This is a genomic window from Pseudomonas capeferrum, from assembly GCF_013523055.1.
Classification (GTDB): Bacteria; Pseudomonadota; Gammaproteobacteria; order Pseudomonadales; family Pseudomonadaceae; genus Aquipseudomonas; species Aquipseudomonas capeferrum_A.
Genome location: NZ_JAAMQM010000002.1, coordinates 285,197 through 342,147 on the forward strand (window position 1 = coordinate 285,197; position 56,951 = coordinate 342,147).

Below are 56,951 nucleotides of genomic sequence, written 5' to 3' on the forward strand. Positions count from 1 at the left end.
TGGGGACGCGGCATGCTCGACCCAGTGGCCTGGCAGGGTAGTCGCGCATGGTAGCACCGGCTTCGAGGAGCGCTCAAGGCGGCGACTTTCGGCTAGACTGGGTGGCTTGAGACCTATCGGAAATGGATGATCATGGCAGCAAGCAGTCTGTTGGTACTGATCGATGACATCGCCACCGTGCTCGACGACGTCTCGGTGATGACCAAGATCGCGGCGAAAAAGACCGCCGGTGTTCTGGGCGATGACTTGGCCCTCAATGCGCAGCAGGTCACGGGGGTAAGCGCGGAGCGGGAGATTCCCGTGGTCTGGGCCGTGGCCAAGGGCTCTTTCCTGAACAAATTGATCCTGGTGCCCACGGCATTGCTGATCAGTGCGTTCATTCCCTGGGCGGTCACCCCGTTGCTGATGATCGGCGGCGCGTACCTGTGTTTCGAGGGCTTCGAGAAACTGGCCCACAAGTTTTTCCACGACAAATCCGAGGACCAGGCCGAGCACGCGGCGCGCGCGCAAGCGGTGGCTGATCCGAGTGTCGATCTGGTGGCGTTCGAGAAGACCAAGATCAAGGGCGCCGTGCGCACCGATTTCATCCTCTCCGCGGAAATCATCGCGATCACCCTGGGTACCGTGGCCGACGCGCCGCTGACCCAGCAGATCGTCGTGTTGTCGGGCATCGCAATCATCATGACCATCGGCGTCTACGGGCTGGTCGCGGGGATCGTCAAGCTCGACGACCTGGGGCTGTGGATGACGAAAAAAGCCTCTGGCGCGGCACAGGCGGTCGGTAACGGCATCCTGAAGACAGCGCCCTACATGATGAAGAGCCTGTCGGTGATCGGCACTGCGGCGATGTTCCTGGTCGGCGGCGGGATCCTGGTGCATGGCATCGAGCCGCTGCATCACGCCATCGAGGCATTCAGCGCCGGGCGTGGCGGTGCGCTGACCGCAGCGCTGTTCAATGGCGCCGTCGGGGTGATCGCCGGGGCGTTGGTACTGGCGGTGGTGGGGGTGGCCGGCAAGCTATGGCGAGCAATGCGACCGGCGCGCTAGGGACCTGCTGGCACCAGGGCGGCGGGTAGCTGCCCTGGTGCCGGCGCCCGACGATCAGAAGTGCACTTTGACCAACAGGCTCGCGGTGTTCTGGTCGGTGTCGAAGTCGGCGGTGTCCTTGATGCCGTACTTGTTCGTCCAGTAGTCGTACTCGATACCCACGTACAGTTGCTTTTCGCCCAGCTTCAACGCCTTGCCCAGGTCGTACTTGATCTGCGGGTTGAAGTGCAGGTTCGCATGGTAGGTGCCGCGGCGGTTCTCGTCGTTGTCCACCACCCAGTCAATGAAGCCGTCGATGAGAATGTCGGAACTGCCAACGGGCAGGGTGTACCCCCACGCCGGGGTGATCTGCCAGACGTTGTCGCCTGGTCGGCTACCGTCGGTGAAGCGCTTGTAGAAGTTCAGCTGGAAATAATCGAAGCCCGGAACGTCCAGGTCGAAGCCAGGACCGATCAGGTAGGATTCGTTGTCGCCTTCGCCGAACTCGTAGGTCATGGCCAGCAGTACATCCTTGACCGGCCCGAACTCGATCTTCTGGTCGAAAATCTTGCCGAAAGACAGACGCGGGCTGATCTCGCCGTAATAGGTGTTGGGCCCGGCGCTGGCATCCTTCTGGCCGTTGTAGAAGATACGGTCGAAGAAGATGAAGTTGTCACCGTACTTCCAGGCGTCGGCATGCTCGAAAGTAAAGGTCTGCTGGATCTGCGGGTTGACCGTAAAGTCCTTCCCGTACAGATAGGTGATGCTGTTGCTCTGCCATTGCAGCAAACCTTCTGCAAGGCTGCTACCGGTAACCAGCAGGCCGCCGGCAAGTATCAGGCTGTGAGTAATACGCATCGCGTCGTCGCTCCCTTGTTGTGGCTGTTGTCAGCGCTCGTGAAGGCGCCGTTCTTGTCTTTTAGGTCAGTTTTTATCGATTGCCCACACATGTGTGGCAAGTGCTGCGCCAACTTTGGGAAAAGGGCACAACGGTCCTGCTCGACGTCGTCCTGAACAGATCGAATGGGTATTTCAGACTGGCAACAGGTTCGCCAACCGCCCGAATTCATTGACTGAGCGGTCAGTAAACGCGGGCAGGTTCATCCTACCCTGAGCAAGGGGGCGCGCAGATTACTGGCTTGCGCGCCAAGCCTCAAGTGCTCCTTCATGGAGCGCTGTGATTAAAAACTGTGCATTTGGTCAGTTTTCAGAATTGCAGCTTCACCAAGGCGCTGGTAACGCTCTGGTTGCTGTCGAGATTGCCATGGCTGTCTATGCCGTATTTATCCTTCCAGTAGCTGTATTCGATACCGACATAAAGTTGTTTGGCGCCAATGTTCAACGCCTTGCCCAGATCATACTTGACCTGCGGATTGAAATGCAGATTCGCGTGGTAGGTGCCACGGCGAGACTCGTCGTTATCTACCACCCAGTCCATGTAGCCATCGATGAGGATGTCGGATCGGCCAACTGGAATGGTGTAGGAGAAGGCCGGTGTGATCTGCCATACCCTGTCTCCGGGGCGGCTGCCTTCGGTATTGCGCTGATAGAAATTGAGCGTGAAGTAATTGAAGCCGGGGATGGCAAGGTCGAAGCCCGGACCGATCAGATAAGCCTCGTTGTCACCTTCGCCCGATTCGTAGGTCATCGCCAGCAATACGTCCTTGATTGGCCCGAACGCAAACGAACGATCGAATATCTTTCCCAGCGACAAGCGAGGGCTGAATTCACCGTAATAGGTAGTGGCCCCTTTGCTGCCATCGGCCTGACCGTGTAGAAGATCTTGTCGATGAACAGGAAGTTGTCTCCATACTTCCATTTGTCGGCGTGCTCGAAGGTCACGGTCTGCTGGATCGACGGGTTGATCTTGAAGTCCTTGCCGTAGAGATAGGTCAGGCTGTTGCCCTGCCAGAGCAGCAGATCTCCTGCGCTGGCTGGAAGGGTGGCCAGCAGGCTTGTTCCCAACAACAGTGACGAAGCGATGCGTTTCATGTCGTGGTTCCCGGTTATTGTTCTTGTTGGCTTTTTTCCGGCGCGCAATGTCCCGGACAGCGAGCATGTGCAAGCCGACGGATAAACGGTGATGCGAGAAGGAAGGGCGGCGCGCGCCCCGCCCCCTGGGTCAGTGCTGGTGTGCCGTGTCGTTGTGTGCGGCGCGGTCGGCGCCACCCAGGATGTTGAACAGCACGTTCAAGACCAACGCACTGATCGTGGCCATGGCGATGCCGCTGTGGGTAATCGGCTCCATCCATTGCGGCATCTGGGCGAAGAACTCCGGACGGACCACCGGGATCAGGCCCATGCCGACACTGACGGCGACCAGCAGCTGGTTGCGTCGGTCGGAGATGTCGGCCTCCTGAAGGATCTTGATGCCTGTCGCCGTGACCATCCCGAACATGGCGATGGATGCGCCACCGAGGACGGCCGGTGGAATCGAGGCGATCAGGAATGCCGCCTTGGGCAGCAGGCTCAGGGCGATCAGGAGACCGCCTGCAACCACGGTGACATAGCGGCAGCGCACGCCGGTCATCTGCACCAGGCCGATGTTCTGCGCGAATGAGGAGTGGGTGAAGGTATTGAAGAACCCGGCCACGAACGAGGCACCTGCATCGCACATCAGGCCGCGACGCAACATGCCTGGCGTTACCTCGCGATCGGTGACCTTGCCCAAGGCGAGGAACATTCCGGTCGATTCGACGAAGATGATCACCACAACCAGGCACATGGACAGGACCGGTGCCAGGCTGAAGGTCGGCATGCCGAAGTGCAGCGGTGTCACGACCTGCAGCCAGGGCGCTTCGTCCAGGCCGGACAGGTCGACCATGCCGATGGCGCCAGCCAGGATATAGCCCAGCCCCATGCCCACCAGCACCGAGACATTGACCCAGAACCCGCGCATGAATCGATTGATCAGCAGGATCACCGCCAGCACCAGCGCGGCCACCATCAGGTAGATCGGCGAACCGAAGGTGCCTGCCTCTTGGCCACCGCCGGCCCAGTTGACCGCGACCGGGAACAAGGACAACCCGATCGAGGTGATCACCGTACCGGTAACCAGGGGTGGGAAGAAACGCACGACCTTGGACATGAACGGGGCGATCAGCAGGCCGAAGAAGCCCGCCGCGATGGTCGCTCCGAAGATGCCCTGCAAGCCCACGCCCGGCATGCCGGCCATGGCTACCATGCTGCCTACCGCCGCGAAACTGGCGCCCATCATCACCGGCATGCGGATGCCGACCGGGCCGATGCCCAGGGACTGGACGATGGTGGCCACGCCGGCGACCAGCAGGTCGGCATTGATCAGAAAGGCGACTTCCTCGCGGGACAAACCGGCAGCCTGACCGATGATCAGCGGTACGGCGATCGCACCCCCATACATCAGCAATACGTGTTGCAGGCCCACCAGGATCAGTTGAAACAGCGGCAATGGCTGTCGTGGTGGCGCAACGGGGATGTACGCCTTGGGTGACTCGGACATGCAGCACCTCGAGTTTTGTTTTTATTCTCGGATGAGACAAGCACCCGGCCCCAGGCGGCCCGCTTCATGAAGCGGGTCTGTTGCCTGAAGCCCTCGGCTCGCTACTTGCTACGTATTACAGGTGGCGTGGAGCTTGGAAACGCGTGACGATCAGTGGGTTGGCGCACCTTTGGCAATCCAGGCGCCGACCAACTCACGCTCCTGCTGTGTCATCTGCGTGATGTTGCCCAGTGGCATGATCTGGCTCGCTACCGCCTGGGCCTGGATCCGCGCTGCTTGCGCCTGGATCTGCTGCGGAGTGTCGAACATCACGCCACCCGGTGCCGCGCTGAACAGTGGGCTGGTCGGCGTGGACGAATGGCACACCGTGCAGCGTTCCTGAATAACGCTGTGGATCTTCTCGAAGTCCGCATCCGATGTGGTCGTGCTAGCCGCTTGCGCCTCGGTCGCGGGCGCCTGGGTTGCCTGGGCGGCTTGCTCGGCGCGACGCTCGGCAGCCGTCTTCCCACCTTGCGCGGTTTCCGGCAGTGGCTGGTACTGGCTCTGCGCGGCCGCCTGCTCAGGGGCGGTCGACATCGGCTTGGGACCGGTCACATAGGCCAGGCAGATCATCGCCAGGGCGCCGACTGGCAAGGTCCAGGCGTACTTGGCGCTGTCATGGCGAGTGTTGAAGTAGTGACGGATCAGCACGGCTGCCACGGCGATGCCCGCCAGGATCAGCCAGTTGTATTGGCTGCCGTAGGTGCTTGGGAAGTGGTTGCTGATCATGATGAACAGCACTGGCAGAGTGAAATAGTTATTGTGGCGCGAACGCAGCAATCCCTTGGCGGGCAGGAGCGGGTCCGGGGTGACGTTCTTCTCGATGGCGGCAACCAGCTGGCGCTGCGCCGGCATGATGATGCGGAAGACGTTGCCGACCATGATGGTGCCCATGATCGCACCGGTGTGCAGATAGGCGCCACGACCGCTGAATATCTGACTGAAGCCATAGCAGGCGGCGATGATCAGTACGAACAGGACGCCGCCGAGCAGGATAGGGCGCTTGCCGAGCGGCGAGTCACAGAGCAGGTCATAGATGAACCAGCCCGCGATCAGCGAGCCGATCCCGATGGCTACGCCTTCCGGGCCGCTCAGGCTGCTGCCGGGTGCCAGCAGATACAGGACGGGGTTCCAGTAGAACACCACGCACAGCAGGGCTACGCCCGACATCCAGGTGAAATAGGCTTCCCATTTGAACCAGTGCAGGTTGTCCGGCATCTTCGGCGGCGCGAGCTTGTATTTCTCCAGGTGATAGATACCCCCACCATGGATCGCCCAGAGATCGCCGGACAAGCCATCACCCGGGTTGGCCCGGTTGAGGTTGTTCTCCAGCCAGACGAAGTAGAACGACGCGCCGATCCAGGCCACGCCAGTGATCAAGTGAACCCAGCGCACGCTCAGGTTCAGCCATTCCAACAGATGTGCTTCCACAGTCTTTACCTCTTCCCTGGCGCCCTGTAGCCGGGCACTCAGGCCTTCTCTTATTGGTGGGGGTCGAGGATCAGTCGTGCATCCTCATTGAAAAAATGCTCATCGCAGTTGTTGCCGGAACCACTGCGATCAACCACCAGGAAGTCATCCCGCTTTTCGATCGTCAGCACCGGATGGTGCCAGACGCCGCGATGGTAATTGATGCCCTGCCTGCCATTACTGCGGAAGGCGCGGACCAAGCCTGATACAGGTGCATCGCCAACGGGCGCGACCACGATCAGAAAGGGGTTGCCGAGCAGCGGGATGAAAGCCTGGCTGCCCAGCGGATGGCGTTCAAGCATGCGAACGGTCAGAGGCATCTCCAGCGCGTCGGCGCGGAAGATGCTGATGATCGCCTTGTCCTCGGGCTCGGCGGTCTCGACCGTGGCGAGCTTGTGGAAACGCATGGTCGAGCCGTTGTTGATCATGAAGTGATCGCTGCCATCGGTTTCAATCACGTCACCGAAGGGGGCGAAGGCTTCTTTGCTCAGGGGCTCAATCACGAGTGTGCGCATGCGGTTTTTCTCTTTGTTCTAGGTGTGGGGAAACGGTCGCGAGGGGCAGGTGGCCCTCACAGTTGCAGCAGGCGGAACAGGGCTATCAGGTTGATCTGGGCCAGGGCTTCCTTGAACTCGGCATCGACGTCGTTGTGGATGCGTTTTTCGAACGCGGCAAGGATCTGGTGACGATTGCTGCCCTTGACGGCCATGATGAACGGGAATTGGAACTTGGCCTTGTAGGCATCGTTAAGCGCCGTGAAACGGGCGAATTCCTCGGCCGTGCACTGATGGATCCCCGCGCCCGCCTGCTCGTCGGTGCTGGACTGGGTCAGCTCGCCCTGGATGGCCGCCTTGCCTGCCAGGTCCGGGTGGGCGTTGATCAAGGCCAGTTGCTCGGCATGGCCGGCGCTGAGCAGAATGTCGCTCATGCGCTGCTGCAGCGCCTCGACTTCATCCAGTTCATGCAGTTGGCCCAGGTCGAAAGCCTTTTCGGCCACCCACGAGGAATGCTCGTAGATATCACCGAAGGTCCTGACGAAGGTGGCCCGGTCCAGGGTCGAAGGTTTGAGGGTCTTGAAGGCTGTCATCAGGCGTTCTCGTTCTTGTAGGGGTGAGTGGCATGCCAGTGGCGGGCGATGTCGACGCGACGGGCGAACCAGACCTGATCGTGACTCTTGGCGTACTCGATGAAGCGCTTGAGCGCGGCCAGGCGCGCCGGACGACCAATCAGACGGCAGTGCAGGCCGATGGAAAGCATCTTCGGCGCCTCGGCGCCTTCTTCGTAGAGCACGTCGAAGGCGTCCTTGAGGTACTGGAAGAATTGCTCGCCGCAGTTGAACCCTTGCACCTGGGTAAAGCGCATGTCGTTGGTGTCCAGGGTGTAGGGGATCACCAGGTGCGGCTTGTCGGTCGGGTTGTTGCGTTCCCAGTAGGGCAGGTCGTCGTCGTAGGTGTCGCTGTCATAGAGGAAACCGCCTTCTTCCATCACCAGGCGACGGGTGTTCACGCTGTTGCGGCCGGTGTACCAGCCCAACGGACGCTCGCCGGTGATTTCGGTCAGGATGCGGATGGCCTCGAGCATATGCTCGCGTTCCTGGGCTTCGTCCATGTACTGGTAATCGATCCAGCGGTAGCCGTGGCTACAGATCTCGTGACCGGCCTCGACCATGGCGCGGATCACGTCGGGGTGGCGCTGGGCAGCCATGGCCACGGCGAAGATGGTCAGCGGCACGCCGCTGTCCTTGAACAGCTTGAGCAGGCGCCAGACGCCAGCGCGGCTGCCGTATTCGTAAAGCGACTCCATGCTCATGCAGCGCACGCCCTGCAACGGCTGCGCGGCAACCATTTCCGACAGGAAGGACTCGGACTCCTTGTCACCATGCAGGATGCTGCGCTCGCCGCCTTCCTCGTAGTTGAGCACGAAGGACAAGGCGATGCGGGCGTTTCCTGGCCAGCGCGGATGAGGTGGGGTGTTGCCGTAACCGATCAGATCGCGAGGGTAGTCAGCGCTCACTGCAGTCTTCCTTCTTGTGCGTTAGTGCGGGTGGTGACCGTCCCAGATGGGTATCGCGTGCACCGGATGGATTGATTGTATACAACTTGTGAAACTTTTTGTAAGCCTGTTTTTTTGCATTTCTTTCATCCGGTGCGTCAGGATGAGGTTGCAAAAAACTTGCCTGATTGGTCAGTAAAGAATGCTGGCCACGCTGTGAAGCCTGACTTTTCGACTTAAGGTAGGTAGGGAGGGGCTGAGCGAAGATGTCGCTGAAAATTGTGTACAATTTAAGGATAAAATGTCTTAATAGTGCTATTGGCCTTCGCCGCGTGCCCTGTGGTGATGCCTGACGTGTATTTTCTGCCCACCGATCGAACAAGAGGCTACAAGCAATGGGACGATTGACCACGCACGTACTGGATGCCGCCCACGGCTGCCCAGGCAGCTCGATCAAGGTCGAGCTCTACCGTGTAGAAGGCCAGCAGCTGGAGCTGGTGCACACTACCCTGACCAACAGCGATGGCCGCGTCGACTCGCCGCTGCTGCAGGGTGACGACTACCGCAGCGGGGTGTACCAGCTGCAGTTCAGCGCTGGTGACTACTACCGCGCCCGTGGCGTGCAATTGCCTGATCAGGCGTTCCTCGATGTGGTGGTGCTGCGCTTCGGCATCGATGCCGGGCAGGATCACTACCATGTGCCGTTGTTGATCTCGCCTTACAGTTACTCGACCTATCGCGGAAGCTAGTTGGTCGCTAGAAGAATCTTCGTAGGTCCTTGCCCGCTCACACTGGCGGGCTTTTTTTCGCCTGCGAAATCTGGGGCAGGGGCGGCCCCGAATATCGATATCGGTTGGTTGGTGGGGCTTTGCAGTCTCTACAATATGGACTGCCCCTAGGTTGGTCACTTGTCCATTAATTACAGGTCAGCCTGGCCCGGTGTGAGCTGGCTAAGTTGACCTGCAAGTCATGGGCGGGTGCCCAGAATTTGGGGGGCAGTTCATGTAGCAACCCACCCAGGCAGACCCATTCGCCTTGGCGGAGACAGGGGAGGCGGTGGTCACAATCCGTCGAGGCGCTCTCGACTACCTGCGACCACGTTCCGGCTTGCTTACAGGAACACGAACTTCGCGATGAAGATCACGCACAGCACCCACAGGCTGGCCGTGACTTCGCGCCAGCGTCCGGTACCCGCCTTGAGCACCACGTAACTGATGAAGCCCAAGGCAATCCCATCGGCGACCGAGAACGTCAGCGGCATCATGATCACCGTGAGAATCGCCGGAATACTGTCAGTCGCGTCGTCCCAGTGGATATGCGCCATGCTGCCCATCATCAGCATCGCCACATAGATCAGCGCACCGGCCGTCGCATAGGCGGGAATCATCCCGGCCAGCGGCGCGAAGAACATCGCGGCGACGAACAGCAGTCCGACCACCACGGCAGTCAGCCCGGTGCGGCCCCCGGCAGCGACCCCAGCGGCGCTTTCCACGTAGCTCGTGACCGGCGGCACACCCACGGCCGCGCCGAATACGCTGGAAGCGCTGTCGGCCTTGAGCGCGCGCGACAGGTTCTCGATGCGTCCGTCGGCGCTCACCAGATTGGCGCGCTGCGCCACGCCCATCAGCGTGCCGGCGGTGTCGAACATGTGCACGAAGAGGAAGGCCAGCACCACGCTGATCATGCTGATGTTGAACACGCCGGCCACATCCATGGCCATCCAGGTCGGCGCCAGGCTCGGTGGCAGCGAAAATACCCCCCCGTACTCCACCATGCCCAGGCCCCAGCCGGCCAGGGTCACGACGATGATGCTGATGAGGATGGCACCGAACACCCGGTGATAGCTGAGCACGGCGATCATCAGGAAGCAGATGGCCGCCAGCAGCGGACCAGGCTCGTGCAGGGAGCCGAGCTTGATCAGGGTGGCGGGGCTGTCGACGACTATGCCTGCGGTCTTCAGCCCAATCAGGCCGAGAAACAGCCCGACGCCAGCGCCCATGGCGTGTCGCAGGCTGATGGGTATGCTGTTGAGCAGCCACTCGCGCACGCGGGACAGTGTCAGGAACATGAACAGCACCCCGGACACGAACACCGCGCCCAGCGCCGCTTCCCAGGTGTAGCCCATGGTGCCGACCACGGTGTAGGTGAAGAAGGCGTTCAGGCCCATGCCTGGCGCCAGGCCCACCGGCCAGTTGGCGTACAGGCCCATCAACAGGCAACCCAGCGCCGCGGAGATGCAAGTGGCGACGAACGCCGCGCCATGATCGATCCCCGCGTCGGCCATGATGTTGGGATTGACGAAGATGATGTAGGCCATGGTGATGAAGGTGGTCACCCCGGCTATCACTTCGGTCTTGACGGTACTGCCGTGTCGCTTGAGTTTGAAGATCCGCTCCAGCCAGCTCGTGTCGAGCGGGGGAGCGATATCCAGCCCGGGGGCTTCGGATTTGCGGCTTTCCACAGCGATTACTCCTCAAGTCGTTCTTGTTGTTCGGAGCTGTCTCCTGCGCTATGCACTTGGGAGCTCCGCGAGGGGGCAGACCACCGACCATTTTGTTGACTAAAAAGTCAGGAAGTCGCTCGCTGGATTATGCTGTTGTGTACAAAGAATGCAAATAATGTTTTATCTATTGTTCGCATCCAGATCCGCACGAAGGCTATATGCCGAAAACGCTACCTGCAGAAACGGTTATCCCTGTGTACAATGGCTGCATACCTTGACCTTTATTTCTTACCAGGACTTGCCATCCCCCCTCCGACACGCATTACAGTCGAGGCTCGAACGGCGGATCCCCGTGCACGAGTGCCCATGAACGAACAGCTGCAACCTCTGAAGAAACCTGCACGCACCGGCAAGGCCGGGCGCAGTGGTACCCAGGACGACATCGTCTACGCGCATATCTTCGAGGCGATTCTCGAACAGCGCCTGGCGCCGGGGACCAAATTGAGCGAGGAAGCGTTGGGTGAGATCTTCGGGGTCAGCCGCACCATCATTCGTCGTGCCCTATCGCGCCTGGCTCATGAGAGCGTCGTCCTGCTGCGACCCAATCGCGGAGCGGTGGTGGCCAGCCCTACGGTGGAAGAGGCGCGCCAGGTATTCTTCTCCAGGCGCATGGTGGAGCGCGCCATCACCGAGCTGGCGGTCCAGCACGCCACGGCCGAGCAGCTCGGCCTGTTGCGCCAGATGGTCCGTGAGGAGCGTGACAGCTTTTCGCGCGGCGACCGCGGCGCCGGCATACGCCTGTCCGGCGAGTTTCACCTCAAGCTGGCGGAAGCGGCGGGCAATGCGCCATTGGTCAGCTTCCAGCGCAGCCTGGTCTCGCAGACTTCGTTGATCATCGCCCAGTACGAGAGCGGTAACCGCTCCCACTGCTCCTACGATGAGCACATGCAACTGATCGATGCCATCGAAGCCCGCGACGCCGAGCAAGCAGTGAGCCTGATGATGCACCACATGGACCACATCGACAGCAAGCTGAACCTCGACGAAGAGGGTGCTTCCGACGACCTGCATGCCGTGTTCTCGCACTTGCTGCAGAGCAAGAAAAGGGTCCCGGCCAAGGGTTGAACCCCGTTCAAGCCACGGTCTGGCCCTGGGTCGACTGCGGCTTCGAAGCACAATGCCGCAACCGCCTGATTTGACGAGACCTGGCAGGGGCGTGCCAGGTCAAGGCGCCGCCCCATGCTTCAGTCGATCGCTATCGATCGCGCTTATGCACGCAATGCCCCGCCGCGTACGTTTCCCGCACCGTCCGGTCATCGCCCAGGGTGGTCAGCACGAACAAGGTTTCCTCGATACTCTTCGACTGCTGCAGGCGATAGTCCAGCAGTGGCGTCGCCTTGTAGTCGAGCACCACGAAGTCGGCGTCGTTGCCAGGTCGCAGGCTGCCGATGCGATCCTCCAGGCGCAGGGCGCGGGCGCCACCGAGCGTGGCCAGGTAGAAGGACTTTAAGGGGTGCAGGCGAGCGCCCTGAAGCTGCATGACCTTGTAGGCTTCGTTCAAGGTGTTGAGCAACGAGAAGCTGGTCCCGGCTCCCACGTCGGTACCCAGGCCGACATTGACCTTGAAGCGCTCGGCCTGCGGGAGATTGAACAGGCCGCTGCCGAGGAACAGGTTGGACGTCGGGCAGAACGCCACCGCCGAGCCGGTCTCGCCCAGCCGCTGGCATTCCTCGTCGCACAGGTGCACGCCATGGGCGAATACCGAGCGCTCGCCAAGCAGCTCGAAATGGTCATAGACATCCAGGTAGCCTTTGCGCTCGGGGAATAGCGCCTTGACCCAGTCGATCTCCTTGAGGTTCTCGCTCAAGTGGGTATGCAGGTATACCCCGGGGTGCTCCTTGAGCAATTGTCCGGCCAAGGCCAACTGCTCGGGCGTGCTGGTCGGCGCGAACCGCGGGGTGACCGCATAGTGCAGGCGACCCTTGCCGTGCCAGCGCTCGATCAGCATCTTGCTCTCGGTATAGCTGGACTCAGCGGTGTCGGTCAGGTAATCCGGCGCGTTGCGATCCATCATCACCTTGCCGGCGATCATGCGCAGGTCCAGCCGCTGCGCTTCTTCGAACAAGGCATTGACCGACTCGGGATGCACGCTGCCGAACACCAGGGCAGTCGTGGTGCCGTTACGCAGCAGCTCCTCGACGAAGATCTTCGCGACCTTGTCGGCGTGGGCCTTGTCGGCGAACTGTTTCTCGCAGGGGAAGGTGTAGGTGTCCAGCCAGTCCAGCAGTTGCTCGCCGTAGGAGCCGATCATGCCTGTCTGGGGGAAGTGGATATGGGTATCGATGAAACCCGGGGTGATCAGGGCATCCTGGTGGTGGACTACCTCGATGTCGGCATCCAGGGTCGGCAGCAGCTCGCTGGCGTGGCCAACCGCGCTGATGCGACCGTCGTCGATCACCAGCAGGCCGTCTTCGAAGTATTCGCAAGAAGCTTCGATGCCGACCTCGGCCGGGTCGGCGATGCTGTGCAGGATGGCGGCGCGATAGGCCTTGCGGGTCTGGTTTACGCTCATGAAGGATCTCTTCAGCTGGCCTGGCTGCGACGCGAAGGCGGCAGCAGCTGGGCAATGGGGCCTGCGTTGGCGCCAGCGTCATGCTGGCCGAAGCAGGCGTTGTAGGTGGCTATGATTTCCGCGGCGATGGACACGGCGATTTCGATGGGCAGCTTGCCCTTGACCTCGGCCAGGCCCATCGGGCAACGCATGCGCTGCAGCAGGGCATCGCCGAAGCCACGGTCGCGCAGGCGGTGCTCGAATTTGGCCCGCTTGGTCTGCGAGCCGATAAGGCCGAACCAGGTGAAATCGTTGCGCTTGAGAATGGCGGCGGACAGTTCCAGATCGAGCGCATGATTATGCGTCATGACGATGCAGTAGCTGCCCGGCGGCAATTCGCTGACTTCGTCGACCGGTTCCTCGCTGATCACCTTGACCACACCGCTGGGCAGGGACTCGGGGAACTCCTGTTCGCGCGAATCGATCCAGCGTACCCGGCAGGGCAGCGCGGCGAGCAAGGGGACCAGGGCCCGGCCTACATGGCCCGCGCCAAACACGGCGATCTGCGCTTGTACGGCGCCCATCGGTTCGAACAGCAACACGGTGACACCCCCGCAGCACTGGCCCAGGCTGGCACCCAGGCTGAAGCGTTCCAGGTGAGGCATGGTGCTGCGCTCGGCGAGCATCTGCCGGGCGATATGCAGGGCCTTGTATTCCAGGTGACCGCCACCGATGGTGTCGAACAGCTGGGCGGCGGTGACCACCATCTTGGAGCCGGCATTGCGCGGCGTCGAGCCACGTTCCTCGATGATGGTCACCAGGATGCTGGGCTCGCCACGAACCTGGAGGTCGGCGAGGGCGTTTATCCACTGGTGCATGGCGTTCTATCCTCTCTCGAATGCAGCGCGGGCAAGCGAGCTCATTGCGGCACGGTTTCCATGTCGAGCGCAGGCGGTCGGACGGCCTGGGCCTGGCGCATCTGCTCGCAGCCCCAGAGCACCCGCTCCGGCGTGGCGGGGGCGTCGATCCTGGGCTGCACACGGTAGTCCGCCAGGCTGGCGACGGCATCCTTGATGGCGCACCACGCGGCGATGCCAAGCATGAAGGGCGGCTCGCCCACGGCCTTGGAATGGAATACCGTGTCTTCCGGGTTCTTGCGGTTTTCCACCAGTTTCACGCGCAGGTCCAGGGGCATGTCCGCGACCGCCGGGATCTTGTAGCCGGCCGGGCTGTTGGTCATCAGCCTGCCCTTGGCGTTCCACACCAGTTCTTCGGTGGTCAGCCAACCCATGCCCTGGATGAAGCCGCCCTCGACCTGACCGATATCGATCGCCGGATTCAGCGATGCACCGACGTCATGCAGGATGTCGGTACGCAGCATCTTGTACTCGCCGGTCAGGGTATCGATGATCACCTCGACGCAGGCGGCGCCGAAGGCAAAGTAATAGAACGGCCGACCGCGCGCCAGGGAGCGGTCGTAGTAGATCTTCGGCGTGCGGTAGAAACCGGTGCTCGACAGTGAGACCTGGCCGAAATACGCCTGCTGGACCAAGGCCTCGAAACTGATGATCTCTTCGCGCAGGCGCACATGGCCATTGCGAAACTCCACGTCCTCCTCGGTGATCCTGTAATGCCGCGCGGCAAATTCGACCAGGCGCCGCTTGAGAATCTCGGCGGCGTTCTGCGCGGCCTTGCCGTTCAGGTCGGCGCCACTCGAGGCAGCGGTCGGCGAGGTGTTGGGCACCTTGTCGGTATTGGTGGCGGTGATCTGGATACGCCGGAAGTCGACCTGGAACACTTCGGCCACCACTTGCGCCACCTTGGTGTTCAAGCCCTGGCCCATTTCGGTGCCACCGTGGTTGAGATGAATGCTGCCGTCGGTATAGATATGAATCAGGGCGCCCGCCTGGTTGAGGAAGCTGGCGGTGAAGGAGATCCCGAACTTGACGGGCGTCAGCGCCAGCCCCTTTTTCAGGACCGGGCTGCCTGCGTTGAAGCGACGGATGGATTCGCGGCGCTCGGCGTAGTCGCTGCTGGCTTCCAGCTCGGCGGTCATCTCTTCGAGCATGTTGTGCTCGACGGTCTGGTGATAGTGGGTGACGTTGCGTTCGGTCTTGCCGTAATAGTTGACCTTGCGTACCGCGAGCGGGTCGAGCGCCAAGTGGCGGGCGATATGATCCATCACCTCCTCGATGGCAACCATGCCCTGTGGCCCGCCAAAGCCGCGGTAGGCCGTATTGGACGCAGTGTTGGTCTTGCAGCGATGTCCGTGGATCGTGGCATCGCCCAGGTAGTAGGCGTTGTCGGCGTGGAACATGGCGCGGTCGACGATGGAGGCCGACAAATCCGGCGAGCAGCCACAGTTGCCGGCGAGGTCGAAATTGATGCCGTGCAAGCGTCCGCGATCATCAAAGCCGACGTCGTACTCGATATAGAAGGGGTGGCGCTTGCCGGTCATCAGCATGTCTTCCACCCGCGGCAGGCGCATCTTGGCCGGCTGACCAGTCAGGCGGGCGACCACGGCGCACAGGCAGGCAGGACTGGCGGCCTGGGTTTCCTTGCCGCCGAAGCCGCCGCCCATGCGGCGCATGTCGACGACGATCTTGTTCATCGGCACGTCGAGTACTTCGGCGACGAGCTTCTGCACCTCGGTAGGGTTCTGCGTCGAACAGTAGACGATCATGCCGCCGTCCTCTGTCGGCATCACCGAGGAAATCTGGGTTTCCAGGTAGAAATGCTCCTGCCCGCCGATGTGCAGGGAACCTTGCAGGCGATGCGGGGCGCTGGTCAGCGCGGTCGCCGAATCGCCTCGTCGATGGGTATGGCTGTCCAGGACAAAGTGCTTGTCACGCAGCGCCTGAACCACATCCAGGACCGGCTCGAGGTCTTCGTACTCGATGATTGCCGCCATGGCGGCGGTGCGCGCGGTCTCCAGGTCACAGGCGGCGACGGCAAGTACCGGCTGGCCGACGAACTCGACCTTGTCTATGGCCAGCAAGGGGTCGCCGGGCAGCAGTGGGCCGATGTCCTTGAGCCCGGGAATGTCGTGGTGGGTGATGACGATGCGCACGCCCGGGATGGCGTAGCACGGCCCTGTGTCCACGCTCACTATGCGGGCATGGGCACGGTCCGAGAGCCGCGCATAGACGTGCAGCTGGTTGGGAAACTCCAGGCGATCATCGATGTACACCGCCTCGCCACTGACGTGCTTGTCGGCGCTGTCGTGTTTGAGGCTGCGGCCCACGCCGGTGGTCAGGTCCTGGCGGAACAGTTCGGCCATCTCGGCCTGGCTCTTGGCAACGTGATGGTCAGACATAAGCGGTCACCCGGGTCTCGATGTGCGGTGTTTGCAGTTCGATGAAGTACTTGCGCAGCAGGTTCTGTGCGGTCAGCAAGCGGTACTCCTTGCTGGCGCGGAAATCCGACAGCGGGGTGAAGTCCTCGGCCAGCGCCTCGCAGGCCTGCTCCAGGGTGGCCGCGTTCCAGGGCTTGCCGAGCAGGGCATCTTCGCAATGACGAGCGCGCTTGGCAATGGCCGCCATGCCGCCAAAGGCAACGCGCGCACCGCTGACAGTCCCGTCTTCGATACGCAGGTTGAAGGCCGCGCAGACGGCCGAGATGTCGTCATCCAGGCGCTTGGAAACCTTGTAGGCGCGGAAGGTCCAGGCATCGTTGGCGAGCGGCACGAGGACCTTCTCGATGAATTCGCCCTCCTGGCGCGCAGTGATGCGGTAATCGATGAAATAGTCTTCCAGTGCCAATATGCGCTGGCGCTCGCCCTGGCGCAGGACGATACAGGCATCCAGGGCGATCAGCAGGGGCGGGGAGTCCCCGATGGGCGAGGCATTGCCGATATTGCCGCCGAGCGTGCCCTGATTGCGGATCTGCAGTGAGGCAAAACGGTGCAGCAACGCGCCGAAGTCCGGATATTGCTCGTTCAAGGCGGCGTAGCAATCGGTCAGCGGCGTGGCCGCGCCGATCTCCAGGTGGGTGTCGGTCCTGTCGACGCGCTTCAGTTCCGCAACCTGGCTGACATGAATCATTACCGGCAGGGTCTTGTGCTGTTGCGTGACTTCCAGGGCCAGGTCGGTACCGCCAGCCAGCAGTCGAGCCTCGGGGTGCGCTTCGTACAATTCGGCGAGATCGTCGAGGGTGAGCGGTACCAGGCAGCGTTTGTCGCCGCTGTTCAGCTCGCCGGTCTGCTGGGGTGCTATAGCCTTCAGGCGCGCGATGATTTGCGCTTGTTGCTCGTCGAACTGGTCGCGGCATGGCTGGCGACAGCTCTGTCGCGCGGCGTCGAGGATCGGCCGGTAACCGGTACAGCGGCAGAGGTTGCCGGCCAGCGCTTCCTGGGCCTGATGCAGGTCGGGGCCATCGCTGTTCTTTTGCAGCGCGAACAGCGACATGACGAAGCCAGACGTACAGAACCCGCACTGTGAACCGTGGCAGTCGGCCATCGCCTGCTGGACGCTGTGCAGCTGGCCCTGATGCTTGAGGCCCTCGACGCTGATCAATTGCTTGCCATGCAGGCTGCAGACGAAGGTCAGGCAGGAGTTGATGCTGCGATAGCGAAGGCTCTCCTGGCCCTGTTGGTCGGTGACCCGCTCGCCCACGACCACCGTGCAGGCCCCGCAATCGCCGCTGGCGCAGCCTTCCTTGGTGCCGGGTTTGCCAAGATGCTCGCGCAGGTATTGCAGCACCGTCATGTTCGGGTCCAGGGCATGCTCACTGCGCAGCTCCTGATTGACAAGAAACTGGATCACGGGAAGGCCTCACGATGGGTTTATTGTTGTTGAGCCGACTCTAAGCAACGCTCGACCTCGCGGTCAATAATTTTCTGACTTAAAGGTCAAGAAAAGTGGGTTGCCTGGTTTTCGATGCTCAACGGCCCGCTTTACAAGCATAGATCGCGCCGCCCTGCGTCGGCGGTGTCATCCGCTAAAGCGCGATTGCCCTTTGCGCGGCGGCCAGGCAAGTGCGCTACAATCCCGCGCTTGCGCACAACCTGACGATTTCGAAGGAAAACCATGACGTTCAAGGCGCCGGATAGCCTCTCCGAGCAGATCGCCCATCATCTGGCCGAGCGGATCATCCGTGGCGAGCTCGCGCCCGGCGAGCGTATCCAGGAGCAGAAGGTCACCCAGGCCCTGAATGTCAGTCGAGGCTCGGTGCGCGAGGCCTTGCTCATTCTCGAGCGTCGGCATCTGGTGACGATCCTGCCGCGCCGTGGCGCCCATGTGACCTACCTTGACGAGCGCAATGTCCGCAGCCTGTGCACCCTGATGGGCGAGTTCTACATCCTTCTCGGCAACGCGGTCGCCAGCCATTGGCGCAGCGAGGCCGACCTGCAGCCTTTCATTGCCATCCAGCGACGTCTGCGCGACGCCTACGAGCGTCAGGACATCGAGGCCTTCGTCGCCGATAGCTTTGCCGTGATGCGAGCCGCCTATCCGTTCGCCGACAACCCGTATCTGCAGGAGACCGTGGAAAACCTGCAGCCGGCCATGAGCCGTGCCTACTATCTGGCTCTCGATCAACGTCAGACGAGCATGACCGATTACCTGGACCTGTTCGCCTGCCTGCTCGAAGCCGTGGTGGCGCGTGATCATGGACGAATTCGAGAAGTTCTCGCCGCTTATTGCCAACGCAGTTGCGAACTGGTGCTGGCCGCACTGGCCAAGGGCTGACCATGCGCCTCAAATGCATCCGCCTGGCGGGTTTCAAGTCCTTCGTCGATCCAACCACGGTCAACTTCCCCAGCAACATGGCGGCGGTAGTCGGGCCCAATGGCTGCGGCAAGTCCAACATCATCGATGCGGTGCGCTGGGTGATGGGTGAAAGCTCCGCCAAGAACCTGCGCGGCGAGTCCATGACCGACGTCATCTTCAATGGCTCTACCAGCCGCAAGCCGGTCAGCCAGGCCAGTATCGAACTGGTGTTCGATAACAGCGACGGGACCTTGGTCGGCGAATACGCGGCCTATGCCGAAATCTCCATCCGTCGCAAGGTCACCCGCGAGGCGCAGAACACCTATTACCTTAATGGCACCAAGTGCCGACGCAAGGACATTACCGACATCTTCCTCGGTACCGGCCTTGGCCCGCGCAGCTATTCGATCATCGAGCAGGGCATGATCTCCAAGCTGATCGAAGCCAAGCCCGAAGAGCTGCGCAACTTCATCGAGGAGGCGGCCGGGATCTCCAAGTACAAGGAGCGTCGCCGCGAGACCGAGAACCGTATCCGCCGCACCCAGGAGAACCTGGCGCGCCTGACCGACCTGCGTGAAGAACTGGAACGTCAGCTCGAGCGCCTGCACCGGCAGGCCCAGGCTGCCGAGAAGTACCGTGAGTACAAGGCCCAGGAGCGTCAACTCAAGGCTGGCCTGTCTGCCTTGCGCTGGCGTGCGCTGGATGAGCGGGTTCGCCAGCGGGAACTGGTGATCGGTGACCAGGAAGTGGCGTTCGAGGCTCTGGTGGCCGAGCAGCGCAATGCCGATGCCAGCATCGAGCGCCTGCGCGATGGTCACCATGATCTCTCCGAGCGCTTCAATCAGGTCCAGGGACGCTTCTACTCGGTAGCCGGCGATATCGCGCGGGTCGAGCAAAGCATCCAGCATGGTCAGCAGCGCCTGAGACAGCTGCAGGACGATCTCAAGGAGGCCGAACGCACGCGTCTTGAAACCGAATCGCACCTGGGTCACGACAGCGCGCTGCTGGCGACCCTGAGCGAAGAGCTGGAGATGCTCGAGCCCGAGCAGGACATTACCCTCGAAGCCGCCGAGGAGGCCGCCGCTACCCTCGAGGAAGCCGAGCTCGGCATGCACGGCTGGCAAGAACAGTGGGACACCTTCAACACGCGATCCGCCGAGCCGCGGCGTCAGGCCGAAGTCCAGCAGGCACGCCTGCAACAGCTGGAAAAAGGCCTGGAGCGCGTATTCGAGCGCCAGCGCAAACTGGGCGAGGAACTCGACCAGCTGGGCGCGGATCCCCAGGATGCCGCCATGCTCGACCTCGCCGAGCAGGTCGCCAGTAGCGAGCTGCTGCTCGATGACCTGCAGATACAGGAGCAGCAAGTCATCGACCAGGTCGAAGGCGTGCGTGAACACCTGCAGCAAACCACGCAAACCCAGCAGCGACTGCAGGGCGAGCTGCAACGCCTGGGTGGTCGCCTGGCCTCGCTGGAGGCACTGCAGCAGGCCGCGCTGGAGCCTGGCGGCGAGACGGCCGGCTGGCTGCGTGAGCAAGGCCTGGAACAACGGCCACGTCTGGCGCAAGGCCTGCGCGTCGAGCCGGGCTGGGAGCTGGCGGTGGAAACCGTGCTTGGCGCCGATCTGCAGGCGGTGCTGGTGGACGACCTTGCCACGCTGGATTTCGCCAGCCTCGGCCAGGGTGATATCCGTCTGCTGGAAACGGCCGGGACGGGCGTCGGTCAGCCGGGCAGTCTGCTGGACAGGATCGAGAGCCGAATCGATTTGAGCCCCTGGCTTGGCAAGGTCAGACCCGTCGAAAGCCTCGAGCAGGCCCTGGCCCTGCGCGCAGATCTGGCGGACGGCCAGAGTCTGGTCAGTCGTGACGGCTACTGGGTGGGCCGACATTTCCTGCGGATCAGCCGTGGCAATGAGTCCCAGGGTGGCATGCTGGCCCGAGGTCAGGAGATCGAGAGCCTGACCTTGCAACAGGGAGAGCAGGAAGCACGGCTCGAACAGCTCGACCAGCAATTGCAGGGTTTGCGAGATCGACAGCGCGATCTGGAAGAACAACGCGAGCAGCTACGCCGCCGCACTCAGGAAGAGAACCGCCAACAGGGCGAGCTGAAGGCGCGACTCTCGGCCGGGCGTGCCCGTGCCGAGCAACTGGAACTACGTCGTCGGCGTCTGGAGGAAGAATTGGCCGAGCTGCAGGAGCAGCGAGCCGTCGAAACCGAGCAGCTGGGCGAGTCACGCCTGCTGCTGCAAGAGTCGCTCGAACTGATGGCCCAGGATACCGAGCAGCGCGAGCAATTGCTGGCCCGGCGCGACATTCTGCGCGAAGGCCTCGATCGCATTCGCCAGGAAGCGCGGCAGGCCAAGGATCATGCGCATCAATTGGCCGTGCGCCTGGGCTCGTTGCGCGCCCAGCACGAGTCGACCCGTCTGGCCCTGGAGCGCCTGGAGTTGCAGGCCGCCCGTCTTTCCGAGCGCCAGGAGCAACTGAGCTTGAATCTGGAAGAGGGTGAGGCGCCGTTGGAAGAGTGGCGTCTCAACCTGGAGGAGCTGCTCGAGCGCCGTATGAGCGTCGATGAAGAAATGCGCCAGGCCCGCTTGCACATGGACGAGGCCGACCGCGAGCTGCGCGAGGCCGAGAAGCGTCGCACCCAGGCAGAACAGCAATCCCTGCTCCTGCGCGGTCAACTGGAGCAGCTGCGACTGGAGTGCCAGGGCCTGGACGTCCGTCGCAAGACGCTCCAGGAGCAGTTGCTGGCCGACGGCTACGATCTGCAAGGGGTGCTCGACACGCTCGAGCCCGAGGCCAACGAAGAAGATACCGAGCAGGCACTGGAGCAGGTCGAAGGACGGATCCAGCGCCTGGGCGCGATCAACCTGGCCGCCATCGAGGAATACCAGCAGCAGTCCGAACGCAAGCGCTATCTGGATGCGCAGGACGCCGACCTGGTAGAGGCGCTGGAAACTCTTGAAAACGTCATTCGCAAGATCGACAAGGAAACCCGCAATCGCTTCAAGGATACCTTTGATCAGATAAATGCGGGTTTGCAGGCCCTTTTTCCAAAAGTTTTCGGTGGCGGCAGTGCTTACCTGGAACTGACGGGCGAAGATTTACTCGATACTGGGGTGACAATCATGGCGCGTCCTCCGGGCAAGAAAAACAGCACCATCCATTTGCTGTCCGGCGGCGAGAAAGCATTGACCGCACTGGCTCTGGTATTCGCGATCTTCAAGCTGAATCCGGCACCGTTCTGCATGCTCGACGAGGTCGACGCGCCGCTGGACGATGCCAACGTCGGTCGCTATGCGAGGCTGGTGAAGGAAATGAGCGAGACCGTACAGTTCATCTACATCACCCACAACAAGATCGCCATGGAGATGGCCGATCAGCTGATGGGAGTGACGATGCACGAGCCAGGGTGTTCACGTCTTGTTGCAGTTGATGTCGAAGAGGCGTTGGCGATGGTCGATGCCTGACTGGCCAAGGGGCCGGAGCGCCTGAAAAGGACCTGATCGGCAGCGAAATACCCTGTCGAATGCGACAGACGGTGTAAAGTTGGCTTTGGTCGTGCTAGCTTAATGTCACATGTTTTCTGCGTGGGTAAAACGCCTGTCAGAACATAGGGTTGGCGCCACGTGTTAAAGGGCTTTGAAGCCTTGTTTTCCAGCATATTTTTTTACAGAGGCACGGGATTACATGGAAATCGGTCTGCGCGAGTGGCTGATCGTCATCGGCATCATTGTCATTGCCGGTATTCTTTTTGACGGCTGGCGCCGCATGCGTGGCGGCAAGGGCAAGTTGAAGTTCCGCCTGGATCGCAGTTTCTCCAATCAGCCGGAAGAAGAAGGCAATGCCGAGGTCCTGGGTCCGCCCCGGGTACTGGATACGCACAAGGAACCGGAGCTGGACGAAGGCGACCTGCCCTCGGTCAGCGCGCCGACGCGTGAGCGCGAGGTCAAGCCGTCCAAGGTATTCAAACGTAACAAGCGAGCTCCCGAGCCGCAGCAGGCAGACGTGGGCCTGACCGCCGGTTCTCGCGATGCCGAGCTGTTCGCCGAGGGCGACGACGATTACGCCGATGATGGTCGCGATGCCGGGTTCTCTGCCAACGGCGCCGCCAACAAGGACCTGCCGCCGGTGGAAGAGGTGCTGGTGATCAGTGTCATTTCGCGTGATGAAGGTGGCTTCAAAGGCCCTGCCTTGCTGCAGAACATCCTCGAAAGCGGCCTGCGTTTCGGTGAAATGGACATCTTCCATCGGCATGAAAGCATGGCCGGTCATGGCGAGGTGCTGTTCTCCATGGCCAACGCCGTGAAGCCTGGTATCTTCGACCTGGACGACATCGACCACTTCAGCACGCGTGCCGTGAGCTTCTTCCTGGGTCTGCCAGGGCCTCGTCACCCGAAGCAGGCTTTCGACGTGATGGTCGCGGCCGCCCGCAAGCTGGCCCATGAACTCGATGGCGAGCTGAAGGACGACCAGCGCAGCGTGCTGACTGCGCAGACGATCGAGCATTACCGTCAGCGTATCGTCGAGTTCGAACGCCGCGCCCTGACGCAAAAACGCTGAGGCCTCCGTGCGAGAGCGGATCGCTCTCGCGTTGGCCAGCCAGCGCAGACCCGAATCAAGAGTCCAGCAGAGAGCAGCCCCGGCTGCTCTTTTGCATTGCAAGAGACGATGAACATGAGCGCCGAATCCCGAATCCTTGAACTGCGTGCCGAACTCGATCGGCACAACTATCGCTACTACGTGCTGGACGAGCCGAGTGTCCCCGATGCCGAGTACGATCGTCTTTTCAACGAGCTCAAGGCGTTGGAGGCCGAGCACCCGGACCTGGTCAGTGCCGATTCACCCACGCAGCGGGTCGGCGGCATGGCCTTGGCGGCGTTCTCCCAAGTGCGTCACGAGATCCCCATGCTCAGCCTTGGCAACGCGTTCGAAGAGGGCGACCTGCGTGAGTTCGGTCGGCGCGTGGTCGAGGGACTGGACCAGCCAGGGGAGGCCGTGGATTACAGCTGCGAGCCCAAGCTCGATGGTCTGGCGGTCAGCCTGCTGTACCGTGACGGGCAGTTGGTCCAGGGCGCCACGCGTGGCGACGGCACCACCGGTGAAGACATCAGCACCAACGTGCGCACCGTGCGCAACATCCCGCTGAAGCTGCGGGGCAGCGGCTGGCCGGCCGTGCTCGAAGTGCGCGGCGAGGTCTACATGAGCAAGGCCGGGTTCGAGCGCCTCAACGCCACCCAGGCCGAGGCCGGTGGCAAGACCTTCGCCAACCCGCGCAACGCCGCCGCGGGCAGCTTGCGCCAGCTGGACTCGAAGATCACCGCCAGCCGTCCACTGGAGTTCTGCTGCTACGGCCTGGGCCAGGTGTCCGAGCCCGTGGCCGACAGCCATATCGGTATCCTGGAGCGGCTCAAGGCGTGGGGCATGCCGGTCAGCCGCGAACTCAAGCACGCGGCCGGCATCGAGCAATGCCTGGACTATTACCGCGACATCGGCGCGCGCCGCAACGAGCTGCCCTACGAAATCGACGGTGTTGTATTCAAGGTCAACAGCCTGGCTTCGCAGCGCGAGCTGGGCTTTCGTTCCCGCGAGCCGCGCTGGGCGATCGCCCACAAGTTCCCGGCCATGGAAGAACTGACCGAAGTGCTGGATGTGGAATTCCAGGTGGGCCGTACCGGTGCCGTCACGCCCGTGGCGCGTCTGAAGCCCGTGAAGGTCGCGGGCGTGACCGTGTCCAACGCGACTCTGCACAACATGGATGAAGTGTCACGGCTGGGCCTGATGATCGGCGATACCGTGATCATCCGCCGCGCCGGCGACGTTATCCCGCAAGTCATGCAGGTGGTGCTCGAGCGTCGCCCCGAAAGCGTCCGCCCCGTGCCCGTACCCACCGAGTGCCCGGTTTGCGGTTCGCAGGTCGAGCGCACCCAGCTGGTCAAGCGCAGCAAGGGGCGGGAAACCACCAGCGAAGGCGCCGTTTACCGTTGCGTGGGTCGCCTGGCCTGCGCTGCGCAACTGAAGCAAGCGATCATCCACTATGTATCCCGTCGCGCCATGGACATCGACGGCCTGGGTGAGAAAAGCGTGGAGCAACTGGTCGATCAGGGCCTGATCCGCTCGCCCGCGGACCTCTACCGCTTGACCTTCGACCAGGTCGTCGCGCTGGAGGGCTTCGCGCAAGTGTCCAGCAACAAGCTGCTGGCCGCCATCGAGCGGAGCAAGCGTCCGAGCCTGGCGCGTTTCATCTACGCCCTTGGCATTCCCGACGTGGGCGAGGAGACCGCCAAGGTCCTCGCCCGATCGCTGGGCAGCCTCGAGCGGGTCCAGGCAGCGTTGCCACAGGTGTTGACCTATCTGCCCGATATCGGCCTGGAGGTCGCCCACGAGATCCACAACTTCTTCGAAGACGAGCACAACCGTAATGTCATCCAGCAGTTGCTCGACTGCGGCATGCAGTTGCAGGACCAGGGCGAGCTCGGCGCCGAGTTCGCCGCTAGCGCCACGCTGGCCGGCATGATCGCCAAGCTCGATATCGCCTCCGTCGGCCCCACTGGAGCCGACAAACTGGTCGCCCGCCTGGGCAGTCTGGACAAGATCATCGAAGCCGACGGCATCGATTTGCGCCAGGCCCTGAGCAGCAGGCAGGCGGAGTCCGTGCGTGAGTTTTTCAGAAGCGAGACCAACCAGAAGCTGGCGCGGGACATCGAAGCGCAGCTCCTGGAGTTCGGCATGCATTGGGCCAGCGAGAAGAAGACGACCGAAGGCCTGCCGCTGGCGGGGCAGAGCTGGGTCCTGACCGGCAGCCTGGAGCGCATGAGTCGCGACATCGCCAAGGACCATCTGGAAAGCCTGGGCGCCAAGGTATCGGGTTCGGTTTCCGGCAAGACTCATTGCGTGGTCGCCGGGCCCGGCGCAGGCTCCAAGCTGACCAAGGCCGCCGAGTTGGGTATCAAGGTGCTGGACGAGGAGGCATTCGTCGCCTTCCTGGCCGAGCACGACATCGCCGTGTGAGTGGGAGAAAAGACAAGTCATTGAGAAATGATGGTTTTTTCTTTGCGGCAGAGGTTGTAAGTTCGCCCCAGACCGGTACAATGGCGCGGCTCATCACTGAATGAGCAGCGTAGTGGTGGCCCCATCGGTCCCCCCGCAACGATCAACCGTCAACCCGGTCAGGCCTGGAAGGGAGCAGCCGTAGCGGTGACATCGTGTGCCGGGGTGTGGCTGATGGGGCTGCCTCCATTTCAGGCTCTTGAAATCTCAAGGCCTTCCTGGCTACACGCTCACCCTATGACAGTTGCACAGGTATTCCATCATGGACATCCATCGGATTTCGTGACTGATGCCGGCGGCTCATGGTGACGATCCGATCTGCAATCCTGTGCGCACCTCGACCTGCCTCGTGTTTACTTCTCGAAATCCACCTGCGAACCTTCCGTCTCTCGCAACCCTTGAACCTGTGAAAATCCTGGTGCTTACTCGTCACCTTGTTATCTGAAGCGCGTCAGGAGTGCCGATCGTGGATGAAGTAGATCCCTTGACCAAAGGCAGGCTTCGCGACTGGCAGGCCCGGCGCCTGGCCATCAAGGACCAGATGCAGGCCAGTCCCGAGAGAACTCTCGAGCTGTCCAGAGTGCTGGATCTCATGGACGAAGAGCACGAGCAGATTCTCCATGCGGCAAGAAGCATCGGAGTGATCAACGATCCTGAAGGGGAGGCTGATAGCGCGCCATCCTCGCCACTCGGCCTCGTCGAAGCTGTAGCATGCCAGGCGTCCGGGCACGGCATTGACAGAACGACCTCGAATCCGGTTCGCCAGCAGTGCGAGCTTCGACTGAGCCTGTCGGCAAAGAGCGTCGGCGATCTTCGCAAGCTGCTGGCGCTGGCTATCCACGAGCTTGATGGAAAGCTCGAGCAAGATGACAGCGTCATGGGCCGTCCGGGAGATCATGCGGGACATATGTCCGGGACGCTGGGCGAATATCGTTTCGAACTGGATGTGAAAGATGAAGCGGATGAGTGATGCCACGGGGCCAGAAACCCCTGAAGAGGGCGTGGCCAGGATGGAGGCCGGTCACGAGCGGCCGTATGAGGTGTCGGACGAGACGCTTGCGCGACATCTGCTGCCGCTGCTCGAGGTGTATGATGTGAAGTGGCATGGGCATGGTGTCATCTATGTGAATGACGAGCCCTACAATATCGAGACCTCCGTCAGGATCGTCGCTGACCTGAGCAAGTGCCTGGGTCTGCCTGCCGATGTCGTACGCCGCCGTTTGATCGAGGCGCGTCTGCTCAAGGATGCGCGCAAGAAGCCGCTGCGCAGCAATGCCGCGCAAACTGTCGTCGATCAGCTCGCATCGAGAACACTGCTATCGACCTTGGCGTCGAAGCGTCTAGATCATGAAGACCCTGACCAGACCTGACGCCAGGACGATAGCCGCCTGAGACACGAGACCCCATGCAGCCGGAACATTATGACTTTTCCAATCCCGTGTATCTGCCCATCACGCCAGAGTGCTGCCAGCAGCTGCTCGAAAGCGAAGGCGTGGCGGGTCTTGACGCGCTGAGCGATGCGGAACTGGCTGCGGTGATGGTCATCCAGCACCTGGCCCAGTCGGGTGACAAGGGTATTACCGCGGGCGGCGCCGAAAAAATCCTGGGAAAACTGCTGGCGTGGGGCGTCGATCCTGCGGGCCCAGGCGGCACTGGCTTGCTGTCCGAAGCGCGGCGCCTGTTCGATCAGCGCAAGCTCTACTTCGGCCTGGGCTTGCTGAAGGGCATGAACCTGCGCCTGCTCGACGCGGACGAGGTCAAGGCACGTGAGTATCTGCTGGCCGATGGCGGATGGGACCTGGGTTACAAGGTTCGCCACCATGAACGGCATAATCCCTTCAACAAGCGGATGATCACGGCGCGCAGGTCGGAGCGCTGGCTGAGCTCGGCCCAGGACAGGCTGGTACGAACCTTCCGGGCGAACCTGGACGAGCACCTGCATGTCCAGGGCTACGCGGGCGTTGGCAAGAGTCACCTGCTCGGGGCCTTGATGGAATGCCTGCAGCCGGGGCGCACGCTGGCGCTGGCGCGTACCGACGGCAAGCTCGAAGCCCTGCGGCGACGCCTTGGCGGCTCCGCGAAGATTCCCGGTCTGAGCTTTCAGGCGTTCGCCCAGGCGGTGCTTGCCGGACCTCGCGGTGGGCCGGGCAAGCGATTCGACAAGGGCTCGCCCCGGCTTGCCACCAAGTCGGCAGTGTCCGAAGAACTGTCGATCTTCGGCTTTCGCGGGTACAGCCAGGTACAGACACTGGACATCTGTCTGACGGCACTGGCCCGCTACTGCGATTCGTGGGAGCGGACCTTGTCCAAGGATCATCTTCCAATTTTCCGACAGCCGTTGTCCGCGGTGGAAGAGCGGGTATTGCTGGAGTATTCCAGTCGGGTCTGGACCTGGCTGGATGCCAACCCGCAGTGGTCCGGCCGGACCGGGTTCGAGGCGTTGCTGGTGGTCAAGCTTGCAAGCCTGGCCGGCTGCCGGGTCCCGTCGCGGTTTACGCACGTGATCGTCGACGAAAGCCAGGACTTGCCACCGCCGTTGTTGCAGATCATCGAGCGTGGCCGGCAGGTGCTGATCACCCTCGGCGACGAATACCAGAAAGCCAGCGGCCCGGTAGTCCGGCGCCAGCGGCAGGTTCGGCAGAACGACGTCAGCTATTCGGTACGCTCGGGGCGCAAGGTGGAGGAATTGGTCAACCCGCTGATCACGCTGCACTCCGAAAAGCCCAGGATACCTTTCGAGGGCGCTCGCGATGCCGATGTGAGTATCGAAACCTATCCTGAACGATTCACGCCACCCGAGGGGTGCGTGGTGCTGACCGGCTCGCGTTGGGACAGCATGAAATGGGCCGTGGAGCTGTCGCGCAACAACTGCGGTTTCGGTTTCCTGGACAAGGCGGCGGAAGACGACATGAAGCGGTTCATGAAAAGCGCCGTCAGGCGTTTCAGGCCGGATGTCTATGGCGCTGAGGGGGATGATGAGCTGCATCCCTGGTTCGCCGAACTGACGGATTGGCGACAGGTGTCCGAGGCCAGCCGGTTCGACGAGTCTTTCCTTTGGTTGCAGGGGGAGCTGGAGCAAGGCTTCACTGTAGCCGACGTCACGGCCTTGGATCGGATGACCGGCAAACGCGCCTCGAGCTGCCTGTTGCTGATGGCGGAAGAGGCGGGGGGGTGGGAGTTCGACCAGGTCCTGCTGACGCCAGGGCTGCTGACCACGGTGCCGTTCAAGGATGTCTACGAATTCGATCACCGGATCTGTGCGGTCTACATCGCCATTTCGCGCGCCAGGCATACCCTCTATCTGCCCTATGACCTGCAAGAGTGGATCGACTACCACGGCGGCAACCATCGCGAACTGCATGGGTACTGAGTCTCCTGAGCGATGCAGTCCCGCAGGGGAGAAGTCGGCCTACCGGGCCGCCAGACCGTCTGCGATCGCGGCCCAAAGGCTCCCCTGGCATTGAAACCACAAGCCATCCCGCCCAGGGTGGGGTAGTTTCAATCAGTTAAGAAATAAAATTGGGTTTTCAAAAGCTGGGACTTATGTTCCGGCTTTTCAAATCTTCTGTGGGGCATACGGCCTCGTCGCGGGGCAAGCCCGCTCACCACCGGGAATGAGTCGTGCCTGTCACCGATCGTGGGCGTCGACGTTAGGCTCGGCTGCATCGCGCACTGGTGGTGAGCGGGCTTGCCCCGCGACGAGGCCGTATGCCCCACAGAAGATTTGAGAAGCAAATAGCATGGCACTGAAGTTGAATCGTTCCTCGAGTGGCCGACATCAGGGCCTGCCCACCGCGCCAACACACGGGCGACGTTTTTTAGTCCGCGTCGCCCCGGTCGATGCCTTGAGCAGCCGCTGGAAGGTCGGGCATGCCAGATGCTCCTCGGCGGGGCACTCGGCGGCATGACGAAGTCCCTTGCCCAAGGCCATCAGCCGCCTGGCCCGTGCTTCCAACTCGCTGGCCTTGTCGACGAGACGCTGGCGGTCGATCTTCGACTGGCCGAGCATCTCTTCGACCTCGTCCAGTGAGAACCCCGCGGACTGCCCCAAGGCTATCAGGGCCAGTCGGTCGGTGATATCCGCGGCGAACTGGCGTCTTTGCCCTGGGGACGCCAGTGAGCGGATCAGGCCTCTCTTTTCGTAATAACGCAGCGTCGAAGCCGGTATTCCGGTGCGCCTGGCTACGTCGGCGATGTCCATTTCGATCCCCTTGACTTGAAGTTGACTTCAACCTTCATGCTGCGTGGCAAGTTCAATTCCGTCAATGCGCAAGGGGCTTCGATCATGATGACCACCACTCTGATTTCCACCAGTCTGACCATGGGTGTGGGCGCCACGTTATTCATGGATGCTTGGACGCTGCTGCTCAAGCGGCTCGGCGTCCGCACCCTGGACTATGCCATGCTGGGCCGCTGGGTCGGGCACCTTGTGCGCGGGCAGCTAAGCCATGAGGCGATCACGCAGGCGCAACCGGTGGCCAACGAGCGTGCCTGGGGTTGGTTGATGCACTACGTGATAGGCGTGGCATTCGCCGCGTTGCTGCTGGGCATGGTGGGAGAACGCTGGCGGCTGGTGCCGACGCTCGGGCCGGCGCTGGCATTCGGCCTGTGTTCGGTGCTGGTCCCGCTGTGCGTGATGCAACCCGCCATGGGCGCGGGATTTTTCGCGAGCAGGACGCCAGCACCCGTGCGCAACTGTCTGCGCAGCCTGGCTACCCATGCCGTGTTCGGGATCGGGTTGTTCCTGGTCGCATGGATATGCATGGCCGCACGATGAACTACGCCAGCTCGTGAGCTGGCGTAGTACGGTGTTGCTCTCAGTGTTGCGGTGTGACGCTTACAGAGTCCACTTCAAGCTGAACATCACGTTGCGTGGGTCGCCATAGACGCCCGTGCCGGTGCCATTCGGGATGCCCTGCCAGTACTTCTCGTCGAAGACGTTGTTGAGGTTGACGCGGCCATCCCAGTGCTCGTCGAAGCGGTAGCCGGCCATCAGGCCCACCACGGCGTAGCTGTCCTGCTCGGCATGGCCCGTGCCCACGCGGTTGTAGGTTTCGCTCTGGGCGAAGACATCCGCGCCGACCCGCCATTTGCTCAGGTCGCCGGTGAGGTTGTAGCTGGTGGCGGCCTTGAACAGGTGCTTGGGCTGATCGGGGCCGAAGCGTTTGCCTTCGTAGGTGGTGTCCTTGACGTATTCGCTCATGACGTAGGTATACGCCGCGGAGAAGTTCCAGTTCGGAGTCAGCGCTCCGCTCAGCTCGGTGTCGATACCGCGGCTGCGAACTTCGCCGGCGGCCTCGTAGCAGGTGCGGCCCTGGCTGGCGCAACTGGCCGGCTGGTTGGCGACAGCGTAGGCGCGGTTTTCCTGGGTCATCTCGAACAGTGCCACCGAGGCATTCAAAGCCCCGTCAAGGTATTCGCCTTTGAGACCGATCTCGTAGCTATCGCCGGTCATCGGCTCCAGTACCGAGCCACCGACGTCCTGGTTGCTTTGCGGCTTGAAGATCTCGGTGTAGCTGGCATACGCCGAGTAGGTATCGTTCAGGTCATAGATGATGCCGGCGTAAGGCGTGAATTCCCGCGTGGCCTTGTAATCGCTGTCTGTCAGCTTGTTGTCATAATCCCACCAGCTGACCCGTCCGCCGATGATCACGTGCAAAGGATCGATCGGATTGAAGCGGGCCACTGCATAGGCGGCTTCTTCGGTGGTGACATTGTGGCTGGCATAGGCATTGCGATCGGTAATGGATGGCTTGGCCACGCTGCCAGGGTCGAAATCATAGATGTCGACTGGCGTACCCGCCCACCAGCCTCCCCGCTGATCGTATTTCTCCTGGCGACGGCTGACCCCGGCCATGAATTCATGATCACGACCCAGCAGCTGGAAAGAGCCGCCCAGCGAGGCGTCGATATTGAGCATGTCGTCGTCGGTCAGGTAGTGGCCTGAAGCCGTGCCCAGGTCGGACACCGAGCTGTAGCTGTAATCGGGAGCCACCGAGGTCAGATAGTTGGAGAATGTATCGGATTCTCCCCAGATCTTCTGCACGGCCACCTTGCCTGTCCAGCCGTTGTCGAACTTGTGGGTGATATCGGAGAACAGCGTGTAGTTGTCCTGATCCCAATAGGCCCAGTCGCCACCGTAGAAGGTCGAGCGGGACAGCCCCAGATTTTCGCCGTTCGGCCCGCTCGGCAGGCTGCCCCAGTCGGATTTCTTGTCTTCACGCTGCTTGGAAGCGCCGATGGTGAAGGTGGTGGAATCGCTCAGATCGGCTTCCAGGATGCCGTAGAAAGTCTGGCGTTTGGTTTCACGTACGTCGACGAAACTGTTGTTGTCCTCGTAGGCCGCTACCACCCGACCACGCAATGTGCCGCTTTCGTTGAGCTTGTTGGAAGCGTCGACCTCGGTTCGGTACCGGTCCCAGCTGCCCGCGCTGGTGGTGATGCTGAGCTGAGGTGTGGCCGTGGGGCGCTTGCGCACCAGGTTCAGGGTCGCGGACGGGTCGCCTGCCCCGGTCATGAGACCGGTCGCGCCACGAACCACTTCGACGCGGTCATAGATGGCCAGGTCCGCTGACGCGAGCGTATCGAGCGTGAAGGTCCCCGCAGTGGTGGACAAGCCGTCGTACATGATGTTGTCGATTCGAAAGCCACGTGCCAGGAATTCACGACGGTCCGAGCCGAACTTGCGCAGGGTGACGCCCGGCGCGTATTTCACCACGTCGTCGAGGCTGTTCATGCCTTGGTCTTCGATGCGCTGCCGAGTGATCACGCTTACCGACTGCGGCGTCTCGCGAATCGACAGCGGCAGGCCGGTAGAGGTGCTCATCGCGCCCGTGGTGTAGGAGCGAGTGCCTTCGGTAGTGGCCTGGCCGGCGAGTGTGTCAGCCTCGGCGGTCACCTGGCTCGCGCCAAGCTCTACCACTTCGGCGGCGGTGGCCAGCGAGCTCAGGCTGGCCAGCGAAATCCACAGCCCCAGCGGGCGCATCGAAAAACGGTTCATGCTCGGATAGTCCTCGGGCAACGCCCAAGCGGACCCGCGCCTCGACTGGGGCGGTGTCAGGATAGGAAGAAGAAAGTCCGTTTATGGGTGAGAGCACCGGGCCATCAGTGCGGAGGAAAGGCTAGTCAATTGTGAAAAAAGTGTAAATAGAAATATTTAGCATTTGCTTTTAGATTTCAGACAAATGGTTGCCTGTTTCATGGCTGTTTTGTGTTATTGGGATGCGCGTGGAAAGCTTCGGCCCTCAGGGTAAGGGGTAGATAGTTGCATTTCGCCTGCGTCGAGTGCGACTTCAGGGAAAATGCCGATGTGGTCAGTGCCGTCACTGTGCCCAGCCGGCAGACGCGCCCTTGGCTCCATTCCAAGGCGTAGTCCAGCAGCTCCTAAGGCTCGGCCATGGCCTAAAGCGCTCCGGCAGATCATGCCAGGCAGCCCCGGAGCACAGAGTTCATAAGTTCATATGGAGCACCAGACGATCATTGCTGCGGGGAGCGGCCTATTGTTTGCTCTGAGAAAACCAGTTCTTGATCAGTTACCACTCTGCGCTGGAGAGTTCGGAGTGTCCTGCTGTGCGGGCCTGCCACCATCATTAGTGCCGATCCTACTAGTGCCGAATTTTCGTACAAAATCCAAAAAGTTTCCTACAACAGGCAGGGTGGTTTCCCGCGTCAAGGGTTTATTTGTTCTGCTATTGTTTTTTGCAAAAAAAATTAAAAGGGTAATGTCAATGCGGATGGCTAGGCGGGATCTCTTTCTAGGCGTACTTGTCACGGTGGTATGGGGGCAATTTTTCAGTGATCGAATGGGGCTTGCACTCGCTTGATCCTTATCTTATGACCTTGCTCAGGTTCATGTTTTGTGCGGTTCCTTTAGTGTTTTTTGTAAAGTCCCCAAGGCATTTCATATGGTGTACTTGCTCTATATGGCACACTTTTTGGGTCTGGCCTGTAGTGGCTCGTGAATTTTGCTATGGCCCAGGGGCTTTCGCCAGGCATGTCGTCGATATTTTTACAGTTCAGTGCATTTTTCACCATTATTTTGAGTGCTCTGATATTGGCGGAAGCGATAAACAAAGTGCATGCCTTAGGGATGTTATAGCCTCTTTTGGGCTGGTCATGATGCTAGTGTTTTCTGAAATTCCTCAACCTTGGTGGGAGTGGGCTTGGTATTGCTCGCGGCCCTGTCTTGGTCATGTTTAATCTCCTGGTAAAAGTGAAGCAGCCGAAAGCCATGCTTGTATTCATGATCTGGACAAGCCTGTTCGCTGTGCCGGCAATGGTCTTGCTGATAAGATCAGTAAAAGGAGTGCAGTCTTTTAAGTTGCTGATGGATGGCTTGACCTGGCAAGCGGGTATATCCATTTTATTTCAGAGCTACGTGACGACTATGGCGGGTTACGCCATCTGGAACAATCTCATGAAAAAATACCCGGCCACTTCAGTCGCACCTTTGTCTCTGCTTGTGCCGGTATCGGGAATGTTGGCATCTGTACTATTTTTCGACGACGTGCTCCCGTTGCATCGGATCTTTGCGTTAGGGCTTGTGCTTGTAGGACGCGGTGTTTTTCTCAATGCGACAAGCTTGGCTTATTTGCTCAAGAGGACCTGTCGCTGAGCGTGATAGTTTAGGGGCTAAGTATTTTAAAAAAAGCTATGGTGAGATGACTATGTTCGATATTCATGCTCATCGGCGCGAATATTTCTATGATTTAATGACGGTCATGCCTGATTTGATTCCTGATGGACTGTGTGATGGGCTTGCCCGGCGAATTAATCAGGTGATTGATGAGCGAAAAGTTATGCATGTGGAGCACGAAGGGGTAGGGTCAGCTCTGTTTCTGATCTGGGCGGAAAGTACAGTCACTTTATTTTTAAAGGCAAGGATGAGAGGTGGCACCTTCCTGAACTAACTGCCGTCTATCATTCATTGGTGCCCTTGGTGGGTCTCGTTACCCATATTGATGCTGTCGTTTCTCCCTGTCCAACCTCTGATGTCAATATTAAAGCCTATCCGCCTGGAGGGGCACGCTGCATTGTGATACCAATGGCATTACGGTTTACTGTTCTTAATCACCAATGCTGAAGCACCGCTCAGAGCCCAGATTGTCCGATCTCATCCGGGCAAAAAAGAATCTTGGCTGGAGCTGAAGAAGATTTACGCCAGGAAAGGTTCATTGCTGATCATGCAGGGGTGCAAAGTGCTCCATGATAGTGAACCTACTGGCGTGGAACAGAAGTTGTCAGTTATTTACAATTACTATGAGCGACACGACACTTACCGTCATGAAGACTTCGATGATTTCGTTTACTACGGTATTCCACCCAAATCCTAGCCGGACTATAGACTGTCCGTATACCGCGCCACGCTCCGCTCGATCTCGCCCGATGCCTTGATTCGCGCCAGCGCGCGCAAGACTCGCTGGGTAGGCACCGTCGGATCGTCGCGCACCATGCAGCCCAGGTCCTGTTCTTTGTACACGGCAAGCGCACGCAGGCGTTGGGCGGGTGGCAACTGACGGTTGAACCAGTCCAGCGACAAATGATTACTCAGGGCATGGCGATAACGCCCGGCGTGCAGTTTCTGCAGCACCAGAAGCTGGTTGCGGCTGTCTTCGCGTTGCAGTTGGCCGCGATCGAACAGGGCGGCGAGGGTAGGGTATTGGTAGCCCAGCACGGTACCAATGGATTGCGACGACAGGTCTTCGGGACGCTCAGGTCCGCTGTCTTCGGGCAGGCCGACCAGAAAGTCACGCTGGTGGATCAGAGGCACGCTCCACAGGTAGTTGCGAGGGCGGTCATCGAGCCAGTCGGCGGCAACGTGGCACCGTACGTCGATATCGCCTTCCTCCAGGGCCTGTTGCAGACGAAGGCGGGCCATCAGGTGGTATTCAGGACGCATGCCGGTCTCGCGGGCGATGGCCTGCATCAGGTCGAAGAGGATGCCTTCCACCGGCAGCTCGCCTTCGGTGCGCATCAGCGGCATGCTCCAGCTTTCCGCGACGGCAAAGCGCAACACCGGCTCGTCCGCAAGGCTGTGGCTTGCCCACAGCAGCATCATGGCCAACAATCGCCACACGCTCCATCCTCCTTGATCGTTACCAATGGTCTGTCTGGCCATAGCGTAGACGAGATCGAGTGCAATTTTGCCCCCGCTCCGCTAGGATTAGCGATCTTCCGCATGTTCAGGTCGCGACGGTTTTCCATGAGTTATCAGGTTCTTGCACGTAAATGGCGTCCTCGCTCGTTCCGCGAAATGGTCGGCCAGACGCATGTGCTCAAAGCCTTGATCAATGCCCTGGACAACCAGCGCCTGCATCATGCCTATCTATTCACGGGGACGCGTGGCGTCGGCAAGACCACCATTGCCCGCATCATCGCCAAGTGCCTGAATTGCGAAACCGGCATCACCTCGACGCCATGCGGCGAATGCTCGGTGTGTCGCGAGATCGACGAAGGTCGTTTCGTCGACCTGATCGAGATCGACGCCGCCAGCCGCACCAAGGTCGAGGATACCCGCGAGCTCCTCGACAACGTGCAGTACGCGCCGAGCCGTGGGCGCTTCAAGGTCTACCTGATCGACGAAGTGCACATGCTCTCCACGCACTCGTTCAACGCCTTGCTCAAGACGCTGGAGGAGCCGCCGCCCTACGTCAAGTTCATCCTGGCCACCACCGATCCGCAGAAGCTGCCCGCCACCATCCTTTCGCGTTGCCTGCAGTTCTCGCTGAAGAACATGACGCCGGAGCGGGTGGTCGAGCACCTGGGCCACGTGCTGGGCGCCGAGAACGTGCCGTTCGAGGAAGATGCCCTGTGGTTGCTGGGGCGCGCGGCCGACGGTTCCATGCGCGATGCCATGAGCCTTACCGACCAAGCCATTGCCTTCGGGGAAGGCAAGGTCCTGGCCGCCGATGTGCGGGCGATGTTGGGGACCCTGGACCATGGCCAGGTCTACGGCGTGCTCCAGGCGCTGCTCGAAGGCGATGCCCGGGCCTTGCTGGAGGCCGTGCGCGGTCTGGCCGAGCAAGGGCCGGACTGGAATGGCGTGCTGGCCGAGATGCTCAACGTGCTGCACCGTGTGGCCATCGCCCAGGCCTTGCCGGAGGCGGTGGACAATGGCCAAGGCGATCGCGACCGTGTGTTGGCGCTGGCCTCGGCGCTGCCTGCCGAGGATGTGCAGTTCTATTACCAGATGGTCCTGATCGGCCGACGTGACCTGCCGCTTGCGCCTGATCCGCGCGGCGGGTTCGAAATGGTCATGCTGCGCATGCTGGCCTTCCGTCCCGCAGATACCGACGATGCGCCGAGGCCGGTACTAAAGCCGGTGGGGATCAGCCAGGCCACAGCTGATTCCGCGAAGCCGGTGGCAGCTGTCGAGGCTGCGGTGGCGCCCGTTGCCGCGCCTGCATCCGCGCCAATGCCGGCGCAGGCGAAGGTTGTCGAGGCTGTGGTGCCTGCCTCCTTGCCAATCGCCGCTCAGCCCGCCGAGTCCGTGCCCGCGCGTCCCGGGCCCGAAGCGGTGGCATCCGTGGCCGACGATGTCGATCTACCCTGGAACGAGCCCATCGCGCCCGTCGAGGCAGTGGCGGAGCCAGCACAGCCACCCCAGGTCGCGGCTGCGCGTGAAGCGAGCCGTCCCGCTGACGATGCGCCGCCCTTCGACCCATCGTCCTATGATCCGGCCGGCATGGAACGCGACGACGAGCCGCCGCCCGATGAGGATTACTATGCGCCAGAGGCCGATCCCGCCGCGTTCAGCTACCTGGACGAACTCGCCGAGCACGTCCACGAGGCCGAACCCGCCGTGGTGCCCGAGCCGCAGCCCGCGGCACGACCGGCGACCGGCCTGGCACTGCAATGGCTGGAATTATTCCCGCAGTTGCCCATCTCAGGTATGACAGGCAACATCGCCGCGAACAGTACGCTGATGGCCGCCGAAGGAGATACTTGGCTGTTGCACCTGGATCCGGCGCAGGGTGCATTGTTCAACTCGACCCAGCAACGACGCCTGAACGATGCGTTGAACCAGCATCTGGGTCGTACCTTGACCTTGAATATCGAACTGGTGCGCCCGGAACAGGAAACGCCCGCCCAGGCCGCCGCTCGCAAGCGTGCCGAGCGTCAGCGCGAAGCCGAGGAGTCGATCGAGAGCGATCCACTTATCCAGCAGATGATTCGCCAGTTTGGCGCCACTGTGCGGCAGGATACTATTGCACCTGTCGACGCCCTGGCCAGTCAGGGCAATTGAACGGATAACCATACGGCCCGGCCTGCGCCAGGCCGTATCACATGACACAACCGAGGTATTCCCCATGATGAAAGGTGGCATGGCCGGCCTGATGAAGCAGGCCCAGCAGATGCAGGAAAAAATGGCCAAGATGCAGGAAGAGCTGGCCAGCGCGGAAGTGACCGGCCAAGCTGGCGCGGGTCTTGTCAGTGTGGTGATGACCGGTCGTCACGACGTCAAGCGTATCAGCCTCGACGACAGTCTGATGCAGGAAGACAAGGAAGTGCTCGAGGACCTGATCGCCGCCGCCGTCAACGACGCGGTACGCAAGGTCGAGCAGAACAGCCAGGACAAGATGGGCAACATGACCGCCGGCATGCAGTTGCCGCCAGGTTTCAAGATGCCGTTCTAAGGCGTCCGTATCGCACTTTCGCATGGGAGCAACGGCCACGAGGTCGTTGCTCCCATCGTCGTTTTAATACCACCCGTTCAACTGGCAGGTCCACTACATGAGCTTCAGTCCCCTCATCCGCCAACTGATCGACGCCCTGCGCACCCTGCCTGGGGTCGGTCAGAAAACCGCCCAACGCATGGCCCTGCAACTGCTCGAGCGTGACCGCAGCGGCGGAGTGCGGTTGGCTCAGGCGCTGAGCCAGGCCATGGAAGGCGTCGGGCACTGCCGTCAGTGTCGCACCCTGACCGAGCAGGAGCTCTGCCCGCAATGCGCCGACCCACGTCGCGACGACACCTTGCTCTGCGTGGTGGAGGGGCCGATGGACGTGTATGCGGTAGAGCAGACCGGTTATCGTGGCCGCTACTTCGTGCTCAAGGGGCATCTGTCGCCCCTGGATGGCCTGGGCCCCGATGCGATCGGCATTCCGCAGTTGATGGCAAGGATCGACGAGCAGGGGTCATTCACCGAGGTGATCCTGGCGACCAATCCGACAGTGGAAGGCGAGGCGACGGCGCACTACATCGCCCAATTGCTGGCCGACAAGGGCCTGACTGCCTCGCGTATCGCCCATGGCGTGCCTCTGGGCGGCGAGTTGGAACTGGTCGACGGCGGAACCCTGGCGCACTCCTTCGCGGGGCGTAGGCCGATCACGCTTTGATCGCAAGCGGCCCGTTGCACGGCAATCAGTACTCGTTCAGGGAAAACTCGGTCAGGCAGAAGGTCGGCACGCCCGCGGCTTGTAGCCGACGAGAGCCGTCCAGCTCGGGCAGATCGATGATCGCCGCGGCCTCGAAGGCCTGGGCGCCGGTGCGCCGAATCAGGTTGGCGGCGGCCAGCAAGGTGCCACCGGTAGCGATCAGGTCATCGAACAGCAACACCGAATCGCCCTCGCACAGGCTGTCGGCATGCACTTCCAGGAAGGCTTCGCCGTACTCGGTCTGGTAACCCTCGCTCAGCACGTCGGCAGGCAGCTTGCCCTGCTTGCGGAACAGAATCAGCGGTTTGTTCAACTGGTGGGCAATGATCGAACCGATCAGGAAGCCGCGCGCATCCATCGCACCGATATGGCTGAACTCGGCCTCGACATAACGCTCGATGAACCGATCGGCGACGTAGCGCAAGCCGCGCGGCGACTGGAACAACGGGGTAATGTCGCGGAAGATCACGCCGGGCTTGGGGAAATCGGGAACCGGGCGAATCAAGGCCTTGAGGTCGAAGGTGTCGCTGAGCATGTGGCAGGCATCCTGGAAACGAATGCGTCAGTATACCTGCTCCATGCCAGGATCAGACTTCCATCGAGCCGCCGGCCAGCGCGCATAGCTGAATCGGGTCGAGGATATGCACTTCCTTGCCTTCAGCCTTGAGCAGGCCGTTTTGCTGGAAGCGTGTGAACACCCGCGAGACAGTTTCTACCGCGAGGCCCAGGTAATTGCCGATCTCGTTGCGGGACATGCTCAAGCGGAACTGATTGGCCGAGTAGCCACGCGCTCGGAAGCGGGCCGACAGGTTGACCAGGAAGGTCGCGATGCGCTCGTCGGCGGTTTTCTTGGACAACAGCAACATCATCTGTTGATCGTCGCGGATCTCCCGGCTCATCACTCGCATCAACTGGCGTCGCAGTTGCGGGAGTTGCACCGACAACTCGTCCAGCCGTTCGAACGGGATTTCGCAGACCGAGGTGGTTTCCTGCGCCTGGGCCGACACAGGGTAAGCCTCGGTGTCCATGCCGGAGAGGCCGACCAGTTCGCTGGGCAGGTGGAAGCCGGTGATCTGCTCTTCGCCGCTGTCGCTGAGGCTGAAGGTCTTCAGGGCGCCGGAACGTACCGCGTAGACCGAGCCGAAATCATCGCCTTGGCGGAACAGGAACTCGCCCTTTTTCAGCGGGCGACCGCGCTTGACGATGTCGTCCAGTGCGTCCATATCCTCGAGGTTGAGCGACAGAGGGAGGCACAGGGGCGCCAGGCTGCAATCCTTGCAGTGGGCCTGGGCATGAGGGCGCAGTTTGACTGGCTCGGACATTTCTTTCGATCCTTGTGGGAAAGCACACATAAGCCGTAAGGGTAACTCACGGCAAGGGGACTAGGCCAGCGCGCCTGTGTGGTGTGCGGGATGGCAACGCGCCAGCGCGATTGCGCTGGTGCAGGTGATGCGTAGGGATGAAGCACGAAAGCGAGAGGCCGGCGACCTTCAGATGACCCGCGAGAATCGCTGAGCGTCCTGCCGGGCCAGATAGGCATCGAACACCATGCACACCGAACGCACCAGCAGGCGACCAGCCGGCAGCACCTTGATGCCATTGGCGTCCAGACTGATCAGTCCATCCCTGTGCAATGTCTGCAACCGAGGCCACTGCTCCTTGAAGTAGGCGCGGAAATCCACGGTGAAAGCCTGTTCGATCCGTGCAAAGTCCAGCTCGAAGTGGCAGATCAACTGCTGGATCACGGTGCGACGCAGGCGGTCATCCAGGTTGCATAGCAGGCCTCTATGGGTAGCCAGCTGTCCGTTGGACAGGCATTCCAGGTAGACGTTGAGGTCACTGGTGTTCTGGCAATAAAGATCGCCGATCTGGCTGATCGACGAGACGCCCAGGCCGATGAGGTCGCAATGGCCATGCGTGGTATAGCCTTGGAAGTTGCGCTGCAGCGTGCCTTCTTCCTGCGCGATGGCGAGTTCGTCATCCGGTAGCGCGAAGTGGTCCATGCCGATATAGCGATAGCCGGCGCGGGTCAGTTGCTCGATGGTGCCTTGCAGCATCTCGAGCTTGGCCGCCGGCGCAGGCAGGTCGTTGCTGTCGATGCGCCGCTGCGGCATGAAGCGCTCTGGCAGGTGAGCATAGTTGAATACCGACAGGCGGTCCGGCTGCAGGCGGATCACTTCATCGACCGTGCGCGCAAAACCTTCAGGAGTCTGTTTGGGCAACCCGTAGATCAGGTCCAGGTTGACGGAGCGGAACTGCAAGGTACGCGCGGCCTCGATCAAGGTGCGGGTCTGCTCCAGGCTCTGCAGGCGGTTGACGGCTCGCTGGACCACCGGGTCCAGGTCCTGGACGCCAAGGCTGACCCGATTGAAACCCAGCTCCCGCAGCAAGCCCATGGTCGACCAGTCGGCCTCGCGCGGGTCGATCTCGATGCCGTAATCGCCGGAATCGTCATCCAGCAAGTTGAAATGCGCGCGCAGTTGCGCCATGAGACCACGCAATTCGACATGGCTGAGGAAAGTAGGGGTGCCGCCGCCGAAATGCAGCTGTTCGACACGCTGCCTGGGCTCGAGATGACAGGCGATCGACTGTATCTCCTGCTCGAGGCGCTGCAGATAGGGTTGGGCGCGGGCGCGATCCTTGGTGATGACCTTGTTGCAGGCGCAGTAGTAGCAGATGTTGGCGCAGAACGGCACATGCACGTACAGCGACAAGGGGCGCGCCGCCCGACGACTTTCGCGCAACGCGTGAAGCAGTTCGAAAGAGCCCACCTCGTCATGCAGTTGCACGGCGGTCGGGTAGGACGTATAGCGAGGCCCGGCCAGATCGTAGCGGCGGATCAGGTCGGAATCCCAGCGAAGGTCGTCGAGCATGAGGATGGTTCCGGAAGGCAGCGGTCTTGCGAGTCTAGGGAGCGTGCGGCCTGACGGTGTTGACATGAATCAAGTGCGGATCAGTGACCCATCAACCAATGCTGGTGCGGGCCCGGCAGAGTCCAGAGCCCGAACAGGATCACCAGCACGCCACCGGCCATGCGCACGCCGCGTCGACGCAGCAGGGCGACGATTCGCTCGGCGGCCAGGCCCGTGGCCAGCAGTACCGGACAGGTTCCGAGCCCGAAGGCGAGCATCAAGGCCGCGCTGTGACCTGCGTTGCCCTGGCTGGCGGCCCATAGCAGGGTACTGTAGACCAGCCCGCACGGTAGCCACCCCCATAGCCCGCCAAGCAGCAAGGCGCGCGGCAGGCTGGAGACCGGCAACAGGCGCGTGGCCAGCGGCTGCAGATGCCGCCACAGACCTCGGCCAATGCGCTCGATCCGCGTCAGGCCACTCCACCAGCCCGCCAGGTACAAGCCCATGGTGATCAACAACAAGGCCGCCATTACACGCAGGCCCTGGGCCACTGGGCTGCTGGCCAGAACCCAGCCGGCCAGGCCGAGGAGCAGGCCGGCGGTGGCGTAACTGAGCACGCGCCCCAGGTTGTAGGCCAGCAGCAAACGCAGCCGCCGACCGCGATGTTCAGCGGGAATGGCCAAGGTCAGGGCGCCCATGAGCCCGCCACACATGCCCAGGCAATGGCCGCCACCGAGCAGGCCGAGGATCAGGGCCGAACCCAGCAAAGGCAAGAGGTCAGTCACGCGGTGTCTTGCCTTTTCGCTCGACGGGATCCTCGGCAGGTTGTACCGCGGCCTGGTGCTTAGGATCCTGGTCATCGAAGAGGATGCTATGGGCCGGGCCGTCGAGGTCATCGTACTGACCGCTGTCGACCGCCCAGAAGAAGATGTAGACCGCGACGCCGACGATCAGCAGTGCGGCCGGGATCATGACGTAGAGTGCGGGCATGGCGGCTCCTGTTCAGGCCGTGACGGGGTGGGCGGCATCGGCAGTGGTTGTCGCGCGGGGTGTTCGGGTCAGGCGCAAGGCATTGAGGACCACTACCAGCGAGCTGACCGACATGCCGATCGCCGCCCAGACCGGAGTGATCCAACCCATGGCGGCAAACGGCAGCATGAGGCCATTGTACAGGGTTGCCCAGAGCAGGTTTTCAATGATGATCCGCCGTGTCCGCCGGGCCAGCGCGAACGCTTGCACCAAGGCCTGCAGACGGTTGCAAAGCAGCACGGCATCGGCGCTGGTCTTGGCCAGGTCGGTGGCCGACCCCATGGCGATGCTGATGTCCGCGGCGGCGAGCACCGGTACGTCGTTGACCCCATCACCCAGCATCAGCACCTTGCGGCCTTCCTGTTGCAAGGCTTTCAGGCGGGCCAGCTTGTCATCCGGGCGCAGGCCGCCGACGGCCTGGTCGATACCCAGTTCTTCGGCTACCTGGCTCACCATGGGCGAGCTGTCGCCGGACAGCAGCAGCGTCCGCCAGCCCAGCGCCTTGCAAGTGGCAAGCAGGCCGTGGGCATCGTCGCGCAGGCGGTCGTCGAGGCTGAACCAGGCCAGCGGGCCGTTGCCATCGCCGAGCAGCAGCCACTGGCCTGTCCGCTCCGGCGCGGGCGGGACCGGAGTGTCGCTCAAGGCACAGACGAAGGCTGCCTCGCCGATGCGCAGCACCTGGCCGCCGACACGACCCTCCAGGCCCAGGCCGGGCTGTGTGACGACGTCTTCGGCGGCGATGGCAGCCTGGCCGAACGCACGTGCGATGGGGTGCTCGGAGCGATTTTCCAGCGCGGCGGCGAGCGCCAGGCACTGCTGGTCGGTCATTGCTGCCAGGGGACGGATGTCGCGCAGGACCAGACGGCCTTCGGTCAGGGTGCCGGTCTTGTCGAAGATCACCGTGTCGATCTGGTTCAGGCCTTCCAGCACGTGGCCTCGGGTCAGCAGCAAGCCGAGGCCGTGCAAGGTGCCAGTGGCAGCCGTCAGCGCCGTTGGCGTGGCGAGCGACAGCGCGCAAGGACAGGTGGCCACCAGCATCGCCAGGACGATCCAGAAGGCCCGCGCGGCATCGAGCTGCCACCAAAGCAGGCCGATTCCCGCCGCCGCGACCAGGCTGAACAGCAGAAACCACTGCGACGCGTGATCGGCGATCCGCGCCAGGCGGGGCTTTTCCGATTGCGCCCGCTCCAGCAGGCGGACGATGACCGAGAGTCGCGAGTCCGGGCCCAGTGCCCGTATCTCTACGGCCAATACGCTTTCCACGTTCAAGGTGCCGCCGGTGACGGTATCGCCGACACTGCGCGCCTGGGGCAGGTATTCACCCGTCAGCAGCGATTCGTCAACGCTGGAGCGGCCCTCGACGATCCGCCCATCGGCCGGGATAACAGCCCCTGGCGGCACCAGTACGCGATCCCCGCACGCCAGTTCCGACAAGAGGATGCGTTCGCTCTGTCCGGCGCTGTCCAGGCGTAGGCATGAGGCCGGCAGCAGATTGACCAGTTGCGCGGTGGCGATCGCGGTGCGTTCGCGGGCGCGGCGCTCGAGATAGCGGCCGGTCAGCAGGAACAGGGCGAACATGCCCACGGTGTCGAAATACAGCTCGCCGCTGCCCGTGACGGCGGTCCAGATACCTGCGCCGTAGGCCAGGGCAATGGCCAGCGATACCGAGACATCCATGGTCAGGTGACGGGTGCGCAGGTCGCGCGCGGCGCCTTTGAAGAAGGGCGCGCAGCTATAGAACACGATAGGAGTGGTCAGGAACAGCGCAACCCAGCGCAGGATGGTATGCAACGCCGGGCTCAGGTCCATGTTGAATTCCGGCCAGGTGGCCATGGTTGCCATCATCGCCTGGAACCACAGAAGTCCCGCCACGCCGAGCCGCCGCAGGGCGCTACGGTTTTCTCGCGCCAGTTGCTCGGCGGCCTGGTCGGCCTGGTAGGGATGGGCGGCGTAGCCGATCTGGCGTAGCTCGGACAGGACCCGCGATAGCGAGAGACGAGCGTCTGCCCAGTGGAGGTGCAGGCGGTGGTTGGACAGGTTGAGGCGGGCCTCGCTGATCCCCGACAGATTGCTCAGGTGCTTCTCGATCAGCCAGCCGCACGCCGCGCAACTGATGCCCTCGACCATCAGCGTGGCCTGCGCCAGCTCGCCGTCATGGTGTACGAAGGTTTCCTGCACATCGCTGCGGTCATAAAGCGCGAGTTCATCCTGGACCTGCCTGGGCAAGGCGGCGGGATTGGCGCTGGCTTCGCTGCGGTGCTGGTAGTAGTGCTCCAGGTGGCCAGCGACTATGGCCTCTGCGACCGCCTGACAGCCGGGGCAGCAGAATTGCCGGTCCTGTCCCAGGACCATGGCGCAGAAATGGCTGCCGGCGGGGACCGGGAGGGCGCAGTGGTAGCAGGGGGTTGGAGTGGTCATGAGGGCAGGGGGCCGGTTGGGGCTGCCGTGGGGTAGCGGTGCATGGACGGGTTGCGGTTGAGATATGTAGCCGGAATGCCCACGGTCGAGTACGCGCTGCGCGGTAAGGTGCAGTGGTGACGGCCTGCGTTTGCGCGACTGGCGTGTGTGCATCGACGGTTTTTATTGGCAGGCGAGGCCGAAGGACTCGCCTGCCAATACTAATGGAACGACCGCCTCGCAAGTAGCGGCTACACAAGGTCCGAAGGCCACGCCAGCAACACGCCTACCCGACACAATGTCCCCCATGCTCACCGCGCCTGCCGCTCCGCACCCTGCAGCGCTTCATCACCCAGTTGCAGGGTAGCGCCATGCTCGACGTTCTCTTCCTCGAACAACCGCCACGTACGTCCCTCATGGCTCCCCAGCAACTCCACGAAACGCCGTCCATCGATACGATCTTCCAGCTGACCTACGTAACGCCCGGCCTCCCCATGGGTCAGCACGACCCTGCGGTCTTTCTCCGGTTGGGTCGGCGAAATCAGGTTCAGCTCCAAGGTCTGCGGCTGACTGTCGCCACTCAGGCGCAGATCGACTTCACCGGTCAGCTCGTCCAGCCGCAGGCTGGCCTTGAGGCCGAGGTCGCGGGCCAGCAGCTCGCGATCCAGGGAGCGGTTGATGCCCTTGCCGGCCTCGTAGTAGTTGTCGTTCACAAGGTTGTCCGGGTTGTTCACGGCAATGCCGACCATCGTCAGGCTCAGACACACGGACGTGGCCAGGATGCCGATGATGATCCAGGGCCAGAGATGCTTGTACCAGGGGCTGGCGGCAGTGGCGGAAGGCATGGCTGAGTTCTCTTAGCGGATTTGCGGGCCGATGAAGCGGCTCCGGGCGTTGACCTCGGTGGCGCGGTCGTCAGCGTCCTTGAGGGTGAAGGTGATGTCGTTGGTGCTCGACGGCAACTGCTCGGGGGCCATCGACAGCCGTACCGGCAGGCTGACGATATCACCGGCACCGACGCGGATCTCGCGCTCGGCTTCGAGCTGCAGACCCGGCAGCCCCGCTGCATCGAGCACGTAGACGTGGTCCCGCTGGTCCTTGTTCATGACCTTGAGGCTATAGACGTTCTCGATCCGGCCATCGGCATTCTCGCGGTACAGTACTCGGTCCTTGCTGACGTCGAAGCCGACCAGCGAACGGGTGACGAAAGCGCTGGTCAACAGCCCGATCATCAACAGCAGGACCGCGGCGTAGCCGATCAGCCTGGGGCGTGCCAGGTGGGTCTTCTGGCCGGACAGGTTGTGTTCGGTGGTATAGCTGATCAGGCCCCGGGGGTAGTTCATCTTGTCCATGATGTTGTCGCAGGCGTCGATGCACGCCGCGCAGCCGATGCATTCGACCTGCAGGCCGTCGCGGATATCGATGCCGGTGGGGCAGACCTGTACGCACATGGTGCAGTCGATGCAGTCACCCAGGCCTTTGGCCCGGTAGTCCACGTCTTTCTTGCGCGGGCCACGGGTTTCGCCGCGGCGCGGGTCATAAGAGACGATCAGGGTGTCCTTATCGAACATCACGCTCTGGAAGCGCGCATAGGGGCACATGTACACGCATACTTGCTCGCGCAGCCAGCCCGCGTTGCCATAGGTGGCGAGCGTAAAGAAGCCGACCCAGAAATACGCCCAGCCACTGGCCTGCCCGGTAAAGAGCTCGCCCATCAGCTCGCGGATCGGGGAAAAGTAGCCGACGAAAGTCAGCCCGGTAACGAAGCCGATCACCAGCCACAAGCTGTGCTTGGCCGTCTTGCGCAGGAGCTTGTTGGCGGTCATCGGCGAGCGATCGAGCTTCATGCGCTGGTTCCGATCGCCTTCGGTGACCTTTTCGCACCACATGAAAATCCAGGTCCAGACACTTTGCGGGCAGGTGTAACCGCACCAGACACGGCCCGCGAAGACGGTGATGAAGAACAGGCCGAACGCCGCGACGATAAGGATTCCGGAAAGCAGGATGAAGTCCTGTGGCCAGATGGTCGTGCCGAAGATGTAGAACTTGCGCTCCGGCAGGTTCCACCACACGGCCTGATGACCGCCCCAGTTCAACCACACCGTGCCGAAATACAGCAGGAAGAGCACGCCTCCTGCGACCATGCGCAGCCTGCGGAAGACGCCGGTAAAGGCGCGGGTGTAGATTTTCTCCCGGGAGGCATAGAGGTCGAGGTCCTTCCCCTTGTCGGCGGGTGGGGTGACATCGTGTACCGGAATCTGCTTGCTCATCATCGAGTCCCACGGCAGTGGAAGGGTGCCGCGACCAGTGCATGCCAGTCGCGGTCGTAAGCGTTGGCGCTCCGGGGCATGATACGCCATGCCGGCCTGCGCAGAGCCCACTGCGACCTTTGGTCGCGTTGGGTTCCAGGTATTTATGGTGTATTGGCGGCTGTCAATTGACCCAGATCAGACTTGTCCGTTTTCGCCAGGGGAATAAGGCTTCGGACTCCCGGCCAAGCCCCTTTCGGCTACTCGCTGGCGCCGTGGCACAGCGAGCGCAAACGCCCTTGCAGGATCACTGGCCGGGCGTTCCCGGCAGCCTACTCGACCTGGGCCGTGCGTTCCGGTTCCGGTGCTTCGGGCTCCTGTTCCGGTTCCTGTTGCGACAGGCTGTAGACATAGGCTGCAAGCAGGTGAACCTTGTCGTTGCCCTGCAGTTGCTCCTGTGCCGGCATCTGGCCCTGGCGGCCGTAACGGATGGTCTGCTGCAACTGCGCGAAGCTCGAACCGTAGATGAACGCCCGCGGATGGGTCAGGTCGGGCGCCCCCATGGCCGGCGTCCCCTTGCCCTCGGGGCCATGACAGGCCACGCAGCTGGTGGCGAAGATCTTCTGCCCATTGACGGCATCGGCCTTGATGTTTTCCGGCAAGGCGCGTCCATCGAGCCGGGTCAGCACGAATGCCGCGACATCGGCCACGCCCTGCTCGCCGATCACTTCGGCCCAGGCCGGCATGACACCGTGGCGACCGTTCATGATCGAAGTCTTGATGGTTTCCGGCTCGCCGCCCCAGCGCCAATCGCGGTCGGTCAGGTTGGGGAAGCCATAGGCGCCCTTGGCATCGGAGCCGTGGCACACCGAGCAGTTGGAAGCGAACAGCCGAGCGCCCATCTTAAGGGCCTGCGGGTCCTTGGCCACTTCCTCGATCGGCATGGCGGCGAACTTGGCGAAGATCGGGCCGAATCGCGCGTTGGCCTTGGCCATTTCCTTTTCCCACTCATGCACGCCGGTCCACCCTGCCTGGCCGTTGGCGAACTCCTCGCTGTCCTGATAGCCCGGCAGCACGCCTTTCCAGTTGCCGAGGCCGGGGTAGAGGACCAGGTAGCCCAAGGCGAAGACGATGGTGCCCACGAACAGCCAGAACCACCATCTGGGCAATGGGTTGTCGTACTCCTCGATCCCGTCGAAGGCATGCCCGACGGTCTCGTCGGTGACATCGCTGCGCTGGCCCTTGCGGGTCGACAACAGCAGCCAGGTGAGGGCGAAGATGGTCCCCAGGGTCAGGACGGTAACGTACAGACTCCAGAATGTCGTCATTCTTTGTCACTCCTAGAACCGCGCGCTTGCGCTTGCTCGACGTGCTGTCTGGCTTCGGGATCGTCCGCGAAGGGCAGCATGGTCGCTTCGTCGAAGTCTTTCTTGCGGCCGGAACCGAACACCCACAAGGCCAGGCCCACGAAGGCCACCAGCACGATGACGGTACCCAGGCCGCGAATCATCCCGATATCCATCAGCGTCACCGTTTGCTCTTGATAAGGGTGCCGAGGCCTTGCAGGTAGGCCACCAGCGCGTCCATTTCGGTCTTGCCATTGACCGCCTCGCGGGCGCCGGCAATGTCCTGGTCGGTATAGGGCACGCCCAGGGTGCGCAGGACCTCCATCTTCTTCGCGGTGTCCTGGCCGTCGAGGGTGTTTTCCACCAACCACGGGTATGACGGCATCTTCGACTCCGGCACGACATTGCGTGGGTTGTACAAATGGGCGCGGTGCCAATCATCGGAGTAGCGACCACCGACACGTGCCAGGTCGGGACCCGTGCGCTTGGAGCCCCAGAGGAAAGGGTGGTCCCAGACGCTCTCGCCGGCGACCGAGTAATGACCGTAGCGTTCGGTCTCGGCGCGGAACGGGCGGATCATCTGCGAGTGGCAGCTGACGCAGCCTTCGCGGATATAGATGTCGCGTCCTTCGAGTTCCAGTGCCGTGCGCGGCTTCATGCCTTCGACAGGCTTGTTGGTCACGTCCTGGAAAAACAGCGGGACGATCTGCGTCAGCCCGCCGATGCTCACGGCGATGACCATGAAGAAGGCCAACAGGCCAATGTTCTTCTCGACTGCTTCGTGCTTCATCAGTGGGCTCCTGCAACGACGATCTTGGCGGCGTCTTCCGCTTCGTGCGGCTGGGCGGCGCGTACGGTGCGCAGGACGTTGTAGGCCATCAGCAGCATCCCCGAGGCGAAGAACGCGCCGCCGATGGCGCGAACGATGAAGCCGGGGTGGCTGGCCTGCAGCGCTTCGACGAAGGAATAGGTGAGGGTGCCGTCGTCGTTGATCGCGCGCCACATCAGGCCTTGGGTGATGCCGTTGACCCACATCGAGGCGATGTACAGCACGGTGCCGATGGTCGCCAGCCAGAAGTGCGCGTTGATCAGGCCGATGCTGTGCATCTGGGCGCGCCCGTAGAGGCGGGGAATCATGTGATAGACCGCGCCGATGGAGATCATCGCCACCCAGCCCAGGGCGCCGGCATGGACGTGGCCGATGGTCCAGTCGGTGTAGTGGGACAAGGCATTGACTGTCTTGATCGCCATCATCGGGCCTTCGAACGTCGACATGCCGTAGAAGGCCAGCGAGACCACGAGGAAGCGCAGGATCGGGTCGGTGCGCAGTTTGTGCCAGGCACCGGACAGAGTCATCATGCCGTTGATCATGCCGCCCCAGCTTGGGGCCAGGAGGATGATCGACATCACCATGCCCAGGGACTGGGCCCAGTCGGGCAGGGCGGTGTAGTGCAAATGGTGCGGTCCGGCCCAGATGTACAGGGTGATCAGTGCCCAGAAGTGCACGATCGACAGCCGATAGGAATAGATCGGGCGCTCGGCCTGCTTGGGCACGAAGTAGTACATCATGCCGAGGAAGCCCGTGGTCAGGAAGAAGCCCACGGCGTTGTGGCCATACCACCACTGGATCATTGCATCCGTCGCCCCGGCATAAGCCGAGTAGGACTTGAACAGGCTGACCGGCAACGAGATATGGTTGACGATGTGCAGCATGGCCGTGACCACGATGAAAGCGCCGTAGAACCAGTTGCCGACATAGATGTGCTTGGTCTTGCGCTTGACGATCGTGCCGAAGAACACCACGGCGTAGGTCACCCAGACAACCGTCAGCAGGATCGCGATCGGCCATTCCAGCTCGGCATATTCCTTGGTGGTGGTGTAGCCCATCGGCAGGGTGATCAGCGCGCCGACGATCACCGCTTGCCAACCCCAGAACGAGAAGGCCGCCATGCCATCGGAGATCAGCCGTGTCTGGCAGGTGCGCTGCACGACGTAGTAGGAGGTGCCGAACAAGGCGCAGCCACCGAAGGCAAAGATCACCAGGTTGGTATGCAGGGGTCGCAGACGGCCGAAGCTCGCCCAGGGCAGGTCGAAGTTGAGCTCTGGCCATACCAGTTGCGAGGCGATGAACACCCCGAGCCCCATGCCCACGATCCCCCAGACCACCGTCATGATGGCGAACTGGCGGACGACCTTATAGTTATAAGCAGTCGGACTGATTGCTGTGCTCATGCCAAGGTTCCACGGTTTTGGTGTTCTTGTTAGTTGGAAATCGGCGCAAGTATCTATAACCGCTAGGGTTAAGGCAACGCGAGGGTCCTGGCGCCGACCCGTGTCCAGACCCTTCGTGCCACCGTCCCGTGGCTTCAGGGTGCTGATGATTGTACACAAATAAATAATTGTTATGTGTACCATTTTTTACATTTTTCTGTCCGAACGGTCAGGCTTTTTTACGGGTAGGCGACGAGCGGTTCTCCTCCTAAAGCGGTAGCGAACCGGTGCCAAAGTCATGGCTTGCGTTTGTCTAGGCGGTACCGCAGCCATCAACGTCAAGCGCGGGTGGTTGTGGCCCCAGCTTAGTTGTATTCGAAGGCGGAAGGCGGGCACGACGACACTGCGGTTCAGTTAAGAAAAATATTCGATTCACATGCTGGAGGCTAGCCTTCGGCTTTTGGAATCTTCTGTGAAGCTGACGGCCTGTCGCGGGGCAAGCCCGCTCGCCACTGGGGGATGTGTATCAGCTACACCGCGCACCAGTGGCGAGTGGGCTTGTCCCGCGACAGGCCGTCAGCCTCATGAAAGCTCTAGAGCTGCCATACAAGCTCCAGCATGTGAAATCGCTAGTTCTCCTTAGCCGACCGGCATCGGGCACGGCGATGACGGATGCCGCTGGAGCGCTGTGCTAAGGGTTGCTGGGGAAGCGATCAGCATGCGGACCTTGCGCAGCCAGCCTGCGCAAGGTCAGGGGGTCTACTGAGCTGACACTGTCTGATCGGCACCTGCTTCAGGTCCTTGCGACAGGCTGTAGACATAGGCGGCCAGCAGATGGACCTTGTCGTTGCCCTGGATATCCTGCTGGGCCGGCATCTGCCCCTGACGACCATAGCGGATCGTCTGCTGCAGCTGGGCGAAGCTCGAGCCATAGATGAACGCGCGCGGATGAGTCAGGTCCGGCGCGCCCATGGCCGGGGTGCCCTTGCCCTCGGGGCCATGGCAGACCGCGCAGTTGGCGGCGAATATCCGCTGACCGTTGGCGATGTCGGCCTTGCTGTCTTGCGGCAGGGTGCGACCGTCGAGATTGGTCAGTACGAACCCGGCCACGTCGGCCACGCCTTTTTCCCCGATGATCTCGGCCCATGCAGGCATGACGCCATGGCGGCCGTTCATGATCGACGCCTTGATGGTCTCCGGTTCGCCGCCCCAGCGCCAGTCCTGGTCGGTCAGGTTGGGGAAGCCATAGGCGCCCTTGGCATCCGAGCCGTGACAGACCGAGCAGTTGGAGGCGAACAGGCGACTGCCCATCTGCAGCGCCTGCGGATCCTTGGCCACCTCTTCCACGGGCATGGCGGCATACTTGGCGAAGATCGGACCGAAGCGTGCCTCGGCCTTGTCCATTTCCTTCTGCCATTCGTTGGCGCCGGTCCAGCCATTCTCGTAGCCTGGCAGGATGCCTTTCCAGTTCCCCAGGCCTGGATAAAGGATCAGGTAGCCCACGGCGAATACCAAGGTCCCGACGAACAGCCAGAACCACCATTTTGGCAAAGGGTTGTCGTATTCCTCGATGCCATCGAAGCTGTGACCCATGGTCTGGTCGGAGGTACCGCTGCTCTGGCCCTTGCGCGTGCTGAACAGCAACCAGGTCAGGCCGATCAGGCTGCCGAGCGTCAGCACGCTGATATATGTACTCCAGAAGGTGGTCATTGCCGGGTACTCCTCATGGCGGGATCCTGCTCCGTGACAGGCAGGCGGTCATCGTCGAACGGCAACAGGCGTGCTTCGGCGAAATCACGGTCGCGGCGTCGGCTGAACACCCACAGGCACAGCCCGATGAAAGCGATCATCACCACCAGGGTGCCCAGGCCACGGACCTGGCCGATATCGAGTGAGAATTCCATCATGCTTACCTCTTGTTCCTGATGGCGGTACCCAGGACCTGCAGGTAGGCGACCAGGGCGTCCATCTCGCTCTTGCCCTTGACCGCTTCCCGGGCCCCGGCGATGTCCTCGTCGGTATAGGGCACGCCGAGCTGGCGCAAGGTGCGCATCTTGGTGTCGGTGTGACTGTTGTCGACCTGCGCGGCGACCAGCCAGGGATAGGCAGGCATCTTCGACTCGGGCACCACGTTGCGCGGGTTGTACAGGTGAGCGCGGTGCCAGTCGTCCGAATAGCGAGCGCCCACTCGGGCGAGGTCCGGACCGGTGCGCTTGGAGCCCCACAGGAACGGATGGTCCCAGACGCTTTCGCCGGCGACGGAGTAATGTCCATAACGCTCGGTTTCGGCACGGAACGGGCGGATCATCTGCGAATGGCAACCGACGCAGCCTTCGCGGATATAGATGTCGCGACCTTCCAGTTGCAGCGCGGTGTAGGGCTTCATCCCCTCGACAGGGGTATTGGTCACGTCCTGGAAGAACAGCGGGACGATCTGCGTCAAGCCGCCGATGCTCACCGCCAGGACCATCAGCAGGGCCAGAAGGCCGACGTTTTTCTCGATGACTTCATGTTTCATCAGGCAGCTCTCCTCAAGCCGGCAGGGCGTGCGCGGGCGCGGCGGCGACGGCTGGGCCGCGCACGGTGCGCCAGGTGTTCCAGGCCATCAGCAGCATGCCGCTGAAGAAGATCGCTCCGCCGAGGAAGCGCACGATGAAGCCGGGGTGGCTGGCCACCAGGGTTTCAACGAAGGAGTAGGTGAGGGTCCCGTCGGCGTTGACCGCTCGCCACATCAGGCCTTGGGTGATGCCGTTGACCCACATGGAAGCGATGTACAGCACGGTGCCTATGGTCGCCAGCCAGAAGTGCGCGTTGATCAGCCCGATGCTGTGCATCTTTTCCTTGCCGAAGACCTTCGGAATGGTGTGGTACAGCGCGCCGATCGAGATCATCGCCACCCAGCCCAGGGCGCCGGCATGGACGTGGCCGATGGTCCAGTCCGTATAGTGCGACAGGGCGTTGACCGTCTTGATCGCCATCATCGGCCCTTCGAACGTGGACATCCCGTAGAACGCCAGGGACACGACCAGGAACCGCAGGATCGGATCGCTGCGCAGTTTGTGCCAGGCGCCCGACAGGGTCATCATGCCGTTGATCATGCCGCCCCAGCTTGGCGCCAGCAGGATCAGCGACATGACCATGCCCAGCGACTGCGCCCAATCGGGCAGCGCGGTGTAGTGCAAGTGGTGAGGACCTGCCCAGATGTACAGGGTGATCAAGGCCCAGAAGTGGACGATCGACAGCCGATAGGAATAGACCGGCCGCTCCGCCTGCTTGGGCACGTAGTAGTACATCATCCCCAGGAAACCGGCCGTCAGGAAGAAGCCCACGGCGTTGTGCCCGTACCACCACTGCACCATGGCATCGGTGGCGCCGGCATAGATCGAATAGGATTTGGTCAGGCTGACCGGCAGTTCCAGGTTGTTGACCACATGCAGCATGGCCACGGTCAGGATGAAGGCGCCGAAGAACCAGTTGCCCACATAGATGTGCTTGGTGTTGCGCTTGGCCAAGGTACCGAAGAACACCACCGCATAGGACACCCAGACGATGGTGATCAGGATATCGATGGGCCATTCCAGTTCGGCGTATTCCTTGGAGCTGGTATAGCCCAGTGGCAAGGTGATCGCCGCCAGCAGGATCACCAGTTGCCAACCCCAGAAGGTGAACGCGGCCAGTGCCGGTGCGAACAGGGTGGTCTGGCAGGTGCGCTGGACCGAATAATAGGAGGTGGCGAATAGCGCGCAGCCGCCGAACGCGAAGATGACGGCGTTGGTGTGCAGCGGTCGCAGGCGACCGAAACTGGTCCACGGCAGGTCGAAATTCAGCGAAGGCCAGACGAGTTGCGCGGCGATGAAAACGCCGAGCCCCATCCCGACGATTCCCCACACCACCGTCATGATGGCGAATTGGCGGACCACCTTGTAGTTATAGGCGGTACTGCTGGTTGTGTTCATGTATGGGTTCCCATCCACGGTTATAGGCAGACTTTCAAGCGAGGCAAGCATGAGTAATGGGCAGGTCAAGGGTATTGACGAGGATCAATGGGCACGGTTAGGAAAAGTCCCGGGTTTACGCTGCAATCCTCCGCAAATCCGGGGGGAAGACGGCAGCGCGGCATGCCTGATCCTGGCCCATGGGGCGGGCGCGCCGATGGACAGCGACTTCATGGAAAGCATGGCGCAAAGGCTTGCGAAACTAGGGATAGGCGTGGTGCGGTTCGAATTTCCCTACATGGCCCAACGCCGGTCAACGGGCGGCAGACGGCCACCCAACCCGCAAGCGGTCCTGCTCGACAGTTGGCGGGCGGTGTATCGACAGGTGCGACCCTTGGTCGCTGGCCGCTTGGCTATCGGTGGCAAGTCCATGGGGGGACGCATGGCCAGCCTTGTCGCCGACGAGCTAGGGGCACAGGCATTGGTGTGTCTGGGATATCCCTTCTATGCGGCCGGCAAGCCGGAGAAGCCTCGAGTCGAGCACCTGGCGCTTTTGAGTACGCCGAGCCTGGTCGTCCAGGGCGAGCGCGATGCCTTGGGCAATCGCGAGACGGTACAAGGCTACTGTCTTTCGCCATCGATCCAGCTCTGCTGGCTGCAGGCGGCGGATCATGACCTCAAGCCGCTCAAAGCCTCGGGCCATACTCATGAAGAGCATTTGCAGACGGCGGCGCAGCGAGTGGCGGAGTTTTTATGCCAATTTTCGAATGCTGAAGCTTAGCCTTTGATCTCTGGAATCTTCTGTGAAACTGATGGCCTATCGCGGGGCAAGCCCGCTCGCCACCGGGACCGCGTTGCTCCGACGGCAACGTCAGCCGCGCAGCCAACGGGGTTCGACAAGTCGCTGTCGAGCATTGTCAGATAGCAGGTCTACAAGAAGTGCAGGAGCGCCGGTCTGGCGCTCGTGCCGATGTCGCGATGTCGCGATTCAGTCGTGGTATTCGCACAGGTAAGCGGTATCGACGGTCAGTTTCAGCTGGAACTTGCTCTGTGCCGGAACATTGAACTTGCTGCCGGTGGAGAAGGTTTCCCAGTTTTCGCTGCCTGGCAGCTTGACGCTCATGGCGCCGGATACCACGTGCATCACTTCGCGCTTGTCGGTCCCGAACTCATATTCGCCCGGTGCCATGACGCCGACGGTGGCTTGACCCTGGTCGCCGGTGAAGGCAATCGACTTGACCGTGCCATCGAAGTACTCGTTGACCTTGAACATGGGCGACTCCTGAAGTTTCAGATGGAAAAAGGGTTGGCCAGTATGCCCAAGGCGCCTGGCGTCGTCATCTGCTTTGCAGTGATCCTCACGACCCGTTGGCCGGCAGGCTCAGCGGTAGCAGGCGAGCCGTATTGCGAGCGTCCTCCAGAGCGCGGTGCTGCTGGCCGACGAACTGCATTCCGGCCAGTTGCAGGGCACCGTTCAGGCCGGTTGGGCGTTGCAAGTGGCGTGCTTTGGCAAAGCGTTGCTTGAGGTTGATATGAGGGATTTCGGCCAGCAGGCTATGGATAGTGTGTGCGTGCCATTCCTGCAAGAGTTGTTTGCGGTCGTAGTCGCCCCAGCTGACCCAGGCATGCAGGTGGCCTTGGTGATGGTTGATCCAGCGTTCGAATTGCTCCCAGATCACCGGGAAAGTGGCGGCGCTGTCGACGTTTGCCTGGGTGATATGGGTCAGCTCGCGACAGAACGGTGTCAGTTGAGGGCGACGCCGTGGGCGAACCAGGCGTTGGAAGTGATCCACTTCACGTC

General features: G+C 61.8%; 49 protein-coding genes, 1 other RNA gene and 2 pseudogenes (1 of these 52 cut by a window edge). 18 read left to right on the forward strand and 34 right to left on the reverse strand.

The window, feature by feature from the left end:
• Positions 1-132: 132 nt before the first annotated feature.
• A complete protein-coding gene (locus tag G7009_RS03785; RefSeq protein WP_181128631.1) occupies positions 133-1,047 on the forward strand; it encodes a DUF808 domain-containing protein in 915 nt (304 codons plus the stop codon).
• Positions 1,048-1,101: 54 nt separating this feature from the next.
• Here the strand turns inward: G7009_RS03785 and G7009_RS03790 are convergent, their stop codons facing one another.
• The 7 genes and pseudogenes from G7009_RS03790 to puuE form a co-directional block, all read right to left on the reverse strand.
• Positions 1,102-1,884, reverse strand: a complete 783-nt coding sequence (locus G7009_RS03790) for an outer membrane protein OmpK (RefSeq protein WP_181128632.1) — start codon at positions 1,882-1,884, stop codon at positions 1,102-1,104.
• Between the two features lie 349 nt (positions 1,885-2,233).
• Positions 2,234-3,018: pseudogene (locus G7009_RS03795) on the reverse strand (outer membrane protein OmpK).
• 130 nt (positions 3,019-3,148) lie between these two features.
• The gene (locus G7009_RS03800) at positions 3,149-4,504 is read right to left on the reverse strand and encodes a nucleobase:cation symporter-2 family protein (protein ID WP_181128633.1); all 1,356 of its coding nucleotides are present in this window, start codon (positions 4,502-4,504) and stop codon (positions 3,149-3,151) included.
• 150 nt (positions 4,505-4,654) lie between these two features.
• Positions 4,655-5,974, reverse strand: a complete 1,320-nt coding sequence (locus G7009_RS03805) for a urate hydroxylase PuuD (RefSeq protein ID WP_181128634.1) — start codon at positions 5,972-5,974, stop codon at positions 4,655-4,657.
• Between the two features lie 50 nt (positions 5,975-6,024).
• Entirely contained in the window at positions 6,025-6,528 is a 504-nt protein-coding gene (locus G7009_RS03810) for an ureidoglycolate lyase (protein ID WP_181128635.1), read from the reverse strand.
• Positions 6,529-6,584: 56 nt separating this feature from the next.
• Positions 6,585-7,100 carry a 2-oxo-4-hydroxy-4-carboxy-5-ureidoimidazoline decarboxylase gene (gene uraD, locus G7009_RS03815; protein WP_181128636.1) on the reverse strand — a complete coding sequence of 172 codons (516 nt, stop codon included), beginning with the start codon at positions 7,098-7,100 and terminating at the stop codon, positions 6,585-6,587.
• On the reverse strand, positions 7,100-8,026 hold the full coding sequence (gene puuE, locus G7009_RS03820) for an allantoinase PuuE (RefSeq protein ID WP_181128637.1): 927 nt from the start codon (positions 8,024-8,026) through the stop codon (positions 7,100-7,102). Before puuE ends, uraD begins: the two co-directional genes overlap by 1 nt.
• Positions 8,027-8,400: 374 nt before the next feature.
• Here puuE and uraH point away from each other — a divergent pair, with 374 nt between their 5' ends.
• On the forward strand, positions 8,401-8,754 hold the full coding sequence (uraH, locus tag G7009_RS03825) for a hydroxyisourate hydrolase (protein ID WP_181128638.1): 354 nt from the start codon (positions 8,401-8,403) through the stop codon (positions 8,752-8,754).
• Positions 8,755-9,116: 362 nt separating this feature from the next.
• Here the strand turns inward: uraH and G7009_RS03830 are convergent, their stop codons facing one another.
• Positions 9,117-10,466 (reverse strand): NCS2 family permease, encoded by a 1,350-nt coding sequence (locus G7009_RS03830; RefSeq protein WP_181128639.1) that lies wholly within the window; start codon positions 10,464-10,466, stop codon positions 9,117-9,119.
• 348 nt (positions 10,467-10,814) lie between these two features.
• Between G7009_RS03830 and G7009_RS03835 the strand changes: the two genes are divergently transcribed.
• The gene (locus G7009_RS03835) at positions 10,815-11,573 is read left to right on the forward strand and encodes a GntR family transcriptional regulator (RefSeq protein ID WP_181128640.1); all 759 of its coding nucleotides are present in this window, start codon (positions 10,815-10,817) and stop codon (positions 11,571-11,573) included.
• 130 nt (positions 11,574-11,703) lie between these two features.
• Here G7009_RS03835 and guaD read toward each other — a convergent pair whose 3' ends face one another.
• The 4 genes from guaD to xdhA are packed head-to-tail and all read right to left on the reverse strand — an operon-like array spanning position 11,704 to position 17,762.
• Positions 11,704-13,020: a guanine deaminase gene (guaD, locus tag G7009_RS03840; protein ID WP_181128641.1), complete on the reverse strand. Its 1,317-nt coding sequence runs from the start codon at positions 13,018-13,020 to the stop codon at positions 11,704-11,706.
• Between the two features lie 11 nt (positions 13,021-13,031).
• Positions 13,032-13,877 (reverse strand): xanthine dehydrogenase accessory protein XdhC, encoded by an 846-nt coding sequence (gene xdhC, locus G7009_RS03845; protein WP_181128642.1) that lies wholly within the window; start codon positions 13,875-13,877, stop codon positions 13,032-13,034.
• 41 nt (positions 13,878-13,918) lie between these two features.
• Positions 13,919-16,315, reverse strand: a complete 2,397-nt coding sequence (gene xdhB, locus G7009_RS03850) for a xanthine dehydrogenase molybdopterin binding subunit (protein ID WP_181128643.1) — start codon at positions 16,313-16,315, stop codon at positions 13,919-13,921.
• The gene (gene xdhA / locus G7009_RS03855; RefSeq protein ID WP_181128644.1) at positions 16,308-17,762 is read right to left on the reverse strand and encodes a xanthine dehydrogenase small subunit; all 1,455 of its coding nucleotides are present in this window, start codon (positions 17,760-17,762) and stop codon (positions 16,308-16,310) included. Before xdhA ends, xdhB begins: the two co-directional genes overlap by 8 nt.
• Before the next feature lie 264 nt (positions 17,763-18,026).
• Here xdhA and G7009_RS03860 point away from each other — a divergent pair, with 264 nt between their 5' ends.
• The 8 genes from G7009_RS03860 to G7009_RS03895 all read left to right on the forward strand — a co-directional run bounded on the left by G7009_RS03860 (position 18,027) and on the right by G7009_RS03895 (position 29,127).
• On the forward strand, positions 18,027-18,686 hold the full coding sequence (locus G7009_RS03860) for a GntR family transcriptional regulator (protein ID WP_181128645.1): 660 nt from the start codon (positions 18,027-18,029) through the stop codon (positions 18,684-18,686).
• 2 nt (positions 18,687-18,688) lie between these two features.
• Positions 18,689-22,177 (forward strand): chromosome segregation protein SMC, encoded by a 3,489-nt coding sequence (smc, locus tag G7009_RS03865; RefSeq protein ID WP_181128646.1) that lies wholly within the window; start codon positions 18,689-18,691, stop codon positions 22,175-22,177.
• Positions 22,178-22,397: 220 nt separating this feature from the next.
• Positions 22,398-23,270, forward strand: coding sequence for a cell division protein ZipA (gene zipA / locus G7009_RS03870; RefSeq protein ID WP_181128647.1), 873 nt, complete (start codon positions 22,398-22,400; stop codon positions 23,268-23,270).
• 114 nt (positions 23,271-23,384) lie between these two features.
• Positions 23,385-25,718, forward strand: coding sequence for an NAD-dependent DNA ligase LigA (gene ligA, locus G7009_RS03875; RefSeq protein ID WP_181128648.1), 2,334 nt, complete (start codon positions 23,385-23,387; stop codon positions 25,716-25,718).
• A 122-nt stretch (positions 25,719-25,840) separates the two neighbouring features.
• Positions 25,841-25,937, forward strand: an RNA gene (ffs, locus tag G7009_RS03880) — signal recognition particle sRNA small type.
• A 286-nt stretch (positions 25,938-26,223) separates the two neighbouring features.
• The gene (locus G7009_RS03885; RefSeq protein WP_181128649.1) at positions 26,224-26,727 is read left to right on the forward strand and encodes a hypothetical protein; all 504 of its coding nucleotides are present in this window, start codon (positions 26,224-26,226) and stop codon (positions 26,725-26,727) included.
• Positions 26,720-27,127 carry a hypothetical protein gene (locus G7009_RS03890; RefSeq protein ID WP_181128650.1) on the forward strand — a complete coding sequence of 136 codons (408 nt, stop codon included), beginning with the start codon at positions 26,720-26,722 and terminating at the stop codon, positions 27,125-27,127. The genes G7009_RS03885 and G7009_RS03890 overlap by 8 nt, the downstream gene beginning before the upstream one ends.
• Positions 27,128-27,162: 35 nt before the next feature.
• Positions 27,163-29,127: a hypothetical protein gene (locus tag G7009_RS03895; RefSeq protein WP_181128651.1), complete on the forward strand. Its 1,965-nt coding sequence runs from the start codon at positions 27,163-27,165 to the stop codon at positions 29,125-29,127.
• A 408-nt stretch (positions 29,128-29,535) separates the two neighbouring features.
• On the opposite strand, the gene G7009_RS03900 is transcribed toward G7009_RS03895, so the two are convergent.
• The gene (locus G7009_RS03900; RefSeq protein ID WP_181128652.1) at positions 29,536-29,958 is read right to left on the reverse strand and encodes a helix-turn-helix domain-containing protein; all 423 of its coding nucleotides are present in this window, start codon (positions 29,956-29,958) and stop codon (positions 29,536-29,538) included.
• Between the two features lie 84 nt (positions 29,959-30,042).
• On the opposite strand from G7009_RS03900, the gene G7009_RS03905 reads away from it, so the two are divergent.
• Positions 30,043-30,534, forward strand: coding sequence for a DUF2938 domain-containing protein (locus G7009_RS03905; protein WP_181128653.1), 492 nt, complete (start codon positions 30,043-30,045; stop codon positions 30,532-30,534).
• Between the two features lie 60 nt (positions 30,535-30,594).
• On the opposite strand, the gene G7009_RS03910 is transcribed toward G7009_RS03905, so the two are convergent.
• On the reverse strand, positions 30,595-32,742 hold the full coding sequence (locus tag G7009_RS03910) for a TonB-dependent siderophore receptor (protein ID WP_375139532.1): 2,148 nt from the start codon (positions 32,740-32,742) through the stop codon (positions 30,595-30,597).
• Between the two features lie 400 nt (positions 32,743-33,142).
• Positions 33,143-33,313, reverse strand: a pseudogene (locus G7009_RS28135) (IS5/IS1182 family transposase); the annotation flags it as partial.
• 635 nt (positions 33,314-33,948) lie between these two features.
• On the opposite strand from G7009_RS28135, the gene G7009_RS03915 reads away from it, so the two are divergent.
• Together G7009_RS03915 and G7009_RS03920 are read left to right on the forward strand one after the other, a co-directional pair.
• Entirely contained in the window at positions 33,949-34,371 is a 423-nt protein-coding gene (locus G7009_RS03915; protein ID WP_181128655.1) for an EamA family transporter, read from the forward strand.
• Positions 34,372-34,423: 52 nt separating this feature from the next.
• The gene (locus G7009_RS03920) at positions 34,424-34,666 is read left to right on the forward strand and encodes a hypothetical protein (RefSeq protein WP_181128656.1); all 243 of its coding nucleotides are present in this window, start codon (positions 34,424-34,426) and stop codon (positions 34,664-34,666) included.
• 428 nt (positions 34,667-35,094) lie between these two features.
• Here G7009_RS03920 and G7009_RS03925 read toward each other — a convergent pair whose 3' ends face one another.
• Entirely contained in the window at positions 35,095-35,832 is a 738-nt protein-coding gene (locus G7009_RS03925) for a substrate-binding periplasmic protein (RefSeq protein ID WP_181128657.1), read from the reverse strand.
• 126 nt (positions 35,833-35,958) lie between these two features.
• Between G7009_RS03925 and dnaX the strand changes: the two genes are divergently transcribed.
• The 3 genes from dnaX to recR all read left to right on the forward strand — a co-directional run bounded on the left by dnaX (position 35,959) and on the right by recR (position 39,092).
• Complete coding sequence (gene dnaX, locus G7009_RS03930) at positions 35,959-38,001, forward strand: DNA polymerase III subunit gamma/tau (RefSeq protein ID WP_181128658.1); 2,043 nt, start codon at positions 35,959-35,961, stop codon at positions 37,999-38,001.
• 64 nt (positions 38,002-38,065) lie between these two features.
• Entirely contained in the window at positions 38,066-38,392 is a 327-nt protein-coding gene (locus tag G7009_RS03935) for a YbaB/EbfC family nucleoid-associated protein (RefSeq protein WP_181128659.1), read from the forward strand.
• Between the two features lie 97 nt (positions 38,393-38,489).
• Complete coding sequence (gene recR / locus G7009_RS03940; RefSeq protein ID WP_181128660.1) at positions 38,490-39,092, forward strand: recombination mediator RecR; 603 nt, start codon at positions 38,490-38,492, stop codon at positions 39,090-39,092.
• Positions 39,093-39,117: 25 nt separating this feature from the next.
• On the opposite strand, the gene G7009_RS03945 is transcribed toward recR, so the two are convergent.
• The 16 genes from G7009_RS03945 to ccoN (G7009_RS04020) form a co-directional block, all read right to left on the reverse strand.
• On the reverse strand, positions 39,118-39,666 hold the full coding sequence (locus G7009_RS03945) for an adenine phosphoribosyltransferase (protein ID WP_181128661.1): 549 nt from the start codon (positions 39,664-39,666) through the stop codon (positions 39,118-39,120).
• Between the two features lie 52 nt (positions 39,667-39,718).
• Positions 39,719-40,453, reverse strand: coding sequence for a Crp/Fnr family transcriptional regulator FnrA (fnrA, locus tag G7009_RS03950; RefSeq protein WP_181128662.1), 735 nt, complete (start codon positions 40,451-40,453; stop codon positions 39,719-39,721).
• A gap of 168 nt (positions 40,454-40,621) precedes the next feature.
• Positions 40,622-42,004: an oxygen-independent coproporphyrinogen III oxidase gene (gene hemN / locus G7009_RS03955; protein ID WP_181128663.1), complete on the reverse strand. Its 1,383-nt coding sequence runs from the start codon at positions 42,002-42,004 to the stop codon at positions 40,622-40,624.
• Between the two features lie 80 nt (positions 42,005-42,084).
• Positions 42,085-42,768 (reverse strand): sulfite exporter TauE/SafE family protein, encoded by a 684-nt coding sequence (locus G7009_RS03960; RefSeq protein WP_181128664.1) that lies wholly within the window; start codon positions 42,766-42,768, stop codon positions 42,085-42,087.
• Positions 42,761-42,973 carry a cbb3-type cytochrome oxidase assembly protein CcoS gene (gene ccoS / locus G7009_RS03965; protein WP_181128665.1) on the reverse strand — a complete coding sequence of 71 codons (213 nt, stop codon included), beginning with the start codon at positions 42,971-42,973 and terminating at the stop codon, positions 42,761-42,763. Before ccoS ends, G7009_RS03960 begins: the two co-directional genes overlap by 8 nt.
• A gap of 12 nt (positions 42,974-42,985) precedes the next feature.
• Positions 42,986-45,430, reverse strand: a complete 2,445-nt coding sequence (locus tag G7009_RS03970) for a heavy metal translocating P-type ATPase (RefSeq protein WP_181128666.1) — start codon at positions 45,428-45,430, stop codon at positions 42,986-42,988.
• 290 nt (positions 45,431-45,720) lie between these two features.
• Positions 45,721-46,254, reverse strand: a complete 534-nt coding sequence (locus G7009_RS03975; RefSeq protein WP_181128667.1) for a FixH family protein — start codon at positions 46,252-46,254, stop codon at positions 45,721-45,723.
• A 12-nt stretch (positions 46,255-46,266) separates the two neighbouring features.
• Complete coding sequence (gene ccoG / locus G7009_RS03980) at positions 46,267-47,679, reverse strand: cytochrome c oxidase accessory protein CcoG (RefSeq protein ID WP_181128668.1); 1,413 nt, start codon at positions 47,677-47,679, stop codon at positions 46,267-46,269.
• 311 nt (positions 47,680-47,990) lie between these two features.
• On the reverse strand, positions 47,991-48,986 hold the full coding sequence (gene ccoP, locus G7009_RS03985; RefSeq protein ID WP_181128669.1) for a cytochrome-c oxidase, cbb3-type subunit III: 996 nt from the start codon (positions 48,984-48,986) through the stop codon (positions 47,991-47,993).
• The gene (locus G7009_RS03990) at positions 48,983-49,180 is read right to left on the reverse strand and encodes a cbb3-type cytochrome oxidase subunit 3 (RefSeq protein WP_181128700.1); all 198 of its coding nucleotides are present in this window, start codon (positions 49,178-49,180) and stop codon (positions 48,983-48,985) included. Before G7009_RS03990 ends, ccoP (G7009_RS03985) begins: the two co-directional genes overlap by 4 nt.
• A 5-nt stretch (positions 49,181-49,185) precedes the next feature.
• Positions 49,186-49,794, reverse strand: coding sequence for a cytochrome-c oxidase, cbb3-type subunit II (ccoO, locus tag G7009_RS03995; RefSeq protein ID WP_181128670.1), 609 nt, complete (start codon positions 49,792-49,794; stop codon positions 49,186-49,188).
• Positions 49,794-51,236 (reverse strand): cytochrome-c oxidase, cbb3-type subunit I, encoded by a 1,443-nt coding sequence (gene ccoN, locus G7009_RS04000; RefSeq protein ID WP_181128671.1) that lies wholly within the window; start codon positions 51,234-51,236, stop codon positions 49,794-49,796. The genes ccoO (G7009_RS03995) and ccoN (G7009_RS04000) overlap by 1 nt, the downstream gene beginning before the upstream one ends.
• A 738-nt stretch (positions 51,237-51,974) precedes the next feature.
• Positions 51,975-52,925: a cytochrome-c oxidase, cbb3-type subunit III gene (gene ccoP / locus G7009_RS04005; RefSeq protein ID WP_181128672.1), complete on the reverse strand. Its 951-nt coding sequence runs from the start codon at positions 52,923-52,925 to the stop codon at positions 51,975-51,977.
• Positions 52,922-53,119 (reverse strand): cbb3-type cytochrome oxidase subunit 3, encoded by a 198-nt coding sequence (locus G7009_RS04010; protein ID WP_181128701.1) that lies wholly within the window; start codon positions 53,117-53,119, stop codon positions 52,922-52,924. Before G7009_RS04010 ends, ccoP (G7009_RS04005) begins: the two co-directional genes overlap by 4 nt.
• Positions 53,120-53,124: 5 nt before the next feature.
• On the reverse strand, positions 53,125-53,733 hold the full coding sequence (ccoO, locus tag G7009_RS04015; RefSeq protein ID WP_181128673.1) for a cytochrome-c oxidase, cbb3-type subunit II: 609 nt from the start codon (positions 53,731-53,733) through the stop codon (positions 53,125-53,127).
• 13 nt (positions 53,734-53,746) lie between these two features.
• Positions 53,747-55,171, reverse strand: coding sequence for a cytochrome-c oxidase, cbb3-type subunit I (ccoN, locus tag G7009_RS04020; RefSeq protein WP_181128674.1), 1,425 nt, complete (start codon positions 55,169-55,171; stop codon positions 53,747-53,749).
• A 49-nt stretch (positions 55,172-55,220) separates the two neighbouring features.
• Here ccoN (G7009_RS04020) and G7009_RS04025 point away from each other — a divergent pair, with 49 nt between their 5' ends.
• Positions 55,221-55,931, forward strand: coding sequence for an alpha/beta family hydrolase (locus G7009_RS04025; protein ID WP_181128675.1), 711 nt, complete (start codon positions 55,221-55,223; stop codon positions 55,929-55,931).
• Positions 55,932-56,138: 207 nt separating this feature from the next.
• Here G7009_RS04025 and ppnP read toward each other — a convergent pair whose 3' ends face one another.
• Both ppnP and G7009_RS04035 read right to left on the reverse strand, forming a co-directional pair.
• A complete protein-coding gene (gene ppnP, locus G7009_RS04030) occupies positions 56,139-56,423 on the reverse strand; it encodes a pyrimidine/purine nucleoside phosphorylase (protein ID WP_181128676.1) in 285 nt (94 codons plus the stop codon).
• Between the two features lie 85 nt (positions 56,424-56,508).
• Positions 56,509-56,951, reverse strand: the 3' portion of a protein-coding gene (locus G7009_RS04035; RefSeq protein ID WP_181128677.1) for an exonuclease domain-containing protein. The gene runs 109 nt beyond the window's last position; only the last 443 of its 552 coding nucleotides appear in the window; the start codon falls outside the window, past its right edge; it ends in the stop codon at positions 56,509-56,511.

What these genes read in the sequence shown, in the direction of transcription:
- ccoS (WP_181128665.1), bottom strand. Translation starts at nt 42,973, where the DNA reads ATGCCCGCACTCTACGTCATGATCCCGGCCGCACTGCTGATCGTCGGC.
- G7009_RS03905 (WP_181128653.1), top strand. Translation starts at nt 30,043, where the DNA reads ATGATGACCACCACTCTGATTTCCACCAGTCTGACCATGGGTGTGGGC.
- G7009_RS04010 (WP_181128701.1), bottom strand. Translation starts at nt 53,119, where the DNA reads ATGGAATTCTCACTCGATATCGGCCAGGTCCGTGGCCTGGGCACCCTG.
- ccoG (WP_181128668.1), bottom strand. Translation starts at nt 47,679, where the DNA reads ATGAGCAAGCAGATTCCGGTACACGATGTCACCCCACCCGCCGACAAG.
- G7009_RS03800 (WP_181128633.1), bottom strand. Translation starts at nt 4,504, where the DNA reads ATGTCCGAGTCACCCAAGGCGTACATCCCCGTTGCGCCACCACGACAG.
- G7009_RS03810 (WP_181128635.1), bottom strand. Translation starts at nt 6,528, where the DNA reads ATGCGCACACTCGTGATTGAGCCCCTGAGCAAAGAAGCCTTCGCCCCC.
- ccoP (WP_181128669.1), bottom strand. Translation starts at nt 48,986, where the DNA reads ATGACGACATTCTGGAGTCTGTACGTTACCGTCCTGACCCTGGGGACC.
- smc (WP_181128646.1), top strand. Translation starts at nt 18,689, where the DNA reads ATGCGCCTCAAATGCATCCGCCTGGCGGGTTTCAAGTCCTTCGTCGAT.
- ppnP (WP_181128676.1), bottom strand. Translation starts at nt 56,423, where the DNA reads ATGTTCAAGGTCAACGAGTACTTCGATGGCACGGTCAAGTCGATTGCC.
- zipA (WP_181128647.1), top strand. Translation starts at nt 22,398, where the DNA reads ATGGAAATCGGTCTGCGCGAGTGGCTGATCGTCATCGGCATCATTGTC.
- G7009_RS03935 (WP_181128659.1), top strand. Translation starts at nt 38,066, where the DNA reads ATGATGAAAGGTGGCATGGCCGGCCTGATGAAGCAGGCCCAGCAGATG.
- ccoP (WP_181128672.1), bottom strand. Translation starts at nt 52,925, where the DNA reads ATGACCACCTTCTGGAGTACATATATCAGCGTGCTGACGCTCGGCAGC.
- dnaX (WP_181128658.1), top strand. Translation starts at nt 35,959, where the DNA reads ATGAGTTATCAGGTTCTTGCACGTAAATGGCGTCCTCGCTCGTTCCGC.
- xdhC (WP_181128642.1), bottom strand. Translation starts at nt 13,877, where the DNA reads ATGCACCAGTGGATAAACGCCCTCGCCGACCTCCAGGTTCGTGGCGAG.
- ccoN (WP_181128674.1), bottom strand. Translation starts at nt 55,171, where the DNA reads ATGAACACAACCAGCAGTACCGCCTATAACTACAAGGTGGTCCGCCAA.
- xdhB (WP_181128643.1), bottom strand. Translation starts at nt 16,315, where the DNA reads ATGTCTGACCATCACGTTGCCAAGAGCCAGGCCGAGATGGCCGAACTG.
- G7009_RS03785 (WP_181128631.1), top strand. Translation starts at nt 133, where the DNA reads ATGGCAGCAAGCAGTCTGTTGGTACTGATCGATGACATCGCCACCGTG.
- G7009_RS03835 (WP_181128640.1), top strand. Translation starts at nt 10,815, where the DNA reads ATGAACGAACAGCTGCAACCTCTGAAGAAACCTGCACGCACCGGCAAG.
- G7009_RS03975 (WP_181128667.1), bottom strand. Translation starts at nt 46,254, where the DNA reads ATGCCTTCCGCCACTGCCGCCAGCCCCTGGTACAAGCATCTCTGGCCC.
- fnrA (WP_181128662.1), bottom strand. Translation starts at nt 40,453, where the DNA reads ATGTCCGAGCCAGTCAAACTGCGCCCTCATGCCCAGGCCCACTGCAAG.
- G7009_RS03890 (WP_181128650.1), top strand. Translation starts at nt 26,720, where the DNA reads ATGAGTGATGCCACGGGGCCAGAAACCCCTGAAGAGGGCGTGGCCAGG.
- ccoO (WP_181128670.1), bottom strand. Translation starts at nt 49,794, where the DNA reads ATGAAGCACGAAGCAGTCGAGAAGAACATTGGCCTGTTGGCCTTCTTC.
- G7009_RS03945 (WP_181128661.1), bottom strand. Translation starts at nt 39,666, where the DNA reads ATGCTCAGCGACACCTTCGACCTCAAGGCCTTGATTCGCCCGGTTCCC.
- G7009_RS03920 (WP_181128656.1), top strand. Translation starts at nt 34,424, where the DNA reads ATGTTCGATATTCATGCTCATCGGCGCGAATATTTCTATGATTTAATG.
- ccoN (WP_181128671.1), bottom strand. Translation starts at nt 51,236, where the DNA reads ATGAGCACAGCAATCAGTCCGACTGCTTATAACTATAAGGTCGTCCGC.
- uraH (WP_181128638.1), top strand. Translation starts at nt 8,401, where the DNA reads ATGGGACGATTGACCACGCACGTACTGGATGCCGCCCACGGCTGCCCA.
- ligA (WP_181128648.1), top strand. Translation starts at nt 23,385, where the DNA reads ATGAGCGCCGAATCCCGAATCCTTGAACTGCGTGCCGAACTCGATCGG.
- guaD (WP_181128641.1), bottom strand. Translation starts at nt 13,020, where the DNA reads ATGAGCGTAAACCAGACCCGCAAGGCCTATCGCGCCGCCATCCTGCAC.
- ccoO (WP_181128673.1), bottom strand. Translation starts at nt 53,733, where the DNA reads ATGAAACATGAAGTCATCGAGAAAAACGTCGGCCTTCTGGCCCTGCTG.
- G7009_RS03895 (WP_181128651.1), top strand. Translation starts at nt 27,163, where the DNA reads ATGCAGCCGGAACATTATGACTTTTCCAATCCCGTGTATCTGCCCATC.
- G7009_RS03790 (WP_181128632.1), bottom strand. Translation starts at nt 1,884, where the DNA reads ATGCGTATTACTCACAGCCTGATACTTGCCGGCGGCCTGCTGGTTACC.
- G7009_RS03900 (WP_181128652.1), bottom strand. Translation starts at nt 29,958, where the DNA reads ATGGACATCGCCGACGTAGCCAGGCGCACCGGAATACCGGCTTCGACG.
- G7009_RS03860 (WP_181128645.1), top strand. Translation starts at nt 18,027, where the DNA reads ATGACGTTCAAGGCGCCGGATAGCCTCTCCGAGCAGATCGCCCATCAT.
- G7009_RS03910 (WP_375139532.1), bottom strand. Translation starts at nt 32,742, where the DNA reads ATGCGCCCGCTGGGGCTGTGGATTTCGCTGGCCAGCCTGAGCTCGCTG.
- hemN (WP_181128663.1), bottom strand. Translation starts at nt 42,004, where the DNA reads ATGCTCGACGACCTTCGCTGGGATTCCGACCTGATCCGCCGCTACGAT.
- G7009_RS03915 (WP_181128655.1), top strand. Translation starts at nt 33,949, where the DNA reads ATGTTTAATCTCCTGGTAAAAGTGAAGCAGCCGAAAGCCATGCTTGTA.
- uraD (WP_181128636.1), bottom strand. Translation starts at nt 7,100, where the DNA reads ATGACAGCCTTCAAGACCCTCAAACCTTCGACCCTGGACCGGGCCACC.
- recR (WP_181128660.1), top strand. Translation starts at nt 38,490, where the DNA reads ATGAGCTTCAGTCCCCTCATCCGCCAACTGATCGACGCCCTGCGCACC.
- G7009_RS04025 (WP_181128675.1), top strand. Translation starts at nt 55,221, where the DNA reads ATGAGTAATGGGCAGGTCAAGGGTATTGACGAGGATCAATGGGCACGG.
- G7009_RS03970 (WP_181128666.1), bottom strand. Translation starts at nt 45,430, where the DNA reads ATGACCACTCCAACCCCCTGCTACCACTGCGCCCTCCCGGTCCCCGCC.
- G7009_RS03990 (WP_181128700.1), bottom strand. Translation starts at nt 49,180, where the DNA reads ATGGATATCGGGATGATTCGCGGCCTGGGTACCGTCATCGTGCTGGTG.